The sequence below is a fragment of the Microbacterium sp. MPR-TSA4 genome (genome assembly GCF_058792815.1).
The window spans coordinates 1-56,118 of the sequence record NZ_JBXAFF010000015.1 but is presented as its reverse complement, the minus strand read 5'-3'; the positions used below and the strand labels follow the sequence as shown (position 1 = coordinate 56,118).

Annotated in this window: 53 protein-coding genes and 1 tRNA gene (1 of these 54 only partly in view); 42 read left to right on the top strand and 12 right to left on the bottom strand. The window is 72.6% G+C overall.

All coding sequences use genetic code 11. The features are described 5' to 3' along the window. The 3 genes from metG to AC1Q49_RS08490 all read left to right on the top strand — a co-directional run. Window positions 1-26, top strand: partial view of a methionine--tRNA ligase gene (gene metG / locus AC1Q49_RS08500; protein ID WP_492491599.1) — the final stretch only. The gene continues 1,537 nt to the left of window position 1, outside the view; the window shows 26 of its 1,563 coding nt (coding positions 1,538-1,563); the start codon falls outside the window, past its left edge; it ends in the stop codon at window positions 24-26. Between the two features lie 143 nt (window positions 27-169). After that, window positions 170-1,063, top strand: a complete 894-nt coding sequence (locus tag AC1Q49_RS08495; RefSeq protein WP_492491597.1) for a TatD family hydrolase — start codon at window positions 170-172, stop codon at window positions 1,061-1,063. A 68-nt stretch (window positions 1,064-1,131) separates the two neighbouring features. Then, window positions 1,132-1,830, top strand: coding sequence for a hypothetical protein (locus AC1Q49_RS08490; RefSeq protein WP_492491595.1), 699 nt, complete (start codon window positions 1,132-1,134; stop codon window positions 1,828-1,830). Window positions 1,831-1,859: 29 nt separating this feature from the next. On the opposite strand, the gene AC1Q49_RS08485 is transcribed toward AC1Q49_RS08490, so the two are convergent. The 3 genes from AC1Q49_RS08485 to AC1Q49_RS08475 form a co-directional block, all read right to left on the bottom strand. Beyond that, the gene (locus tag AC1Q49_RS08485; protein ID WP_492491593.1) at window positions 1,860-3,146 is read right to left on the bottom strand and encodes an MFS transporter; all 1,287 of its coding nucleotides are present in this window, start codon (window positions 3,144-3,146) and stop codon (window positions 1,860-1,862) included. 160 nt (window positions 3,147-3,306) lie between these two features. After that, window positions 3,307-4,263, bottom strand: a complete 957-nt coding sequence (locus tag AC1Q49_RS08480; protein WP_101305995.1) for a LacI family DNA-binding transcriptional regulator — start codon at window positions 4,261-4,263, stop codon at window positions 3,307-3,309. Next, window positions 4,260-5,567: a glutamyl-tRNA reductase gene (locus tag AC1Q49_RS08475; protein ID WP_492491591.1), complete on the bottom strand. Its 1,308-nt coding sequence runs from the start codon at window positions 5,565-5,567 to the stop codon at window positions 4,260-4,262. The genes AC1Q49_RS08480 and AC1Q49_RS08475 overlap by 4 nt, the downstream gene beginning before the upstream one ends. Before the next feature lie 148 nt (window positions 5,568-5,715). Between AC1Q49_RS08475 and hemE the strand changes: the two genes are divergently transcribed. From hemE to AC1Q49_RS08420, 11 genes are all read left to right on the top strand, one after another. Further along, window positions 5,716-6,792 carry a uroporphyrinogen decarboxylase gene (gene hemE / locus AC1Q49_RS08470; protein ID WP_492491613.1) on the top strand — a complete coding sequence of 359 codons (1,077 nt, stop codon included), beginning with the start codon at window positions 5,716-5,718 and terminating at the stop codon, window positions 6,790-6,792. Further along, window positions 6,789-8,300 (top strand): protoporphyrinogen/coproporphyrinogen oxidase, encoded by a 1,512-nt coding sequence (locus AC1Q49_RS08465; protein WP_492491589.1) that lies wholly within the window; start codon window positions 6,789-6,791, stop codon window positions 8,298-8,300. The genes hemE and AC1Q49_RS08465 overlap by 4 nt, the downstream gene beginning before the upstream one ends. Before the next feature lie 9 nt (window positions 8,301-8,309). Then, window positions 8,310-8,999 (top strand): hydrogen peroxide-dependent heme synthase, encoded by a 690-nt coding sequence (gene hemQ, locus AC1Q49_RS08460; RefSeq protein ID WP_205282636.1) that lies wholly within the window; start codon window positions 8,310-8,312, stop codon window positions 8,997-8,999. Next, complete coding sequence (locus tag AC1Q49_RS08455) at window positions 8,999-10,240, top strand: ferrochelatase (RefSeq protein WP_492491587.1); 1,242 nt, start codon at window positions 8,999-9,001, stop codon at window positions 10,238-10,240. Before hemQ ends, AC1Q49_RS08455 begins: the two co-directional genes overlap by 1 nt. After that, window positions 10,237-11,415: a hydroxymethylbilane synthase gene (gene hemC / locus AC1Q49_RS08450; protein ID WP_492491585.1), complete on the top strand. Its 1,179-nt coding sequence runs from the start codon at window positions 10,237-10,239 to the stop codon at window positions 11,413-11,415. The genes AC1Q49_RS08455 and hemC overlap by 4 nt, the downstream gene beginning before the upstream one ends. Next, complete coding sequence (locus tag AC1Q49_RS08445) at window positions 11,412-12,194, top strand: uroporphyrinogen-III synthase (protein WP_492491583.1); 783 nt, start codon at window positions 11,412-11,414, stop codon at window positions 12,192-12,194. Before hemC ends, AC1Q49_RS08445 begins: the two co-directional genes overlap by 4 nt. Beyond that, a complete protein-coding gene (gene hemB / locus AC1Q49_RS08440) occupies window positions 12,191-13,186 on the top strand; it encodes a porphobilinogen synthase (protein WP_061782172.1) in 996 nt (331 codons plus the stop codon). The genes AC1Q49_RS08445 and hemB overlap by 4 nt, the downstream gene beginning before the upstream one ends. Beyond that, window positions 13,183-14,493, top strand: a complete 1,311-nt coding sequence (gene hemL, locus AC1Q49_RS08435) for a glutamate-1-semialdehyde 2,1-aminomutase (protein ID WP_492491581.1) — start codon at window positions 13,183-13,185, stop codon at window positions 14,491-14,493. The genes hemB and hemL overlap by 4 nt, the downstream gene beginning before the upstream one ends. Before the next feature lie 20 nt (window positions 14,494-14,513). Beyond that, window positions 14,514-15,230 (top strand): hypothetical protein, encoded by a 717-nt coding sequence (locus AC1Q49_RS08430; RefSeq protein ID WP_492491579.1) that lies wholly within the window; start codon window positions 14,514-14,516, stop codon window positions 15,228-15,230. 55 nt (window positions 15,231-15,285) lie between these two features. Next, window positions 15,286-16,131, top strand: coding sequence for a 16S rRNA (adenine(1518)-N(6)/adenine(1519)-N(6))-dimethyltransferase RsmA (gene rsmA, locus AC1Q49_RS08425; RefSeq protein ID WP_101307195.1), 846 nt, complete (start codon window positions 15,286-15,288; stop codon window positions 16,129-16,131). A 78-nt stretch (window positions 16,132-16,209) separates the two neighbouring features. Next, window positions 16,210-17,133: a phosphodiesterase gene (locus AC1Q49_RS08420; RefSeq protein ID WP_060959851.1), complete on the top strand. Its 924-nt coding sequence runs from the start codon at window positions 16,210-16,212 to the stop codon at window positions 17,131-17,133. Here AC1Q49_RS08420 and AC1Q49_RS08415 read toward each other — a convergent pair. Continuing rightward, the gene (locus AC1Q49_RS08415) at window positions 17,069-18,667 is read right to left on the bottom strand and encodes a stealth conserved region 3 domain-containing protein (protein WP_492491577.1); all 1,599 of its coding nucleotides are present in this window, start codon (window positions 18,665-18,667) and stop codon (window positions 17,069-17,071) included. The genes AC1Q49_RS08420 and AC1Q49_RS08415 overlap by 65 nt on opposite strands. 108 nt (window positions 18,668-18,775) lie before the next feature. Between AC1Q49_RS08415 and AC1Q49_RS08410 the strand changes: the two genes are divergently transcribed. Genes AC1Q49_RS08410 through AC1Q49_RS08395 form a run of 4 tightly spaced genes read left to right on the top strand, consistent with a single transcriptional unit; the run spans window position 18,776 to window position 23,961 of the window. Further along, window positions 18,776-19,840, top strand: coding sequence for an aldo/keto reductase (locus tag AC1Q49_RS08410; protein ID WP_060959839.1), 1,065 nt, complete (start codon window positions 18,776-18,778; stop codon window positions 19,838-19,840). After that, entirely contained in the window at window positions 19,837-20,778 is a 942-nt protein-coding gene (locus tag AC1Q49_RS08405; RefSeq protein ID WP_492491575.1) for a 4-(cytidine 5'-diphospho)-2-C-methyl-D-erythritol kinase, read from the top strand. Before AC1Q49_RS08410 ends, AC1Q49_RS08405 begins: the two co-directional genes overlap by 4 nt. A 39-nt stretch (window positions 20,779-20,817) precedes the next feature. Continuing rightward, a complete protein-coding gene (locus tag AC1Q49_RS08400; protein ID WP_492491573.1) occupies window positions 20,818-22,131 on the top strand; it encodes a GNAT family N-acetyltransferase in 1,314 nt (437 codons plus the stop codon). A 33-nt stretch (window positions 22,132-22,164) separates the two neighbouring features. Further along, window positions 22,165-23,961: an ABC-F family ATP-binding cassette domain-containing protein gene (locus tag AC1Q49_RS08395; RefSeq protein WP_492491571.1), complete on the top strand. Its 1,797-nt coding sequence runs from the start codon at window positions 22,165-22,167 to the stop codon at window positions 23,959-23,961. 95 nt (window positions 23,962-24,056) lie between these two features. Here AC1Q49_RS08395 and AC1Q49_RS08390 read toward each other — a convergent pair whose 3' ends face one another. Then, the gene (locus AC1Q49_RS08390; RefSeq protein ID WP_060959835.1) at window positions 24,057-24,554 is read right to left on the bottom strand and encodes a MarR family winged helix-turn-helix transcriptional regulator; all 498 of its coding nucleotides are present in this window, start codon (window positions 24,552-24,554) and stop codon (window positions 24,057-24,059) included. 95 nt (window positions 24,555-24,649) lie between these two features. Between AC1Q49_RS08390 and AC1Q49_RS08385 the strand changes: the two genes are divergently transcribed. The 10 genes from AC1Q49_RS08385 (at window position 24,650) to AC1Q49_RS08340 (ending at window position 35,322) form a co-directional block, all read left to right on the top strand. Continuing rightward, window positions 24,650-26,335: an FAD-dependent oxidoreductase gene (locus tag AC1Q49_RS08385; protein ID WP_492491569.1), complete on the top strand. Its 1,686-nt coding sequence runs from the start codon at window positions 24,650-24,652 to the stop codon at window positions 26,333-26,335. 38 nt (window positions 26,336-26,373) lie between these two features. Then, window positions 26,374-26,535: a DUF8730 family Cys-rich protein gene (locus AC1Q49_RS08380; RefSeq protein WP_167626524.1), complete on the top strand. Its 162-nt coding sequence runs from the start codon at window positions 26,374-26,376 to the stop codon at window positions 26,533-26,535. Further along, window positions 26,535-26,816, top strand: coding sequence for a metal-sensitive transcriptional regulator (locus AC1Q49_RS08375; RefSeq protein ID WP_492491567.1), 282 nt, complete (start codon window positions 26,535-26,537; stop codon window positions 26,814-26,816). Before AC1Q49_RS08380 ends, AC1Q49_RS08375 begins: the two co-directional genes overlap by 1 nt. A 75-nt stretch (window positions 26,817-26,891) precedes the next feature. Further along, window positions 26,892-26,963: transfer RNA gene (locus AC1Q49_RS08370), tRNA-Gln, on the top strand. Window position 26,964: 1 nt separating this feature from the next. Then, window positions 26,965-28,437 carry a bifunctional UDP-N-acetylglucosamine diphosphorylase/glucosamine-1-phosphate N-acetyltransferase GlmU gene (gene glmU / locus AC1Q49_RS08365; protein ID WP_492491565.1) on the top strand — a complete coding sequence of 491 codons (1,473 nt, stop codon included), beginning with the start codon at window positions 26,965-26,967 and terminating at the stop codon, window positions 28,435-28,437. Then, window positions 28,412-29,446 (top strand): ribose-phosphate diphosphokinase, encoded by a 1,035-nt coding sequence (locus AC1Q49_RS08360; RefSeq protein ID WP_060959831.1) that lies wholly within the window; start codon window positions 28,412-28,414, stop codon window positions 29,444-29,446. Before glmU ends, AC1Q49_RS08360 begins: the two co-directional genes overlap by 26 nt. Window positions 29,447-29,516: 70 nt before the next feature. Then, complete coding sequence (locus AC1Q49_RS08355; protein WP_492491562.1) at window positions 29,517-32,237, top strand: HAD-IC family P-type ATPase; 2,721 nt, start codon at window positions 29,517-29,519, stop codon at window positions 32,235-32,237. A gap of 135 nt (window positions 32,238-32,372) precedes the next feature. Next, window positions 32,373-32,873 (top strand): FMN-binding protein, encoded by a 501-nt coding sequence (locus tag AC1Q49_RS08350; RefSeq protein WP_492491560.1) that lies wholly within the window; start codon window positions 32,373-32,375, stop codon window positions 32,871-32,873. Window positions 32,874-32,899: 26 nt separating this feature from the next. After that, window positions 32,900-33,772 (top strand): FAD:protein FMN transferase, encoded by an 873-nt coding sequence (locus tag AC1Q49_RS08345; protein ID WP_492491559.1) that lies wholly within the window; start codon window positions 32,900-32,902, stop codon window positions 33,770-33,772. Next, on the top strand, window positions 33,772-35,322 hold the full coding sequence (locus AC1Q49_RS08340; protein ID WP_060959828.1) for an FAD-dependent oxidoreductase: 1,551 nt from the start codon (window positions 33,772-33,774) through the stop codon (window positions 35,320-35,322). The genes AC1Q49_RS08345 and AC1Q49_RS08340 overlap by 1 nt, the downstream gene beginning before the upstream one ends. Window positions 35,323-35,382: 60 nt before the next feature. On the opposite strand, the gene AC1Q49_RS08335 is transcribed toward AC1Q49_RS08340, so the two are convergent. The 3 genes from AC1Q49_RS08335 to AC1Q49_RS08325 form a co-directional block, all read right to left on the bottom strand. Beyond that, on the bottom strand, window positions 35,383-35,841 hold the full coding sequence (locus AC1Q49_RS08335) for a GNAT family N-acetyltransferase (RefSeq protein ID WP_191008334.1): 459 nt from the start codon (window positions 35,839-35,841) through the stop codon (window positions 35,383-35,385). A gap of 71 nt (window positions 35,842-35,912) precedes the next feature. Next, window positions 35,913-37,391, bottom strand: a complete 1,479-nt coding sequence (locus tag AC1Q49_RS08330) for a sensor histidine kinase (protein ID WP_191009669.1) — start codon at window positions 37,389-37,391, stop codon at window positions 35,913-35,915. An 83-nt stretch (window positions 37,392-37,474) separates the two neighbouring features. Then, a complete protein-coding gene (locus tag AC1Q49_RS08325) occupies window positions 37,475-38,209 on the bottom strand; it encodes a response regulator transcription factor (RefSeq protein ID WP_060959825.1) in 735 nt (244 codons plus the stop codon). 183 nt (window positions 38,210-38,392) lie between these two features. Here AC1Q49_RS08325 and AC1Q49_RS08320 point away from each other — a divergent pair, with 183 nt between their 5' ends. Genes AC1Q49_RS08320 through AC1Q49_RS08310 form a run of 3 tightly spaced genes read left to right on the top strand, consistent with a single transcriptional unit; the run spans window position 38,393 to window position 41,716 of the window. Further along, entirely contained in the window at window positions 38,393-39,889 is a 1,497-nt protein-coding gene (locus AC1Q49_RS08320) for an ABC transporter permease (RefSeq protein ID WP_492491556.1), read from the top strand. A gap of 50 nt (window positions 39,890-39,939) precedes the next feature. Then, on the top strand, window positions 39,940-40,665 hold the full coding sequence (locus tag AC1Q49_RS08315; RefSeq protein ID WP_492491554.1) for an ABC transporter ATP-binding protein: 726 nt from the start codon (window positions 39,940-39,942) through the stop codon (window positions 40,663-40,665). Between the two features lie 37 nt (window positions 40,666-40,702). Beyond that, entirely contained in the window at window positions 40,703-41,716 is a 1,014-nt protein-coding gene (locus tag AC1Q49_RS08310) for a magnesium and cobalt transport protein CorA (RefSeq protein WP_101306010.1), read from the top strand. A gap of 108 nt (window positions 41,717-41,824) precedes the next feature. On the opposite strand, the gene gnd is transcribed toward AC1Q49_RS08310, so the two are convergent. Beyond that, window positions 41,825-43,318 carry an NADP-dependent phosphogluconate dehydrogenase gene (gnd, locus tag AC1Q49_RS08305; protein WP_060959848.1) on the bottom strand — a complete coding sequence of 498 codons (1,494 nt, stop codon included), beginning with the start codon at window positions 43,316-43,318 and terminating at the stop codon, window positions 41,825-41,827. A gap of 29 nt (window positions 43,319-43,347) precedes the next feature. After that, window positions 43,348-44,277 carry an NAD(P)-dependent oxidoreductase gene (locus AC1Q49_RS08300; protein ID WP_492491551.1) on the bottom strand — a complete coding sequence of 310 codons (930 nt, stop codon included), beginning with the start codon at window positions 44,275-44,277 and terminating at the stop codon, window positions 43,348-43,350. Between the two features lie 99 nt (window positions 44,278-44,376). Here AC1Q49_RS08300 and AC1Q49_RS08295 point away from each other — a divergent pair, with 99 nt between their 5' ends. The 4 genes from AC1Q49_RS08295 to AC1Q49_RS08280 all read left to right on the top strand — a co-directional run bounded on the left by AC1Q49_RS08295 (window position 44,377) and on the right by AC1Q49_RS08280 (window position 48,659). Beyond that, window positions 44,377-45,480, top strand: a complete 1,104-nt coding sequence (locus AC1Q49_RS08295; protein WP_492491549.1) for a D-2-hydroxyacid dehydrogenase — start codon at window positions 44,377-44,379, stop codon at window positions 45,478-45,480. 39 nt (window positions 45,481-45,519) lie between these two features. Next, the gene (locus tag AC1Q49_RS08290; RefSeq protein ID WP_492491547.1) at window positions 45,520-46,317 is read left to right on the top strand and encodes an IclR family transcriptional regulator; all 798 of its coding nucleotides are present in this window, start codon (window positions 45,520-45,522) and stop codon (window positions 46,315-46,317) included. Window positions 46,318-46,438: 121 nt separating this feature from the next. Beyond that, window positions 46,439-47,860 (top strand): MFS transporter, encoded by a 1,422-nt coding sequence (locus AC1Q49_RS08285; RefSeq protein ID WP_060959820.1) that lies wholly within the window; start codon window positions 46,439-46,441, stop codon window positions 47,858-47,860. Window positions 47,861-47,924: 64 nt separating this feature from the next. Further along, window positions 47,925-48,659, top strand: a complete 735-nt coding sequence (locus AC1Q49_RS08280) for a fumarylacetoacetate hydrolase family protein (RefSeq protein ID WP_492491544.1) — start codon at window positions 47,925-47,927, stop codon at window positions 48,657-48,659. Between the two features lie 14 nt (window positions 48,660-48,673). On the opposite strand, the gene AC1Q49_RS08275 is transcribed toward AC1Q49_RS08280, so the two are convergent. After that, a complete protein-coding gene (locus tag AC1Q49_RS08275; RefSeq protein WP_060959818.1) occupies window positions 48,674-49,378 on the bottom strand; it encodes a FadR/GntR family transcriptional regulator in 705 nt (234 codons plus the stop codon). A 167-nt stretch (window positions 49,379-49,545) separates the two neighbouring features. Between AC1Q49_RS08275 and AC1Q49_RS08270 the strand changes: the two genes are divergently transcribed. The 7 genes from AC1Q49_RS08270 to pth all read left to right on the top strand — a co-directional run bounded on the left by AC1Q49_RS08270 (window position 49,546) and on the right by pth (window position 55,509). Further along, entirely contained in the window at window positions 49,546-50,931 is a 1,386-nt protein-coding gene (locus tag AC1Q49_RS08270; RefSeq protein WP_060959817.1) for a GntP family permease, read from the top strand. Then, window positions 50,924-51,691: an SDR family oxidoreductase gene (locus AC1Q49_RS08265; RefSeq protein WP_060959816.1), complete on the top strand. Its 768-nt coding sequence runs from the start codon at window positions 50,924-50,926 to the stop codon at window positions 51,689-51,691. Before AC1Q49_RS08270 ends, AC1Q49_RS08265 begins: the two co-directional genes overlap by 8 nt. A gap of 16 nt (window positions 51,692-51,707) precedes the next feature. Next, entirely contained in the window at window positions 51,708-52,736 is a 1,029-nt protein-coding gene (locus AC1Q49_RS08260) for a zinc-binding dehydrogenase (RefSeq protein WP_492491541.1), read from the top strand. Window positions 52,737-52,738: 2 nt separating this feature from the next. Beyond that, on the top strand, window positions 52,739-53,245 hold the full coding sequence (locus tag AC1Q49_RS08255; RefSeq protein WP_101306014.1) for a gluconokinase: 507 nt from the start codon (window positions 52,739-52,741) through the stop codon (window positions 53,243-53,245). Between the two features lie 115 nt (window positions 53,246-53,360). Next, on the top strand, window positions 53,361-53,777 hold the full coding sequence (locus AC1Q49_RS08250) for a shikimate kinase (protein ID WP_492491539.1): 417 nt from the start codon (window positions 53,361-53,363) through the stop codon (window positions 53,775-53,777). A 441-nt stretch (window positions 53,778-54,218) separates the two neighbouring features. Further along, complete coding sequence (locus AC1Q49_RS08245; RefSeq protein WP_060959812.1) at window positions 54,219-54,842, top strand: 50S ribosomal protein L25/general stress protein Ctc; 624 nt, start codon at window positions 54,219-54,221, stop codon at window positions 54,840-54,842. An 82-nt stretch (window positions 54,843-54,924) separates the two neighbouring features. Next, window positions 54,925-55,509, top strand: a complete 585-nt coding sequence (pth, locus tag AC1Q49_RS08240; protein WP_060959811.1) for an aminoacyl-tRNA hydrolase — start codon at window positions 54,925-54,927, stop codon at window positions 55,507-55,509. 43 nt (window positions 55,510-55,552) lie between these two features. Here the strand turns inward: pth and AC1Q49_RS08235 are convergent. After that, window positions 55,553-56,118, bottom strand: a 566-nt coding sequence (locus tag AC1Q49_RS08235; protein WP_492491536.1) for a hypothetical protein, incomplete at its 5' end; no start/stop codon positions are given.

Below are 56,118 nucleotides of genomic sequence, written 5' to 3'. Positions count from 1 at the left end.
CGCTGTTCCCGCGCATCGACCAGTAGGAATTCCCGCCCGTCCCGCCCGTCTGTGTCCCACTTGCGGCGCGGCATGTCCCCAAAGATGCTCCCTGGGGGTGCGCTATTCGACAGAGAGTGGGACACGGAGGCGCGGCGGGGCCAGTGCGCCGGAACGAAGAAGAGAGGGGATGCCGGTGAGCGACGCCGTTGATCCGTCGACGTACGTCCGCGTGCGTGAGAAGAGCGCGCGCGACGTCTCGTACCCGCCGGCGCCGGAGCCCCTGCCCGTGCCGGTGTACGACAACCACACGCACCTGGAGATCGAGGACGGCGAGGGGCTGCCGCTCGACGAGCAGCTGCGTCGCGCGGTCGAGGTGAACGTGATCGGGGCCGTGCAGGCCGGCGGCGACATCGAGTCGAGCCGGTGGTCGGCGTGGGCCGCGGCATCCCACCCCCGCGTGCTGGCGGCGGTGGCGATCCATCCCAACGAGGCACCCGCGTATGCCGAGCGAGGCATGCTCGCCGAGGCGATCGCGGTGATCGACGAGCTCGCCGCGCAGCCGCGCGTGCGCGCGATCGGCGAGACGGGGCTGGACTTCTTCCGCACCGAGGAGACGGGACGTCCCGCGCAGTTCGAGAGCTTCGAGGCGCACATCGCGCTGGCGAAGAAGCACGCCATCGCGATGCAGATCCACGACCGCGACGCGCACGAGGCCGTGCTGGAGACGCTGGAGCGGGTCGGTGCCCCCGAGCGGACGGTGTTCCACTGCTTCTCCGGCGACGCCGACATGGCGCGCATCGCCGCCGACCGCGGCTACTGGCTGAGCTTCGCGGGCAACATCACCTTCAAGAACGCGCAGAACCTGCGCGACGCGCTGGCGGTGACGCCGCGCGAGCGGATCCTCGTCGAGACCGACGCGCCGTTCCTCACGCCCACGCCGCTGCGCGGTCGGCCGAACGCGCCGTACCTGATCCCGGTGACGGTGCGCTTCATGGCCGAGGAGCTCGGGATGCCGCTCGACGAGCTGTGCGCGCAGTTGGCGGCCAACACGCTCGAGGTCTACGGCGCGTTCGAGGACTGAGCGGCGCCGATCGGCCCACTCGCTCTCCTCGCCCCCCGGCATCGCCCGCCGTCCGGCACACTGGGGATATGGAGTTCGGCGGGGTCCTCCCGGAAGACGCGCCCGATCCGAGAGTCGCCTCGGACGCGCGGCTGCGCGCCGTCGCGTTCCCGGTCTTCCAGTTGCGCCCGCAACCGGGCATCACACGTCTGCCGATCACGGGCTTCACGGAGAGTTCGGGGTGGGCAGGTCACGAAGAGCTGACGGTGGAGTTCTCCTACACACTGTGGCGGTACCCCGAGGACCGGTCCGATCCGAGGAATGAGATCGAACTCGACGAGCAGACACGGCGTTCCATCGAGGAGGAACCGCCGTGGGGGCGACCAGCCTGGCTCGTCGAACAGGCCCAGTTCCTCCGATACCCGATGCTGTGGAGCGCCGTCCGCACGGCGTGGCAGGCATCGCCCGACCCGGAGAGGCATGCGCTCGCCCCGCTGCTCGTCGACCACACAAATGACGTGCTGCGTAACGTCTACCGCGAGGAGCTGGGGCTGCCGGCGATTCCCACAGGTTTCCCGGATGACGGCGGCTGGCGCGCGACGCCGACGTCGGTGGCCCCGGCCTCGCTCACCGTCGACGGCCGCGACCGCTCCGGCCTGCACATCGACACCGACCCGTTCGTCTACGCTTTCGGGTTCCGTGCAGACGACAGTGTCGTCTGCACGATCGTGCTGCCGCGGGACAGTCTGCCGTTTCTCCACCTGGGGATCACGACCCTCCCACGATGAGACGCGCACGCGCGGACGTTCGTGCCTCGTCACCGGGGCTCGTCGGCACCGCTGTCCGTCTCTGCCAACACCGGCTTCGCCGCGGCGATCGATGAGATCGAGCGCCAGACGAGGAGGAGCGTCAACGCCGATCCGCCGAACGCGAACCACCAGGGCGCTGTGAGGCCCCAGGTCTGAGCGATCACGCCGCCGAGCGCCTGACCGATCACGAGCCCGGCGAAGACGCCGACCATGTTCACCGACGCGATGCGGCCCTGCAGCGCCAACGGCACGAGGCGCTGGCGGACGGTGGTCGAGATCGTGGCCCACACGAACGCGTACACGCCGAAGCCGAACATGATCACGAACGCGATCGCCGGCACCGTCGTCAGCGCGAAGGCGAGATGCATGACCACTTCGAGCGTCAGACACACCCGCATGAGCGTCGCGAACGAGACGCGCCTCTCCAGCGCGCCGAAGATCCCGATCCCGACGAGCCCACCCAGCGCGGATGCCGTCGTCAGCGCTCCGTAGCCGACCGGCCCCATGCCGAGGTGGTCGGTGGCGTACAGGACGAGGATGCCCCAGGGGGCGGCCCAGGTGATGTTGAAGACCAGGATGATCATCACGAGCGTGCGCACCGGCGGGTTCGCGCGCAGCCAGCGAAGGCCCTCGCGGATCGGCTGAGCGGGCCGCTCGGCATCAGTCTTTTCGCGCTCGGGGATCGGCGTACGGGCGATCCGTGCGATGAGCACGATGGCCAGTGTCACGCAGACGATCTGGGTGACGAACGGCCAGAACGATCCCATCGCGAACAGGAAGGCGCCGAGCGGCGGACCGGCGAGCTGGTTCGCGACCAGGTAGCCGGCCTGCAGCCGGGCGTTGCCGAGACCGAGATCCGCGGGGCGGACGAGCATCGGCAGCAGCGTGCTGCCGGCCGTGTCGGCGAACACCTCCGCCGTGCCGTACAGGAACGCGGCCACCAGCACGATCCACACGCTGACGGCGCCGGTCACGAGGAAGGCGACGAGGCCCGCGACGACGAGCGCGCGCAGGGCGTTCGCGACGATCACCATGCGGCGGCGGTCGTGATGGTCGGCGACGGAGCCCGCGAACAGTCCGAACAGCAGCCACGGCAGATACTGCATCATCGCCCCGGCGGCGACGAGGATCGGCGAGCTCGTCAGCGAGGCGATGAGCAACGGGGATGCCGACAGTGCGATGCCGTCGCCGAGGTTGCTCGTCCACGACGAGGCCAGCAGCCAGCGGAAGTCGCGGCCGAGGCGGCGCGGCGCGACGATCTCGCCGAGGGGGCGGCGGGTTCCGAGCGTGGGCATCCTGACATCGTAGGTGCGGCCGCCGACGTGCCGAACTCCTCCAGAATCATGACCGCCGCGCGGCGGACGCCGCGAAACCGGGGCTCCGCGGCCGCGGGCCGGCGTCGTTGGAGGAGTTCGGGACGAGTCGGCGGGCGGCAGGCCGCGCCGGCCGTCGGGCTCAGCGGGTGGTCGAGCCGCGGACGAGCTCGTAGGGCAGCTCGATCGAGCGCGGCGCCTCGCCGGCGTCGAGCGCGGCGAACATGACCTCGGGGGCCTTCTCGGGGTGCAGGCACAGGTGGGTGACGCCCAGTCGGGTGTTCATCTCGCAGTCGATCGTGCACAGGACGAGCAGTTGCACGTCGCGCGGCATGACCGTGTCGATCTCCTCCAGGTGCAGGTAGATCTCCGGCCCCTCCTCGCAGTACGCGAAGACGGCGTCGACGTCGGCATCCAGGAGCTCGTGCAGCGCGGGCACGAGGCGTCGGCGCCCGGCATCCACCCGGGCCACCAACGGTGTGCGCCCGTTGAGGGCGCTCCAGGCCAGGTAGGCGCTCTCGCCGAGCTGGTCGCGCGGGACCTCGCTCTCGTCCACGAGGAACCCGATGCGCTGCGCTCCGGCGTCGGCCAGATGCGCGAGGCCCGCGCGCACGGCCGCGGCGTAGCCGGTGCGGATCGTCAGCACTCCGCCGGGGACGGTGAGGTCGTTCGCGGCGACGGGGATGCCGGCGGCAACGGCGTCGCGCAGGATCGTGCGGTCATCGGCGGGGTCGGGGAAGTAGAGCGCGTCGATCTGCGCGCCCGACAGGAGGTCGGGGCGGCTGTCGGGCAGCACCGTCACGGTGAAGCCCCGCGTCGCCCCCGCCTCGACGAGCGCGTCGAGCTGGCGTGCGCGCTGCAGCGCCCGGCGCCCGTCCTGCAGCGAGTTGGCGGCCATGACGAAGCCGATCGACATCGTGCGGCCGCTGCGCAGCGCACTCGCGTGCTTGTTGGGCGCGTAGCCCAGTTCGGCCGCGACGGCCTTGATGCGCTCCCGCGTCTCCGCGCTGAGGTTGCCGCGGCCGTTGAGCGCCTGGCTGATCGCCGCCGTCGACACCCCCGCCCGCGCGGCGACGTCGCGGAGCGTGACGCGTGTCATCCGCGTCCGCCGTCGCCGTCGCCGTGGTCGCGCGCGTCGCCGGCATCCGTGCGGGTGCGGGGATCGCCGGCGGCGGGGAAGACGGTGTCCACCGCGTGGGTCCAGGCCGTTCCGGAGCCCGCGGCGGCCAGCGTGTGCCCCTGGGAGATCAGCCCGTGCAGCAGCGCGCCGGAGAAGTGCCGCAGGGCGGCCTCGGTCTCCGCGCTCCCGCCGCGGGTGCGCGCCCGCTCGAGCTCGCGGTCGAGCACCGCTTGAACGTGGGTGCGCATGTGGACCACCGCCGGTGCCACCTCGTGCACGCGCCGCGCCATCGCGTGACGCTGCGCCGCGGTCTGCACGATCAGGCGGGCCTCGCCGATGGTGGCGAACTCGTCGATCGGTGCGTGCACGCGGATGGTGTCGAGGTCGAGCAGCTCGATCTCCGGAAGCGATCGGAGCCCCGGATCGACGTTGCGCGGCATCCCGAGATCGATGATCAGCTGCGGCGTGGCCAGTCCGGCGCGCGCGGCGCCGTGGTTCTCCACGTCGAGGGCGTAGGTGTCGGTCGTGGTCGTGCAGGTGACGATGACGTCGGCGCGGGCGGCCTCGGCGGCGAAGTCCTCGGCCGACACCGCCGTCAGGTGCTCCCGTTTCGCGAAGCGGTCGCGTCCGGAGCGCGAGTGCACGCGGATGTCGACGGCGCCGACGTCGCGCAGGGCCGCGAGGGATGCCGCGGCGTAGCGCCCCGTGCCGATCAGGAGCACGCGGGCCTGTTCCCAGGAGCCGAGGCGGGAGCCGGCGAGCTCGACGGCCAGCCGCACGAGCGATCGGCCCGACTCGCCGAGCCTGGTCGAGTTCTTGACGGCGCGCGAGGTCTCCGTCGCGCGCTGGAAGAGATGCTCGAGGGGTGCGGTCGTGACCCCCTCCCGCCGGGCGGCGTCGAGGGCGCGGCGCACCTGTCCGGCGATCTCGTCCTCGCCGACGGCGACCGAGTCCAGGCCCGACGCCACCGAGAAGAGATGCTGCGCGACGTGGTTGCCGTGCGCGAAGTCGACCGTCTCGCGCACGTCGCGGAAGGGGAGCGCCGACAGCTCGGCGAGGCGTTCCATCGCGGCATCCATCGCCGGCAGCGGCGAGGCCTCGTCGGGCCCGTCGGCCAGGTCGAAGTAGGCCTCGAACCGGTTGCAGGTGGCCAGCACGACCGCTCCGCGGATGCTCTCGTGCGCCGCCGTCAGGTCGGTCGCGACGGTGTTTCCGACGACCGACAGCCGCTCCAACGCCTCGAGGGGAGTGGTGCGCTGATGGGCGGAGAGGCAGACGAGCACGCGGGTCCAGTCGGATTCGGATCGGAAGGGAACGTGATTAGTATAACGATTAACGCCCACTCGAGTCCGTCCCGTCGGGAGCATCATCATCACCTCCTCCACCGCCGCCGCTCACCCCCTGACCGCGCACGGCACCTCCGCCTCACGTCTGGTCCGTGCCCTCCGGGGCGAGCGTCCCGAGACGACGCCGGTCTGGTTCATGCGCCAGGCCGGGCGCTCCCTGCCCGAGTACCGGGCGCTGCGTGCCACCGGCACGATGCTCGACGCGTGCCTCACCCCCGAGCTCGCCAGCGAGATCACGATGCAGCCGGTGCGGCGGCACGGCGTGGATGCCGCGGTCTTCTTCAGCGACATCATCGTGCCGCTGCACCTCGTCGGAGTGGAGGTCGAGATCGCGGCCGGTCGCGGTCCCGTCTTCCGCCACCCGGTGCGGACGGCGGCCGAGATCTCCGACCTCGTGCGGATCGACCCCGCTCTCGTGGAGGAGCGCGGCGACGCCGTCGTGGAGGCGGTGCAGCGCACCGTGGCGATGCTCGCGGAGGAGGGAGACCGCCGCGGCGAAGCGCTTCCCCTCATCGGTTTCGCCGGAGCGCCGTTCACGCTCGCGGCCTACCTCGTCGAGGGCGGTCCGTCCAAGGATCACCTCGCCGCCCGCAGCCTCATCCACTCCGAGCCGGCGGCCTGGGCCGACCTCACCGCCTGGCTCGCCGAGGTCACCGGCCGCTTCCTCGCCCTCCAGGTGCGTGCCGGGGCGAGTGCGGCGCAGCTGTTCGACTCGTGGGCCGGCGCGCTCGCCCCGGCCGACTACCGGCGTGCCGTGCTCCCGGCATCCGCGGCCGCGCTGGAGCCCGCCCGCGCCCTGCGCGGGGAGGGCATCGACGTGCCCCTGATCCACTTCGGCGTCGGCACGGGTGAGATCCTCGCCGACATGGCCTCGATCGGCGTGGATGCGCTCGGCGTCGACTACCGCGTCGACCTCGACGACGCGGTGGCCCGGATCGGCCGCGACGTGACGGTGCAGGGAAACCTCGACCCGGCGCTGCTGTTCGCTCCGGAGGACGTGCGCCGCCGCGCCGCGCACGCCGCCCTCGATGCCGGGCTCGCCGCGCGGGCGCACGTGTTCAACCTCGGCCACGGCGTGCCGATGAACACCGATCCCGCCGTGCTCACCGACCTCGTACGCACCGTGCACGACTGGCGCGCCCCCGCGGAGTCCGTGCGGTGAGTGCCGTCTCCACGGCGCCGCCCGCGACGGATGCCGACGTCATCGTCGTCGGCGCCGGCATGGGCGGGCTCGTCGTCGCCCATGACCTCGCCCGCGCCGGGTACGACGTGATCGTCGTCGACGCGGCGTCCGAGGTCGGCGGGCTGCTGCGGCGGGGAACGCTCGCCGGCGTGGACATCGACCTCGGCGCGGAGTCGTTCGCCACGCGCACCGACGCCGTCGCCACGCTCGTGGCCGATGCCGTGCTCGACCTGGAGCTGGTCGCGCCGCGCCCGCAGGGCGCGTGGCTCGCGGTGGCCACCGAGGACGGCGTCACCCGCGCCCGCCTGCCGCGACGGACCGTTCTCGGCATCCCCGCCGACCCCGAGGCCGACGACGTCGTCGCGATCATCGGTGCCGACGGCGCCGCGCGGGCCCGGGCCGAGCGGCGCCTGCCGGTCGAGGCGGATGCGGAGCCGTCGTTGTACGACCTCGTCGCCGATCGTCTCGGCGCTCGCGTGGCCGACCGTCTCGTCGACACGCTGTGCCGCAGCGTCTACTCGCGGCCCGCCGCCGACGCGCGGCTGTCCGCGCTGCACCCCGGCCTCTGGCGCGAGTTCGTCGCGCGGGGCTCGCTCCTCGAGGCCGCGGATGCCGTGGCGACCGGTCTACGCGCCGGCGCCGCCGTCGGCGGTGTCCGCGGGGGCATGTGGCGGCTTCCGGCGGAGCTCGCGGATGCCGCGGCGGCGCACGGCGCGAAGATCCGCACCGGCGTCGCGGTGCGTGCCGTGCGGTCGGATGCCGAGACGGTCACGGTCGACACGGCCGGCGGATCGCTGTCGGCGCGTCACCTCGTGATCGCGACGGGCCCCGCGGAGGCGGCGCGTCTGCTGGCGGGTGCGGGCGTTTCGACTCGCTCCGCTCGCTCAACGACCGGGAGCGTCCCCCGGTCGTCGAGCGAGGAGCGTGCCCGTGCCCCCCGGTCGTTGAGCGAGGAGCGCAGCGACGAGTCGAAACGCGCCCCCGCGCCGACGGCGGCGGGCGTCCGCCTCGTCGCCGCCGCCATCGCGCACCCCGGCCTCGCCGCCGAGCCGGTCGGATCGGGCGTCATCGCCGACCCGGCGCTGCCGACGGCGGCCAAGGCGCTCACCCACATCTCCGCCAAATGGGACTGGGCGCGCGCGGCGGTCCCCGACGGCATCCACCTCGTGCGGCTGTCCGCCCGCGACGCCTGCGCCGGCACCCTCGCCTCGGCCGACGACGTGGCGCGCGAGGTCTCGATCCTCACCGGCGTCGAGGTGGCCGCCGCCGACGTCGTCGACCTGGTCGTCCAGGAGTGGCCGGATGCCGTCGCCGCGGCCGCCGCTCCCGACGGGCTTCCGGCGCACGTCCATGCGGCCGGGGCCGTCGCGGCAGGGACGGGCCTGGCCTCCGTCATCCCGCACGCCCGCGCGCTCGCCGCCCGCATCGACGGTGCGCTGGCCGCATCCCCATCGCCGACCTCTCTTCCCACCCACCCGGTTTCCTAGGAGCACCGCATGACCGCACAGACCCCGCTCGGATACACCCTCTTCGCCGTCCTCGCCGGGCCCCGCCCGCGCGTCGCCGCGACGGACGCGGCGGCGATCGCCGAGCTCTCCGAGGCCGTCGCCGCGGTGACGGCCGGCGGCGTCACCGTCCGCGGCCTGTACGACGTCACCGGCATGCGCGCCGAGGCCGACCTCATGATCTGGCTGCACACCACGCCCGGCGAGGTCGACGACCCGGCCGTCCTGCAGAAGGCGCTGCGCACCCTCCGGCGCACCGCGGCGCTGGAAGCGCACACGGCGGTCTGGACGGCGATGGGCGTGCACCGGGAGGCGGAGTTCAACAAGCGGCACGTGCCCGGCTACCTCCGCGGCGAGAGCGCCCGCGGCTGGCTGTGCCTGTACCCGTTCGTGCGCAGCTACGAGTGGTACCTGCTGCCCGACGAGGAGCGCGCCGCCATGCTCGCCGAGCACGGCCGCAAGGGTGCCCGCTTCACCGACGTCGTCGCGAACACCGTCTCCACGTTCGGCCTGAGCGACTACGAGTGGCTGCTGCCGCTGGAGAGCGACGACCCGATCCACCTCGTCGACATGATGCGCGACCTGCGCGCCACCGACGCGCGCCGCCACGTGCGCGAAGAGGTGCCGTTCTACACGGGCCGACGGCTCGAGCTGGACGAGCTCGCGGAGGTGCTGAGCTGATGGCCGAGAACATCGCCCCCCACGCCGCAGCTGCGGCGCCGTTCCGCCCCAAGCCGGCGCGCGCGAGCGCCGCTCCCGTCTGCGGCGACGGATGCCGGGTGCCGGCCGCGACGGTGGCGACGTGCGCCGGCGAGCCGCACGTCAGCGTCCCGACGGCGTATGACGGCGTGCTGCTGCTGGGCTTCGGCGGCCCCGAGGGTCAGGACGACGTGATCCCGTTCCTGCGCAACGTCACGGCGGGCCGCGGCATCCCCGACGAGCGCCTGGAGGAGGTCGCGCACCATTACCGCCACTTCGGCGGCGTCTCGCCGATCAACGAGCACAACCGCGAGCTGAAGGCGGCCCTGGACGCCGAGCTCGCCGCGCGCGGACTCGACCTGCCGGTCTACTGGGGCAACCGCAACTGGATGCCGTACGTCGCCGACGCGCTGCAGGATGCTCACGATGCCGGTCATCGGCGCCTGCTCGCGATCGCGACGAGCGCGTACAGCTCGTACTCGTCGTGCCGGCAGTACCGCGAAGACCTGGCGGATGCCGTGGAGGCGACCGGCCTGTCCGGCGAGGTCGAGATCGACAAGGTGCGCCAGTTCTTCGACCACCCGGGCTTCGTCACGCCGTTCGCCGAGGGCGTCGCCGAGGGACTCGCCGCCCTCCACGCGCAGGGCTTCGCCGACGATCAGATCGAGATCCTCTTCTCCACCCACTCGATCCCGAACAGCGACGCCGACCGCTCCGGTCCGCCCGAGCGCGGGTTCGGCGCCGGCGGGGCCTACGTCGCGCAGCACACGGCGGTCGCCGAGGCGATCATGGCGCGCCTCGCCTCGTCGTGCGCCTGGCAGCTCGTCTTCCAGAGCCGGTCGGGCCCGCCGCAGGTGCCGTGGCTCGAGCCCGACATCAACGACGCGATGGCCGAGCTCCCGGCCCGCGGGCGCCGGGCCGTGCTGATCGTGCCGCTCGGCTTCGTCAGCGACCACATGGAGGTGCTCTGGGACCTCGACACCGAGGCGATGGAGACCGCCGAGGAGCTCGGCCTGATCGCCCTGCGCACGCCCACCCCGGGCACGCATCCGGCGTACGTGTCGGGTCTCGTCGATCTGATGGTCGAGCGCCTGGACGGCACCCCGGCCGCGGACCGCCCGCACGAGACCGACCTCGGCCCCTGGTACGACGTGTGTCGTCCCGGATGCTGCGAGAACAAGCGCCTGGGCTTCCAGCCCGCGCTCGCCGGGATCGCGCCGTGACCGTGACCGACGCGTCCGGCGCCGCGCCGCTGCGCCTCGGCACCCGTGCGAGCCTGCTCGCCACCACGCAGTCGGGCCACGTCGCCGCGGCGCTCCGGGCGGCGACCGGCCGCGAGGTGGAGCTCGTGCCGATCACGACGGCGGGCGACGTGCTCACGGGGCCCCTTGCACAGCTCGGCGGCACCGGTGTCTTCGTCGCGGCGCTTCGCGAAGCCCTCCTCCGCGGGGAGTGCGACCTCGTGGTGCACTCGATGAAGGATCTGTCGACCGCCGAGGTCGACGGCCTCGCGATCGCCGCCGTGCCGCCGCGCGCGCCCGTGGGCGATGTGCTGTGCGCCCGTGACGGCCTCACGCTCGACACCCTGCCGCACGGTGCGGTCGTCGGCAGCGGCTCGCCCCGCCGGGTCGCACAGCTGCTCCGTCGCCGGCCCGATCTGCAGGTCCGCGGCATCCGCGGCAACGTCGACACACGGCTGCGGAAGGTCGACGAGGGGGAGTACGACGCGATCGTGCTCGCCGAGGCCGGCCTGACCCGCATCGGCCGCACCGACCGGATCACCGACCGCTTCGCCGCGGACGGCTGGCCGACATCGGCCGGGCAGGGTGCGCTGGCGGTCGAGGTGCGATCGGACTCCGCGGTCGCCGCGCAGATCGCCGCGATCAGCGATGCGGATGCCGAGGTCACCGCGCTCTGGGAGCGCGCCGTGCTGCGGCTGCTGGAGGCCGGCTGCGCCGCGCCGGTCGGCATCTCGGCCCGGCTCGCGGAGGCGGCGGGTGCGGACGTTTCGACTCGCTCCGCTCGCTCAACGACCGGTGGCCTCGTCCCGGTCGTTGAGCGAGGGCCGCAGGCCCGAGTCGAAACGCTCGGCGCGGCGGCGGATGCGGACGTTTCGACGGGCTCCGCTCGCTCAACGACCGGTGGCCTCGTCCCGGTCGTTGAGCGAGGGCCGCAGGCCCGAGTCGAAACGCTCGTCACGCTGGTCGCCGAGGTCTACGCCCTCGATGGCGCCCGCGCCGTCCGCGTCGCGCACACCGCCACCCGTGAGGAGCTGGCCGACGCCGCCGGGCGCGATCTCGCCGCGGCATCCGTCGTCGCGGCGCTCATGGATGCCGGCGCCGGCGATCTCGCCGACCTCGGCCCGCGCGCCACCGGCGCGGAGGGAGCCGGACGGTGACCGCCCTGGAGGGGGCGCGGGTGCTCGTGCCGCGCGGCGGCGCCTGGGGTGAGCGGATCGCGCAGGAGCTCGCGGCGCGCGGCGCCCGGCCCGTGATCGCACCCGTGATCCGCACCGCGCCGCCCCGCGACGCCGCCGCGCGCGACGCGACGTTCACCGCGCTCGCCGACGGGCGCTACGCGTGGCTCTTCGTCACCAGCGCCGCGAGCGTCGAGCAGCTCGCCGGCTTCCTCTCCGCGCAGCGGCGGACCCTGCCGGACACCCTCGAGATCGCCGCCGTCGGTCCGTCCACGGCCCGCGCGGTGGGTGCCCTCGGTGCGCGCGTCGCGTTCGTCCCCGGAGGACGCTCGTCGGCGCAGACGATGATCGTGCAGTGGACCGCGGCGCACGACGCGGCATCCACCGGGCGCTGCCTCGTCGTCCGCTCGGACCTCGCCGCCGCGGTCGTCAGCGACGAGCTCGAGCTGCGCGGCTTCGCGGTGGACGTCTGCATCGGCTACCGCACCGTCGGCGTCGACCTCGACCCGGCGGTCGCGGGGGAGCTGCACGACGGGCGGTTCGACATCGTCCTGCTCACCTCGCTGAGCGTCGGTCGCGAGCTGCGCCGCCAGGTCGGCACCCTCCCGGCATCCACCCTCGTCGCCTCGATCGGACCGGGCACGACGCGCGACGCCGAGCGTCTCGGCTTCACCGTCGGCCACACCGCCCGCACGCAGAGCATCGACGCCCTCATCGCCGAGCTCGACTCCTCATCCCGACGTCTGGAGGTCACCCCATGACCACGTTCCCCGTCCGCCGCCTGCGGCGCCTCCGGCAGACGCCGGCGCTGCGCCGGCTCGTGTCCGAGACCGACCTGAGCGCGCGTCGTCTCGTGCTGCCGGTGTTCGTCAAGGAGGGCATCGCCCAGGCGCAGCCCATCGCCAGCATGCCCGGCGTCCAGCAGTACCCGATCGAGCAGCTCGCCGCGCTCGTCGACGACGCCGCGGAGGCCGGCATCGGCGGCATCATGCTCTTCGGCGTTCCCGCGGTGCGCGACGCCGTCGGCAGCGGCGCGACCGACCCCGACGGCATCCTCAACCGGGCGATCGCCGTCGCGGCGCGCGCGGCGGCCGGGCGCCTCACGGTGCAGGCCGACCTCTGCCTCGACGAGTTCACCGACCACGGCCACTGCGGCGTGCTCGCCGCCGACGGGAGCGTCGACAACGACGCGACCCTCGAGGTGTACGCGCGGATGGCCGTCGCCCAGGCGGAGGCCGGCGCCGACGTCCTGGGCCTGTCCGGCATGATGGACGGCCAGGTCGCCGCGTGCCGTGCCGCCCTGGATGCGGGGGGACGCAGCGACGTCGTGATCCTCGCCTACTCCGCCAAGTACGCCTCCGCCTTCTACGGCCCCTTCCGCGACGCCGTCGAGTCGACGCTCACCGGCGACCGCCGCACCTACCAGCTCGACCCGGCCAACGGCCGCGAGGGCGTGCAGGAGGCGCTCGCCGACATCGACGAGGGCGCCGACATCGTCATGGTCAAGCCCGCCGGGCCCTACCTCGACGTGCTGGCCGAGGTCGCCGCCGTCTCGTCGGTGCCGGTCTGGGCCTACCAGGTGTCGGGCGAGTACGCGATGATCGAGCACGCCGCCGCGGCCGGGGTCATCGACCGCGAGCGTGCGATCGGGGAGACCCTCCTCGGCATCCGCCGCGCCGGCGCCGAGGCGATTCTGACGTACTGGGCGATCGAGGTCGCCGGCTGGATCCGAGAGGGACGCGCACTCGCATGACCGACACCAACGACGCCCTGTTCACCCGTGCCCGCGCCGTCATCCCGGGCGGTGTGGACTCGCCCGTGCGCGCCTACGGGTCCGTCGGCGGCACGCCGCGCTTCCTCGTCGAGGCCGCGGGTCCGTACGTGACGGATGCCGAGGGCCGCCGCTACGTCGACCTCGTCGCCAGCTGGGGTCCGGCGCTGCTCGGCCACGCCCACCCCGAGGTCGTCGCCGCCGTGCAGGAGGCCGCGGCACGCGGTCTGTCCTTCGGGGCGCCCACGCCCGCCGAGGCGGAACTGGTCGAGCTCATCGTCGAGCGGGTGCCCGCCGTGCAGAAGGCGCGGCTGGTCTCCACCGGCACCGAGGCGACCATGACGGCGATCCGTCTGGCGCGCGGAGCGACCGGCCGCGACCTGCTCGTGAAGTTCGCCGGTCACTACCACGGGCACTCCGACGGCCTGCTCGCGGCGGCCGGGTCGGGGCTCGCGACCTTCGCGCTGCCCGGGTCGGCCGGCGTGCCCGAGGCGGTCGCGGCGCAGACGCTCGTCGTGCCGTACAACGACCGGGTCGCGCTGGAGGAGGCCTTCGCCGCCCACCCCGGTCGCATCGCCGCGGTCATCACCGAGGCTGCGGCCGCGAACATGGGTGTCGTGGCCCCGGCATCCGGGTTCTCGGTCTTCCTCGCCGACCTCTGCCGGCGTGAGGGCGCCCTGCTGATCAGCGACGAGGTGCTCACCGGTTTCCGCGCCGCGCCGGGCGGCTACGCGCAGGTGCTCGCGGAGGCGGGGGAGACGGTCGTCCCCGACCTCGTCACGTTCGGCAAGGTGATCGGCGGGGGTCTGCCGGTCGCAGCCGTCGGCGGTCGCGCCGACGTCATGGATCTGCTGGCCCCGCTCGGTCCCGTGTACCAGGCGGGGACCCTGAGCGGGAACCCGGTCGCCGTGGCCGCGGGACTGGCGACCCTCCGTCTCGCCGACGACGCGGCCTACCTCCGGCTGGGACAGGCCGCCGACGCGGTCGCCGACGCGACCACGCGCGCGCTGGCCGAGGCCGGTGTGCCCCACGTGCTGCAGCGGGCGGGAACCCTCTTCAGCGTGTTCTTCGGTGCGGACGTCGTCGGCGGGGTGCCCGACTACGGGGCGGCGCAGCGACAGGACACCGCCGCCTACGGCCGGTTCTTCCACGCGATGCTGGATGCCGGGATCTCGCTGCCGCCGTCCGCCTTCGAGGCCTGGTTCCTCACCGCCGCCCACGACGACGCGGCCGTCGCGCAGATCGTCGACGCCCTGCCCGCGGCCGCCCGCGCCGCGGCCGCCGCCTAGGTTCCCGAGGAGAGGACGGGATGCCGCGGGCCGAGCCGCGGCATCCCGTCCTCGATTTGCGACATCTCCTCGGCACCGGCAACGGCACCGGCAACGGCAGCGGCACCGGCCCGGCCGCGGAGGACGCCGTGTCGGAGGCTCCCTCTAGCGTGTCGACCATGGACACCGACGAGCTGTTTCTGCGATCCGACGCCGCCCTGCGCGACGTGATCGACCGGATCGACCCGGCCGATCTCACCCGTCCGGCACCGTCCGAATGGACCTCCACGGCGGATCCCACCTTCCGCGACATCCTTCAGGCGCACACCTACGACGAGGCCTGGGTCCCCGACGTCCTGCGCGGGCGCGCATCGGCCGACGGCGACGACCTGCGGGGAGTCGACCTGCTCGGCGACGATCCGATCGGCGCGTACGACGCCCGCAACGACGCCGCGACGGCGGCGGTCCGCGCCGGCGGCTACGCCGACACCTTCCGGTTCAGCTACGGCGACTACCCGGCCGCCGAGGGTCTCGCCCACCTCGCCACCTACCGGGCGTTCCAGGCGTGGCTCATCGCGAAGCACCTCGGCATCCCGTTCCACTTCACCCCCGAGCTGATCGCCGGTCTCGAGGAGCACGTCGTCTCGTTCGCCGAGGAGTGGCGCGCGTGGGGCGTGTTCCCGCCGGCGATCGATCCGCCCGAGGGGGCCGACGACGAGACGCGCCTGCTGTGCGCCGTCGGCTACTGGATCCCCTAGACCACGGATCCCGCCGGCTCGGGCGGCCGCACGCATCACGGATAGGCTGGTGCGCATGCCCGTGACCCTGCTCGGAGCCGCCGAGATCCGCGCGCTCGCCGCCGACCTCGACGTCACTCCGACCAAGAAGCTGGGGCAGAACTTCGTCGTCGACGCCAACACGGTGCGAAAGATCGTCCACGTCGCGGAGGTGACCGCCGCCGACCGCGTCGTCGAGGTCGGGCCGGGTCTCGGCTCGCTCACCCTCGCCATCCTCGAGACGGGCGCGCCCGTCACCGCCGTCGAGATCGACCACCGCCTCGCGGAGCGGCTGCCGGCCACCGCCGCGGCCCACGGCGTCGCCGACGGTGCGCTGACGGTCGTGGATGCCGACGCCCTCCGTGTCACGGCGCTGCCGGGCGATCCGAACGTGCTCGTCGCGAACCTGCCCTACAACGTCAGCGTGCCGGTGCTCCTGCACTTCATGGAGACCTTTCCCGGTCTCGAGCGCGGCGTCGTGATGGTGCAGGCCGAGGTGGGGGAGCGCCTCGCGGCGCCTCCCGGATCGAAGGTCTACGGCGCCCCGAGCGTCAAGGCGGCCTGGTACGGCGCGTGGCGGCTGGCGGGCACGGTGTCGCGGCAGGTCTTCTGGCCGGTGCCGAACGTCGACAGCGTGCTGGTCGGCTTCCGCCGTGATCCGCAACCCCGAGGCGACGAGACCCTCCGCCGCGCCACCTTCCGGGTCGTGGATGCCGCCTTCCAGCAGCGCCGCAAGATGCTGCGCCAGGCGCTCGCCCCGCTCCTCGGCGGCTCATCGGCGGCGGCGACCGCGGTGCTGGAGGCGGCCGGAGTGGACCCCACGGCCCGGGGCGAGCAGCTGACGATCGACCACTTCGTGGCGGTCGCCCGCGCCTCCCGCTGACCGCGCGCCGGCGGCGACCTCGACACGACGCGCAACGTTCACCGCGCGGTCACGAAACATGTCTGTAACATGACGCGCATGCGAATGGCCGAGCATCCTGCTCCCGAGCGGATCGTGCTTCATCTCAGCGACACCCACCTTCGGGCCGGGGGCTCGCGCATCTGGGACGCCGTCTCGGGCGAGGAGCACCTCGCCCGCGCGCTCGACGGCATCGAGTCCTCGGGCGTGCGGCCCGACGCCATCGTCGTCACCGGCGACCTCGTCGACCTCGGCGAGCGTGCCGCGTACGCGACGCTGCGGGCGATGGTGGAGCCCGTCGCCGCGCGCCTGGAGGCGCCGGTGGTGTGGGTCATGGGAAACCACGACGATCGCGCCGCGTTCCGCGCCGAGCTGTGGGACGATCCGGCCGCCGATCTGCGCCCCGTCGACCGGGTGGACGAGTTCGACGGTCTGCGCATCGTCACCCTCGACACCTCTGTTCCGGGCCACCACTACGGCGAGCTCTCCGACGCCCAGCTCGCGTGGCTGTCCGCCGTGCTGGAAACGCCCGCGCCGCTCGGCACGATCCTGGCGATGCACCACCCGCCCGTTCCCAGCGTGCTCGCGCTGGCGGCGAGCGTCGAGCTGCGCGGTCAGGCGCGTCTGGCCGCCGTCGTCCGCGGCACCGACATCCGCGCCATCATCGCGGGGCACCTGCACTACTCGACGTTCGCGACGTTCGCGGGCATCCCCGTGTCGGTCGCGTCATCCACCTGCTACGCGCAGGATCTCACCGTCCCCGTCGGCGGCACCCGCCCGCAGGACGGGGCCCAGTCGTACAACCTGGTGCACGTCTACGACGACACGGTCGTCCACTCCGTGGTCCCCGTCGACGTCCCCCGCGTGATGGAGTACACCGACCCGGAGGCCGCCCGCCGGCGGCTCGCCGAGGCGGGCATCACGGGCGTCGGCGTGCAGAGGCCGAGCGCCCCGCCGACGCGGCCGTTGTCCGTGCTGCGCTGACCGGCACCTCCCACGGCGCCCGCACCGGGAACATGCGCTCGAGCGTGTCGCGCAGCAGGCGCACGCGCATCTCCTCCGGCACCTCGGTCTCACCGCCGTCGTTGAGGCAGAACATGTCCGCGTCGCGGCGCTCCTCCAGCCGGCGCATCTTGCGCAGCGCGGAGACCATGGTGGTCTGCACGTAGGTCACCCGCGGTGCGGTCGTCGCCACGGCCCGCCCGGTCATGAGGGCGTAGTAGTGGTAGAGGCTGTTGGTGACCGACACGTCGCTCGCCGAGCGGAACCGGGATGCCGCGGTGCGCGCGATGTCCTCGGCGAACTCCCGTTCGAGCTCGGCGGCGATGCTGCGCCTCATCGGCGCGGCGCAGTGCTCGAGGTCGCGCACGATCGAGCGGCCGAAGCGTTCGAGCAGGAGGGCGCGGTTCACGCGCAGGGCGTTGTCGTGCCCGGAACGCTCGCTGCGCGCCGCCCCGGCCCCGATGCGCACGTCGCACTCGACGAACGTCGTGAGCCCGCCCGCGGTGAAGAACATCTCCGGGGCGACGGGACGGCCGAAGAACATGTCGTCGTTCGAGTACAGGAAGTGCTCGGCGAGGCCGTCGATGCGATGCAGCTGCGCCTCGACGGCGTGCGAGTTGTGGGTGGGCAGAACCGACGGGTCGGCGAAGAACTCCTCGCTGCGCACGATCGTGACGCGCGGGTGCTCGGCCAACCAGGCGGGCTTGGGCGAGTCGGTGGCGATGAAGATCCGTCGCACCCAGGGGGCGTACATGTGCACGCTGCGCAGTGCGTAGCGCAGCTCGTCGACGTGGCGGTAGCGCGCCGGCCCGTCGTCGCCCTCGCCGACCACGTACTCCTCGAGCTGCGCGGCGCGCTGGCGCTGGAACTCGCTGGCCGAGCCGTCGACCCACGAGAAGACCATGTCGATGTCGGCGGTGACCTGATGCGGGCGCGCGTCGAACATGCCCACGACCGTCCTCCAGGAGCGGCCGTGGCGCCACACCGTCGTGGGGGTGAGATCGGATGCCGGGAACACCCGCCGCGTGAGGGCGTTGGCGCGCGGCGCGTGCACGAGCCCGTCCGCTCGGCGCCACGCCTCGAGGCGCACCGACTCCGCCGTCCCGTAGCGCAGCGAGCCGTTGGCGCTGATGCGCGGGCGGTACAGACGCATCCCCCAGACGCCGTCCGGGTCGGGGAGGGGCAGGTCCACCGCGAGGCGCGCGGCGGCGCCGGCGGGCTTGGCGTAGAGCGGTTCGTCCGCGCCGGCCGCGGCCAGGGCGCGGACGGCGACCGGGCCTTCGGCGGCATCCACGACGATCACCGCGCCGCCGTGGTCGTCCTGCGCGAGCATCGGGTCGAGGCCGGCGGCCGCGAGGGCGTCGGCGACGAGGCCGATGTCGGCCGTCCGGGCCATCTCGGGGGTGAGGTCGTCGTGCACGAGGTGGAGGACACCGTCGACCCATCGGAGGTCGTCGCGGGCGAGCAGACCTGACCAGGGGTGCGGATGCGGTGAGAGTGCCTCCAGTGGTGTCACGCAGACCTTCTTTCGTCGCCGGGGAGCCTTCAGCGTACGCGCATGTCGTTTCCTCCGCGTTTCGGCCACCGGCCGCCGCCGGCGCCCTGCGCTCGATAGCCTGGACGGGTGACCGACACCCCCGAGCGTTTCGCCGCGTCGCGCGGCGGCGACCTGCACCGTCCCTACACCGCGGCCCCCGACCGCTACACCTCCGCCGGCTACCGACAGGTGGGCGCCAGCGGCCTCTACCTCCCCGCGATCTCGCTGGGGCTGTGGTGGAACTTCGGCGACAACGTGCCGTTCGACAATCAGCGCGCGCTGCTGCGCCACGCCTTCGACCGCGGCATCACCCACTTCGACCTCGCCAACAACTACGGCCCGCCGTACGGCAGCGCGGAGACGAACTTCGGCCGCATGATGCGCGAGGACTTCCGGCCCTACCGCGACGAGCTCATCATCTCGTCCAAGGCCGGCTACGACATGTGGGACGGACCCTACGGGCAGTGGGGCTCGCGCAAGTATCTGCTGGCCAGCGCGGAGCAGTCCCTCACGCGGATGTCGCTCGACTACGTCGACATCTTCTACTCGCATCGCTTCGACCCGGTGACGCCCATCGAGGAGACGGTCGCCGCGCTCGACACCCTCGTGCGACAGGGCAAGGCGCTCTACGTCGGCATCTCGTCGTACGAGCCCGAGCAGACCGCGCGGGCCGCCGCCGTCGCGCGTGCGCTCGGCACGCCCCTGATCATCCACCAGCCCGCCTACTCGATCCTCAACCGGTGGATCGAAGACGGTCTCACCGGCGTGCTGCAGCAGGAGGGCATGGGCGCCATCGCGTTCGTCCCGCTCGCGCAGGGGCTGCTGACCGATCGCTACCTCGGCGACGGCACCGCGACCCGCTCCCAGGACCGCTCGTCGCTGCCCGGGCGTCGCCTGACCGACTCCGCCCTGGAGGGCCTGCGCGCTCTCGACGTGATCGCCCGCGAGCGCGGGCAGAGCCTCGCGCAGCTGGCTCTGCAGTGGGTGCTGCGCGACGGGGTCGTGGCCTCGGCGCTCATCGGGGCCTCGCGGACCGCGCAGCTCGACGAGAACCTCGCCGCGCTGGACGGGCCCGCCTTCGACGCCGAGGAGCTCGCGCGCATCGACGTGATCGCCGCCGGCATCGGAGAGATCTGGGTGGACGCTTCGTGACCATCGCCGGGCTGGCCGGTCGCCGGGTGCACGCGCGCGCGCCCGGCAAGATCAACATCGCCTTCGACGTCGGCGACGTCCAGCCCGACGGCTACCACGACGTCGCCTCCGTGTACCAGGCCGTGTCGGTGTACGAGGACGTGTGGGCGCGGGTGGCCGACGACTTCACGATCGCCGTCACGGGCGACCTCGATGTGTCCGGCGTCCCCCTCGACGCCACGAACCTCGCCGTCCGGGCGGCGCGGCGCGCCGCCGAGCGGCTGGGCTGGCAGGGCGGCATCCACCTCGACGTCCACAAGGGCGTGCCCGTCGCCGGCGGCATGGGGGGCGGGTCGGCAGATGCCGCGGCCGCCCTCGTCGCCGTCAACGAGCTGCTGGGCGGCGGGCTGACGACGCTCGAGCTGCAGGAGCTCGGTGCGCCCCTCGGCGCGGACGTGCCGTTCGCGGTCCTCGGCGGCACGGCGATCGGAACCGGCCGCGGCGACGAGCTGGCGCCGGCGCTCGCCCGCGGGCGCTTCGACTGGGTGCTCGTGACCAGTGCGGACGGGCTGTCGACGCCGGCGGTCTACGGCGAGCTCGACCGCTTGCGCGACCTGCCCGACATCGCCCCTGATCACGGCGTGCCGTCCGCCGATCCCGTGGTGCTGCAGGCGCTGCGGGCGGGCGACCCCGCGGCGCTCGCCGTCGCCGTCCGCAACGACCTCCAGGATGCCGCGCTGTCGCTGCGGCCCGCACTCGCCGACACCCTGCGCGCCGGACGACGGGCGGGCGCCCTGGCCGGTATCGTCTCGGGGTCGGGGCCCACGGTCGCCTTCCTCGCGGCCGACGAGCGCGCCGCCGTCGAGCTCGCCGCCGACCTCGCGGCCGCCACGCCGGCTCGTTCGCGTGTGCTGCACGCGCACGGTCCCGTGCCCGGCGCCCGCGTCGTCACGGCCTGAGCGCCGCCATCTCGCACACCCCCTCGAACGGAGAGCACCATGACCGATCGTCACCGTCCGCACCACGACGCCTCGCTCGACAGCACCCTGGTCGATGAGCTCGCCGCGCGCGACCTCGTCGTGCGGCGGGTCGACGACGCGCTGCGTACTGAGACCGACCCGTGGCTGGAGGCCGTCTCGCGCGGGTTCCTCGACGGCGAACGCACCGAGACGCAGCGCGAGGCGTTCTTCGCCGGCTCGGCGTACCGTCGCAAGCTCGGCGTCTTCGACGAGACGGCGCCGCAGCCGGAGGTGCCGGTCGCGACCTTCGCGTCGTGGGCCGCGGAGCTCAGTCTCCCCGGCGGGGCGGTGCCCGCCTGCGCGATCAGCTCCGTGACCGTCGCCCCGACCCATCGCCGCCGCGGCATCCTGCGCTCGGTGATGGCGGGCGAGCTGCGCACCGCCGTCGAGCGGGGCCTTCCGGTGGCGATCCTCACCGTCAGCGAGTCGACCATCTACGGTCGCTTCGGCTTCGCCCCCGCGGCGCTGGCCGCGCAGTGGCGCATCGACGCGCGCCGCGCACGGTGGATCGGACCCGACGCCCCCGGACGCATCGACTTCGTCACGCGTGCGCAGGGACGGGAGATCGCCGCGGAGCTGCACGAGCGGGTCCGCGTGCACGCGCCCGGTGAGATCGACATGCCCGGCGGACACTGGGATCGCTTCTTCGGCACGAGAGCCGACGTCGAGAAGGCCGAGCAGCTGCGGGCGGTGCAGTACCGCTCGCCGTCCGGCGACGTCGAGGGCGTCGCCGTGTACCGCGTCACCGAGAACGAGCACGACTTCGCGGCATCCACCGTCGAGATCGGCCTGCTGCTCGCCGCCGGCGACGAGGCGTACGCCGCCCTCTGGCGCTTCTTCCTCACGATGGACCTCATCGGCACGGTGGAGGCCAGCGAGCTGTCGGTCGACGAGCCGCTGTGGTGGATGATCGCCGACCAGCGCGCCGTGACCGTGACGCTGCGCGACCACCACTACACGCGCATCCTGGACGTGCCGGCGGCGCTGTCGGCGCGGACCTATGACGTCGTCGACACGGTCGTGCTCGACGTCACCGATCCGCTGGGCATCGCCTCCGGGGTGTTCCTGCTGACGACGGATGCCGACGGCACCGCCGCGGTGGAGCTCCTTGACGAGCCGCCGGTCGGCGTGCCGACGGTCACGCTCGGGGTGGCCGAGCTGTCTGCCCTGCTGCTGGGCGGCGTCTCGCCCGTGACGCTGGCGCGCGCGGGCCGTCTGGTCGCCGACGACGCCCCCGCGCTCGCACGGCTGTTCGCCTCCACGGTGCCGCCGCGGCTGAGCTTCTGGTACTGACCGCCGGGACCTCTCGCGTAGCCTGGAGCGGATATGGCGCATCTGCTCGGGGCTGAGGGCCTCCACCTGGAATTCCCCACGAAGGTCGTCTTCGACGGCGTCTCTCTCGGCGTCGACGAGGGGGATCGCATCGGCATCGTCGGCCGCAACGGCGACGGCAAGTCGAGTCTGATGGCGATGCTCGCGGGGCGTCTGGAGCCGGATGCCGGTCGCGTCACCGTGCGCGGCGGGGTGCGCGTGGGCGTGCTCGATCAGGGCGACACGCTCGACGACGCCCTCACGATCGCCCAGAGCGTCGTCGGTGACCGCGCCGAGCACGACTGGGCGGGCGATGCCGGCGTCCGCGACGTGATCTCCGGCCTGGTCGGCGACCTCGACTGGGACGGCCCCGTGGTCGGTCTCTCGGGCGGGCAGCGCCGGCGCGTGGCGCTCGCGCGACTGCTCGTCGGCGACTGGGACGTCCTCGCCCTCGACGAGCCCACCAACCACCTCGACGTCGAGGCGGTCGCCTGGCTCGCCGCGCACCTCAAGCGCCGCTGGTCCGCCTCGACGGGGGCGCTGCTGGTCGTCACCCACGACCGGTGGTTCCTCGACGAGGTCTGCACCCGCACGTGGGAGGTGCACGACCGCATCGTCGAGCCGTTCGAGGGCGGCTACGCCGCGTACGTGCTGCAGCGCGTCGAGCGCGACCGCCAGTCGGCGGTCATCGAGCAGCGGCGGCAGAACCTCGCCCGCAAGGAGCTCGCGTGGCTGCGCCGCGGCGCGCCCGCGCGCACGAGCAAGCCCCGCTTCCGCATCGACGCGGCCAACGCCTTGATCGCCGACGTCCCCGAGATCCGCGACGCCGTCCAGCTGCAGTCCCTCGCCGTCTCCCGCCTGGGCAAGGACGTCGTCGACCTGCTGGATGCCGGCGTCGCGTACGACGGGCATCCGGTGCTCACCGACGTCGAGTGGCGCATCGCGCCGGGCGAGCGCACCGGCATCCTCGGCGTCAACGGCGCCGGCAAGTCGACGCTCCTCGGCCTGGTGGCCGGGACGGTCGAGCCCACGAGCGGCCGGGTCAAGCGCGGCAAGACCGTGAAGGTCGCGACGCTGACCCAGCGGATGGACGAGCTGGACCAGTACCGGGACGACCCGGTGCGGGTCGTGATCTCGGGCCTGCGCACGAGCTACACGATCGGCACGGGCTCGAAGGCCGCCGAGCTGACGCCCGGCCAGCTCCTGGAGCGGATGGGTTTCAGCTCCGCCCAACTGTCGACGCCGGTCAAGGATCTCTCCGGCGGTCAGCAGCGCCGGCTGCAGCTGCTGCTGATCCTGCTCGACCAGCCGAACGTGCTCATCCTCGACGAGCCGACGAACGACCTCGACACCGACATGCTCGCCGCCATCGAGGATCTCCTGGACTCGTGGGCGGGGACCCTGCTGGTCGTCAGCCACGATCGGTACTTCCTCGAGCGCGTCACGGACCAGCAGTACGCCGTGCTGGACGGGCGCCTCCGGCACCTGCCCGGCGGCATCGACGAGTACCTGCGCCTGCGCGCCGCGCAGCTGTCCGCACCGGCCGCCGCTCCCGCGGCATCCGGCGGCGCCGCGTCGGGTCCCGCCCTCGCCGGCGCCGACCTGCGCGCGGCCCAGAAAGAGGTCGCCGCCGCGGAGCGGCGCATCCAGAAGCTCACGTCCCAGGTGGATGCCGCGCGCACGGCACTCGCCGACCACGATCAGTCGGACTACGTCGGCCTGGGGGAGCGGATGCGGGCGATCGGCGAGCTGGAGGCGGAGATCGCCGCGCTGGAGGAGCGCTGGTTCGAACTGTCCGAGCTTCTCGGCTGACGCCCCGCGACGGCGGAGTTTCGGTCGCTCGTGGCGCCCGAAACTCGCTGGGGCGCCGTTTCGGGCGCTCGAGGCGACCGAAACGCGAGCCTGCGTCAGGCGTCGAAGCCGAGGGAGAGCTTGCGCAGCAGGGCGGCGAGGCGTTCCCGGTCGCCGCGGGAGAGCACGCCGAGCAGCAGGGCCTCCGCGTCGACGAGACGCGTGATGGCGGCATCCACGCGGGTCTTCCCGTCGTCGGTGATCGTGACGAGCACGCTGCGGCCGTCGGCCGGGTCGGCTTCGCGACGCACGAGACGGCGGCCCACGAGCCGATCGATGCGGTTGGTCATCGTCCCGCTGGAGACGAGGGTCTGCTGCAGCAGCTGCTTCGGGCTCAGCTGATAGGGCTCGCCCGCGCGGCGCAGGGCCGACAGCACGTCCCACTCCCACGGCTCGAGGTCGCTGCGGCGGAACGCCTCACGCCGCGCCCGGTCGAGGTGGCGCGACAGACGGTCGACGCGGGAGAGCACCTCGAGGGGCGAGAAGTCGAGGTCGGGACGCTGGGCACCCCACGCGCCGACGATCCGGTCTACTTCGTCGTGTTCGGTGGCCATGGCTCCATTATCGCGGGAGGCGATCCGCCCGATTTGGCGCGCAATACCCCCGGGGGTATATTCGGGCGAGAACTGAACCTGAAGGGGGAGCACGGATGCGCATCGTGATCGTCGGAGGCGTGGCGGGAGGGATGAGCTGCGCCGCACGCGCGCGCAGGCTCGACGAGTCCGCCGAGATCGTCGTGCTCGAGCGCGGGGAGCACGTCTCCTTCGCCAACTGCGGTCTGCCCTACCTCGTGGGCGGCGAGATCGCCGACCCGTCCGCGCTGCTCGTGCAGACGCCCGCGTCGCTGAAGGCCGCGCTGGCCCTGGACGTACGCACCGGACACGACGTGACCCGCGTGGATGCCGCGGCCAAGACCGTGACGGTCGTCACCGCGGACGGGGTCGACACGCTCGCCTACGACGCCCTCGTGCTCGCACCGGGCGCCCAGGCGGCGCGCCCGCCGATCGCCGGACTCGACTCCCCTCGCGTGCGGACGTTGCGCACCGTGGAGGATGCCGTGGCGCTGCGCGACCGCGTCGTCGCCGGTGCGCGCCGGGCGGTCGTGCTCGGTGCCGGCTTCATCGGCGTCGAGGCCGCGGAGGCGCTCGCCCAGCGCGGCCTGCACACCACGGTCGTGGAGCTCGCGCCCCACGTCCTCCCTCCGCTGGAGGAGGAGCTCGCGACCCTCGTGAGCGCCGAGCTGCACGCGCTCGGCATCGAGGTGCGCGCCGGTGCGGCCGCGACGGCGATCGAGTCGGGCGTCGACGCCGACGTCGTCGTCCTCGACGACGGATCGCGGCTCGACGCCGATCTGGTCGTGCTCTCGGTCGGGGTCCGGCCCGACACCGCCGTGTTCGAAGAGGCCGGCGTCGCCTGCGTCCGCGGGGCGATGATCGTCGACGACCACGGCCGCACCTCGCTGCCCGACGTCTACGCGGTCGGCGATGCGACCGCGGTGGCCGACGCCGTGACGGGAGCCGTGCGCCCCGTCGCCCTCGCCGGCCCCGCCAACCGGGCGGGCCGCCTCGTGGCGGACGCGATCCTCCGCCCGCACACGGCCCGCGCGATCCCACGACCGGTCGGCACCGCCATCGTGCGCGTCGGCGCGCAGACGGTCGCGCTGACGGGCGCCAACCGTGCCGCACTGGCGGCCGCGGACGTCGAGGTCGACACCGTGCACCTGCACCCGGGCCAGCACGCCGGCTATTTCCCCGGTGCCTCGCAGATCCACCTCGTCGCGCACGTCCGGCGCGACGACGGTCGTCTGATGGGTGCGCAGGCCGTCGGCGCCGACGGCGTCGACAAGCGGATCGACGTGCTCGCCACCGCCATCCGTGCCGGGTGGAGCGTCGAGGACCTCATCGATCTCGATCTGGCCTATGCGCCGCCGTACGGCTCGGCGAAGGATCCCGTGAACCTGCTCGGCATGGTGGGGGAGAACGTGCGCTCCGGCACGCTCCGCCTCTGGTACGCGCAGGAGCTCGAGGAGGTGCTCTCGTCGGCGCTCGTCCTCGACGTCCGGACGCCCGCGGAGCTCGCCGCCGGCCGACTGCCGGACGTCCTGGCGATCCCGCACACGCAGCTGCGGGCCCGCCTCGACGAGGTCCGCGACGCGGCCGCCGACCGCCCCGTGCGCGTGATGTGCCAGTCGGGCGTGCGCTCCGCGATCGCGCATCGGGTGCTCGCGCAGGCCGGGTTCGACTCGGCATCCCTCTCCGGCGGCATGCTGACGCTCCGCGCCGTCCTCGGCGACCGCGCGGGCACCCTGCTCGTGACCGATCGCACCGCCGTCTGAACCCCCCACACCGACACCGAAAGACGAGGAGACCTCACATGTGCTCTGCCGTGACGTGCACCACCTGCGGAAAGACGACCTGGGCCGGCTGCGGCCAGCACGTGGACCAGGTGATGCGCAACGTCCCCGCCGCGCAGCGCTGCGCCGGACACGAGACCGACAGCGGATCGGGCTTCTTCTCCCGACTGTTCTCCCGCTGATGGCGACCTCGACGCACGACCCCGCCGCCCAGCGCAAGATCGCCAACCGGCTGCGCCGCGCCCGCGGGCAGCTGGACGCCGTGATCGCGGCCGTGGAGGAGGGGCGGCCGTGCCGCGACGTCGTCACGCAGCTGGCGGCCGTCTCCCACGCGCTGGACCGCGCGGGCTTCGCGATCGTGTCGACCGCGCTGCGCCAATGCCTCGCCGATCCGGCCGCCGCCGAGATCGAGGACGGCCTCACGACGGAGGAGCTGGAGAAGCTCTTCCTCATGCTCGCCTGACGGCCGATCGATGCGGTCTTCGGCGCCGGAGACTGGCAGACTGGACCAGCATACCCGCCGACTCGCGGGGTGCGGTCCGCCGTAGTGTAACGGCAGCACGACAGCCTTTGGAGCTGTGAGGTTCAGGTTCGAATCCTGGCGGCGGAGCATGACAGAGAACACGTGGGACGCGTCCCTGGCCGTCGTGATCCTCGCCGCCGGGCAGGGGACGCGCATGCGATCCGCGCTTCCGAAGGTGCTGCATCGCATCGGCGGGCGTCCGCTCGTGGGCCACGTCCTCGACACGGCGCGCGACCTCTCCGCCGCGCACGTGCTGGTCGTCGTCCGACACGAGCGCGACCTGGTCGCCGACGCCGTCACCGGCATCTCACCCGAGGTCGTCGTCGTCGATCAGGACGAGGTGCCCGGGACGGGCCGCGCGGTCGAGGTCGCGCTGGCCGCGGTGCCGGCGTTCGACGGCGACGTCCTGGTGCTCTCGGGCGACGTCCCGCTGCTGGACGCGCCGACCCTCAGCGCCCTCGTCCGCGATCACCGCGACTCGGGGGCCAGCGCGACGCTGCTGTCGGCGGTGCTCGACGACGCGACCGGCTACGGCCGCGTCATCCGCGCGACCGACGGTACCGTCGAGCGCATCGTCGAGCAGAAGGACGCGACGGCGGCCGAGGCGGCCGTGACCGAGATCAACGCCGGCGTCTACGTCTTCCGCTCCGCCGCCCTCCGCAGGCATCTGGCCCGCGTGGGCACCGACAACGCGCAGGGCGAGAAGTACCTCACCGACGTCATCGGGCTCGCCCGTGCCGCCGGGGAGCCGGTGGTCGCCTCGATCGCGGCGGACGTCGCCCTCACGCTCGGCGTCAACGATCGCGCCCAGCTCGCCGAGGCGGGGCGGCTGCTGAATGCCCGCACCGTGCGCCGCTGGCAGCTCGAGGGCGCGACCATCCAGGACCCGGCGACGACGTGGATCGACGTGACGGCGACCCTCGCCCCGGACGTCACCGTGCTGCCGAACACCCACATCCTGCGGGCGACGGCGGTGGCCGCGGGCGCCACGATCGGTCCGGACACGACGCTGGAGGACTGCGAGGTCGGCGAGAACGCGGTCGTGCGCCGCGCCGACGCGACGCTCGCCGTGATCGGCGCGGGCGCGACGGTGGGCCCCTTCGCCTACCTCCGACCCGGCACCGTGCTGGCCGCCGGCGGCAAGATCGGCACCTTCGTCGAGACCAAGAACTCCACCATCGGCGAGGGCAGCAAGGTGCCGCACCTGTCGTACATCGGCGACACGACCATCGGTCGCGGGGTGAACCTCGGCGCCGGCGCGATCACGGCCAACTACGACGACATCGCCAAGCACCGCACCGAGATCGGTGACGAGGTGCACTCCGGCTCGCACAACGTGTTCGTCGCGCCCGTTAGGATCGGAGACGGCGCCAAGACCGGAGCCGGCGCGGTGATCCGCAAGGATGTCCCGCCCGGAGCCCTCGCCTTGAGCGTTGCCCCTCAGCGCAACGTCGAGGGGTGGGTTGAGAACCACCGACCGGGAACGGCCGCGGCGGCAGCTGCCGCGCAGTCCCGGTCTGCACAGGAAGCGGACGATGGCGCGCAAGAAGCACACGGTTGATCTGGACGTCGAGCGCGGGATCGCCCCGGGACTCGTCGCCAAGACCAAGAAGCGTCTGGTCGTCGCGAGCGGAAGCTCCCACCCGACCCTGTCCCACGACGTCGCCGCGGCCCTCGGCACCGAGCTCGTCCCGACCGAGCACCGCACGTTCGCGTCGGGGGAGATCCTGACGCGGTTCGAGGTGTCGATCCGCGGATGCGACGCGTTCATCATCCAGTCCTTCGGGCCTCCCGTGAACGAGTGGCTCATGGAGCTGCTGATCATGCTGGATGCCGCCAAGCGGGCATCCGCCAAGCGCATCACGGTCGTCGCGCCCTACTATCCGTACTCGCGCCAGGACAAGAAGGGACGCGGCCGCGAGCCGATCAGCGCCCGTCTCGTCGCCGACCTGCTGAAGACGGCGGGTGCCGACCGGGTCATGAGCGTCGACCTGCACGCCGCGCAGATCCAGGGCTTCTTCGACGGCCCCGTCGACCACCTGTTCGCCAAGCCCGTGCTGCTCGACTACTTCCAGAAGAGCCTGTCGCCGGAGGACCGCGAGAAGCTGACCGTCGTCTCGCCCGACACGGGACGTGTGCGCGTCGCCGACCAGTGGTCGGACTCGCTGGGGGCGCCGCTGGCGATCATCCACAAGCGGCGCGATCCGAACGTGGCCAACCAGGTGACGGTCAACGAGATCGTCGGACATGTCGAGGGTCGCGTCTGCCTGCTGGTGGACGACATGATCGACACCGGCGGGACGATCGTGAAGGCCGCCCAGGCGCTCAAGGCGAACGGCGCCGAGCGCGTCATCGTCGCCGCGACGCACGCCGTGTTCAGCGACCCCGCCACGCAGCGCCTGCAGGATGCCGCCATCGACGAGGTCGTCGTCACCGACACGATCCCGCTGCCCCCCGAGAAGCGTTTCCCGGGACTGACGATCCTGCCGATCGCCCCGCTCCTCGCGCGCGCGATCAAGGAGGTCTTCGAGGACGGCTCCGTCACGAGCATGTTCGACGGCGCCGCCTGAGTCGGCATCCGCCGTGTTTTCCCCCGCCGCGCGGACGGCGAGTCGGGCGCGCACCTTCTAGGATCGCGCTATGACCCTTCCCACCGTCGACGCCGAGTTCACCGTCGCAGGCCCGCACGCACGTGAGGTCGACGAGGTGCGGCGCGCGCTGCGCGTCGACGACGCCGGCCTGACCACGTCCGAAGCGACGTCGCGACTCGACGTCGTCGGGCCGAACCTCCTGCCCGAGCCCCAGCGGACCCCCGCGTGGCTCCGTTTCCTGTCGCATTTCAATGACACCCTCATCTACATCCTGCTCGCCGCCGCCGCCATCAAGGCGGTGATGGGCGACTGGCTGGACTTCTGGGTGATCATGGCGGTCGCGATCATCAACGCCGTCATCGGCTACGTGCAGGAGGGGCGCGCCGAGAAGGCCTTGGCGGGCATCCGCGGCATGCTCTCGTCCGACGCGACCGTGCGTCGCGACGGCCGGTGGGCGACGGTGCCGGCGGCCGATCTCGTGCCGGGCGATCTCGTGCGACTCATGCCGGGCGACAAGGTCCCCGCCGACGTCCGGCTGGCGGAGGCGACCCAGCTGCGGATCGACGAGGCGGCGCTGACCGGCGAGTCGGTGTCGTCGTCGAAGGACCGCGCCCCCGTCGCCGGCGACGCCGGCGTGGGCGACCGCTCATCGATGGCCTTCTCCGGGACCATCGTGACGGCCGGACAGGGCCTCGGCATCGTGACGGGCACGGGCTCGTCCACCGAGATCGGCAAGATCCAGGCGCTCGTCGGCGACGCCGGATCGCTCGACACGCCGCTCACGACCCAGCTGAACGCCTTCGGCCGCAAGCTCACGCTGGTGATCCTCGGCATGGCGCTGACGATGATGGTCATCGGCCGCTACCTCCACCAGATGCCGCTGCCCGAGCTGGTGTCGGCGACCATCGGCTTCGCCGTCGCCGCGATCCCCGAGGGCCTGCCCGCCCTCGTCACCATCACGCTGGCGATCGGCGTGCAGCAGATGGCGCGGCGCCACGCGATCACGCGCAAGCTCCCCGCGGTGGAGGCCCTCGGGTCGGTGACCACCGTGTGCTCCGACAAGACCGGCACGCTCACCAAGAACGAGATGACCGTCCGCACGATCGTCACGCCCGTCGCTCGCTACGAGGTGTCCGGCCTCGGCTACGACCCCGCCGGCGACATCGCGCCGGCCGGCGGCGCCGATCTCGCGGCCCTCCTCGCCGTCGCCGACCTGTGCAACGACGCGTCCCTCGAGCGCGTCTCCGCGGGAGCGGATGCCGAGCGGGCCGGCGCCGCCGGCTGGGCGCTGATCGGAGAGCCCACCGAGGGCGCGCTGAAGGTCGTCGCGATGAAGGGGGGAGCGGACACCGCCGGCACGCGCCGTATCGGCGTCGTGCCCTTCGACTCGGCCCACAAGTTCATGGCGACCCTCAACGAGAGCGCCGACGGCTCGCGCGCGATCCTGGTCAAGGGCGCGCCCGACCGCCTCCTGGACCGCGCGCTGACCCAGCGCGGGCCCGACGGCTCGGAGCCGCTCGACCGCGGCTTCTGGGAGCGGGCGGTCGACGAGCTCAGCGGGCAGGGCCTGCGCGTGCTCGCCGCCGCACGCAAGCCCACCCGCGCCACCACTGTCGAGGTCGACGACCTCCAGGACCTGGAGCTCCTCGGGCTGTGGGGCATCGTCGACCCGCCGCCTCCCGAGGCCATCGCCGCCATCGCCGACTGCCATGCCGCCGGCATCCGCGTGAAGATGATCACCGGTGACCACGCCGGCACCGCCCGTGCGATCAGCCGCGAGATGGGTCTGGTCGCCGACGAGGAGGCCCCGGTGCTGACCGGCGCCGAGCTGGAGGCGCTCAGCCAGGAGCAGCTGAAGGGCGTCGTGCGCGGGGTCGACGTGTTCGCCCGCACCAGTCCCGAGCACAAGATCCGTATCGTCCGCGCCCTGCAGTCGCACGGCGAGGTCGTCGCGATGACCGGCGACGGCGTCAACGACGCTCCCGCGCTCACCCGTGCCGACGTCGGCATCGCGATGGGCATCAAGGGCACCGAGGCGACGAAGGAGGCCGCCGAGATCGTCCTGGCCGACGACAACTTCGCGACGATCCGCAGCGCCATCGCCGAGGGACGGCGCATCTACGACAACCTCCGCAAGTCGGTCGTCTTCCTGCTGCCGACCAACGGCGCGCAGTCGCTGGTGATCCTCGTCGCCGTGCTGTTCGGCCTGACCCTCCCGCTGACACCCGTCCAGGTGCTGTGGGTGAACATGGTGACCGCCGTCACCCTGTCGCTCGCGCTCGCCTACGAGCCGGCCGAGCGCGGGATCATGACCCGTCCGCCGCGCGCCACGGGCGGATCCATCGTGTCGGCCCGAGAGCTCGGTTTCGTGCTCTCGGTGTCGCTGCTGATCGGCGGCGCGACGCTCGCGGTGTTCGCCCTCTCGCTTGCGCGCGGCTCGGACGTCGACGTCGCGCGCACGGAGGCCGTCGCGATGCTCGCGTTCGGTCAGCTGGCGTTCCTGCTCAACTGCCGCTTCCTCGGGCGATCGAGCCTCACGGTGGACGTCCTGCGCGGCAACCCGGTCATCTGGTGGTCGGCGCTCGCTCTCATCGTGCTCCAGGTGCTGTACACCTACCTGCCGTTCCTCAACGGGCTGTTCGGCTCCGAACCCCTGGATGCGGTGGGCTGGATCCTCCCGGTCGGCATGTCGGTCGCGGTGTTCTTCGCGGTGGAAGGGCTCAAGGCGCTGCGACGTCGGTCGGGCCCGGACGTCGCGGCGGTGCGCTGAGCGCGCGCGTCTTTCAATGCGAATGCATAGGCAACGCCTGGCAGACGCCAACCCGGCCCCCGCTACCGTGGAACTGCCACCGCGATGCGCCCCCGTGCATCTGAAGCGGCAGGGCACGACAGAAGGAGGACCATCATGATCCGCACCACCGCCGTACCCCGTTCCGTCCGCGCCGGCGCCGCCGCCGCGTCCGTCCTCGGCATGGTCGCCCTCGCGGGCTGCTCGGCCACGACGACGGCCGACGCGACGGCCAGCTCCACGCCGGAGAACACGACCGCCGCCACGGCATCCGCGACGCCCTCGTCGACCGCCGCGGCCGAGTCGACCGCGTCCACCAGCGTCTACAAGGACGGCACGTACACCGCGGACGGCTCCTACTCGACCCCCGAGTCCGTCGAGACCATCTCGGTCACCGTCACCCTGGCCGACGACGTCATCACGAGCGTCGAGGTGTCGGGCAACCCCACCAAGCGCGAGTCGGAGCAGTACCAGAGCCAGTTCATCGGCGGGATCAGCAGCGAGGTCGTCGGCAAGAACATCGACGAGATCTCGGTGTCGCGCGTCGCGGGATCGTCGCTCACGAGCGGCGGGTTCAACACGGCCATCGCGGAGATCAAGTCCGAAGCGAAGGCGTGACGGCGACGCCGCCGCGCGGAGGCGACATGCTCGAGCGGGCCCGGTGGGAGTTCGAGGCGATCGGCACGCGGTGGCGGATCGACACGTCGGCGCCGCTCGCACCGGCTCTCCGCACCGCGGTGAGCGCGCTCATCGACGACTTCGACCGGACATGGTCCCGGTTCCGTCCGGATGCGCGGATCGCGCCCCTCGCGTCGGAGCCCGGCGCGATCCCGGCTCCCGCCGACGCCGCCGCGATGCTCGAGCTGTACGGCGCGCTCAGCGAGTCCACCGAAGGGGCGGTCAACCCCCTCGTGGGCGACGCGCTCGCGCGCCGCGGCTACGACGCCCGCTACGGCCTCGTCGATCGCGGCGCGCAGTCGGCGCCGGCACGCTGGCGGGAACTGCTGACGTGGACCGACGGGACCCTGACGCTGCGGGAGGCCGCCACGATCGACGTCGGGGCGCTCGGGAAGGGACGCCTGGTCGATCTGGTGCTCGCGACCCTCGCCCCCCGCACCGACGGAGACGTCACGGTCGACGCGGGCGGCGACATCGCCCTCCGCGGCAGCGAGACCATCGCACTGGAGCATCCCTTCGACGCGGCGCGTGCGATCGGCGTGTGGCAGGTGACGGATGCGGCCCTGTGCGCGTCGGCGACGCAGCGCCGCGCGTGGCCGGGCGCGGACGGCGGCGGCCTGCACCACGTCCTGGACGCCCGCACGGGGGAGCCGGTGCGGACGATCGCCGCCACGTGGGCGGTGGCGCCCGACGCGATGACCGCGGATGCCGCGGCGACCGCGCTCTTCTTCGACGGCGGACCGCGTTTCGCCCATGCCCACGGCGTCGCGTGGGTCCGCATGACCACCGACGGCCGCGTGGAGTGGTCGCCCGACAGTAAGGCAGAGTTGTTCCTGTGATGACCTCGCTGACCGCCGCCTGGAACCGCACCCTCGCGGTGCTCGGCCGCGTCTCCATGTACCGACTGGTCGTGCTCGCCCTCGCGGTGCTCGCGGCGATCTCGTTCGTGCTGTCGTTGTTCGGCGCGGTGGGGCCGTCGCCGTGGGAGCTGCTGGCCACCGTCGCCGTCCTCGCGCTGGCGTGTGCGGGCACGGATGCCGTCGCGCACCGCTTCCTCGGCAAGGACTGGCGCTGGGAGTCCTCCCTCATCACCGCGCTCATCCTGCTGTTCGTGCTCCGGCCCACCGTCGAGCCGCTGGGACTCGTGGGCGTCGTCGTGGCGGGCGTGGTGGCCTCGGCATCCAAGTACCTGCTGGTGTGGCAGGGGCGACACATCTTCAACCCGGCCGCCGTCGGCGCCACCGTCCTCACGATCCTCAGCGTCTGGCTTCCGGACCTCGGCGCCTCGGCCTGGTGGGTGGGATCCCCGTTCCTCGCCGGCCCGGTGATCCTGCTCGGGCTGGTGGTGCTCGTGCGCACCGAGAAGGTGCGCATCATCACGCTGTTCCTGCTGATCGCGGTCGCGGTCGCGTTCGTGCGCACATCGGTGCAGTATCAGCAGGCGGGACTCGCCCTCGACACCGGCACCGTCTTCTGGAACATCCTGTGGTCGTCGCCGTTCCTGTTCCTCGGCGCCTTCATGCTGTCCGAGCCGCTCACCCTCCCGCCCCGTCGCTGGCAGCAGTTCGCCGTGGCGGCGCTCGTGGGCGTGCTGGCCGGCTGGCCCATCGACATCGGCGACGTCAGCCTCGGCCAGGAGCGCGCGCTGCTCATCGGCAACCTCCTCGCGTTCGCCTTCGCCGCCCGCACGGCCGTCCGCCTCACGTTCCAGGACCGCGTGGCGCTGACCCCGACGGTGCGCGAGCTCTCGTTCCGTGCCGAGCGGCGCTTCCGCTTCGTGTCGGGGCAGTACCTCGAGCTCGAGGTGCCGCACCCGCGCCCCGACGCGCGCGGCACGCGGCGGGAGTTCAGCATCGTCTCCGCCCCCGAAGAGCTCCCGGAGGTGCGCATCGCACTGCGGGAGGGATCGCAGTCCAGCTACAAGAAGGCGCTCGCCCTCGTCGAGCCCGGCCAGAGGCTCGCCGTCACCGGCGTCTGGGGCGATTTCGTCCTGCCGGCGCGGCCGTCCGCCCCCGTCCTGATGGTCGCCGCGGGCATCGGCGTGACGCCGTTCGTGTCCCAGCTGCGTCACCTGCGCCTGTCCGGCGAGGACCGCGACGTCGTCTTCGTCTACGTCGCCTCGGATGCCGAGGAGCTCGCGTTCCGCAGCGACCTTGAGGATGCCGGCATCCCCGTGATCGTCTTCACGCGCAACGAGCCCTCCACCCTGCCGCCGCACTGGCGCTGGGCACGCGGCGTCCGACTCGACGCCGACGGCCTGCTCGAGGTGGTTCCCGACCTCGCTGCGCGGCATGCCTACATCTCGGGGCCGCCGCGTCTCATCGCCGATCTCGCGCCCGCGCTCGAGAAGGCGCGCTCCCTGACGACGGACGCCTTCTCCGGCTACTGAGCCCCGGCCGCGACCCGGCCGCCCCGTCTCGGGCGGGATCGTGAGCCGCCCGCGCGCGGGTCAGCCCGCGGCGAGCGGGCGCGACCAGGCGACCTCTCGGCTCAGCCGTCCGGTCTGCTGGAACATACGCACCTGATGGGTGTCCGCGAACGTCGCGACGAGCTCGTCGCGGTCGGCCGGCTCGAAGCCCAGGCTCTGCCAGAACGGGCCCGACCGGCGGCTGAAGAGCCACGCCCTCCGGGCGCCCTCCGCGACGGCACGCTCGAGCGCGAAGCGCGCCAGCGCGGTGCCGCGACCACGGGAACGCCGCGTCGGGCCGACGGCGACGCTGCGGATCAGTGCATGACGGCCGTCGCCGCTGATCTCGTAGCCGACGCTGCCGACGATCGCACCCGTCCCGTCGCGTTCGAGCCACAATCGCACGCTCGGTGCGTCCAGTCCGCTCAGCGTGAGGTCCACCGCTGTGAGGAAGGCCGTCAGCGCCTCGACATCAGCCGCACGGCACCGCTCGAGATCCACGCACTAAGTCAACCAGTCGTGACCGTGAGGAGGCGAACCGGGATGCCGGCCGCCGCTCGCGGATGTCGCCGTCAGGCGGCGTCGACGGCGGTCGAGGCGCCCTCCGCCCCGGGGGTGGCGGGCCGCGCCGGCAGGCGCACCTCGAACACCGTCCGGCCCGGCACGCTGTCGACCGTGATCGTGCCGTGATGGGCCGTCACGATCGCCTGCGCGATCGAGAGTCCCAGCCCCGTCCCGCCCGTCTGCCGGGCGCGTGAGGTGTCGGCGCGCGAGAACCTCTCGAACAGCTCTCCCGCGATCTCCGGGGCGATGCCAGGGCCGTCGTCGGCGACCTGCACGACGGCCTCGCCGTCGACGAGCGCGATGGATGCGGTGACGGTGGTGCCGGCGGGGGTGTGGACGCGCGCGTTGGTCAGGAGGTTCGCGATCACCTGGTGCAGGCGCATGGCGTCGCCGGCGACGACCACGGGTTCCTCCGTGGCATCGAGCTGCCACTGGTGCTCGGGACCGGCCACCTGCGCGTCGGCGACGCCGTCCAGCACGACACGTGTCAGATCGACCGCGCCGTAGACGAGCTCCTTGCCCTCGTCCAGGCGCGCGAGCAGCAGGAGATCCTCGACCAGGGCCGTCATCCGCAGAGACGCCGACTGGATGCGCTCCAGGCTGTGCTCCGACTGTTCGGCGCTGACGGCGACCTGCGTCGCGGTCGCGGCGTCGCCGGCCGCCTGGACCGTCCGCAGAGAGCGCAGCGACAGCTCGGAGTACCCGCGGATGGCGGCGAGCGGGGTGCGCAGCTCATGGCTCGCGTCGGCGACGAAGGCGCGCATGCGCTCCTCGTTGCGCTGGCGCGCGGTGAGCGAGACGTCGACGTGATCGAGCAGCGAGTTCAACGCCGCGCCGACCCGACCGATCTCGTCGCTCGCATCGGCCTCGGTCGCCGGGACGCGCTCCGTGATGGTCACGTCGCCCGAGTCCAGTCGCTGGGCCGCCACCCGGGTGGCGGTCGCCGCGACGGCGCGCAGCGGTCGCAGCGAGTGTCGGATCACGATCGCGATGACCGCCGCCAGCAGGAGCAGGCCGCCCGTCGTGACCAGGGCGACGGTCGTGAGGATCTGGGCGATCGTCGAGCTGATGGACGACAGCGGCAGCCCGACGGCGATGACGTAGTTGTTGCCGGCGCGGGTGGTGAACAGCCGGTAGGCGCCGAGGTCGTCGACGGTGGCGGTCGTCGCGGGAGAGGTGTCGAAGGCGGTCACGATCTGCTGCACCTGGGCGTCGGTGAGCTGGTTGACGGTGTTGCCGTCGAGGTAGGCGCCGTCGAGGGCAGTGGGGGAGCGCACGACCAGCAGGACGCCGGGGGTGCGCACGCGGGCGTCCTGGAGGACGCTCAGCGCCGTCTCGACCGAGCCGTAGTCGGAGTGCGGACCGACCAGCTGCGCACTCACGCTGCCGGCGGCGTCGCGCACCTGGGTGTCGAGCTGACCGGACAGGATGTTGCCGAGCAGCGCGCTCGTGGCCAGGCCGATCATCGCGAGGATGAGGGTCACCATGCCGACGACGGCCGTGATCAGGCGGGTCTGCAGGCTCCAGCGCCGGCGCACGTGACGCCCGGGGGATGAGGGGGTCGTGGCGCTCACTGAGGGGCTTTGATCATGTAGCCGACGCCGCGGACCGTGTGGATGAGCGGCTCGCGTCCGGCGTCGATCTTCTTGCGGAGGTAGGAGATGTAGAGCTCGACGACCGACGAGCGACCGCCGAAGTCGTAGTTCCAGACGCGGTCGAGGATCTGCGCCTTCGACACGACGCGCCGCTGGTTGCGCATGAGGAAGCGCAGGAGCTCGAACTCCGTGGCGGTCAGCTCGATCTCCGCGTCGCCGCGCATGACCTCGTGCGAGTCCTCGTTGAGCGTCAGCTCGCCCACCCGGAGGATCGGGTCGGCCGTGCCGGCGGTCGCCGTGCCGGCTCGCCGCATGAGGCCGCGCAGACGTGCGACCACCTCTTCGAGGCTGAAGGGCTTGGTCACGTAGTCGTCGCCGCCCGCGGTGAGGCCCGCGACGCGGTCCGCCACGGCATCCTTCGCGGTGAGGAAGAGCACGGGCACGTCGTTGCCCGCGTGCCGCAGCCGCTGCAGCACCGACATGCCGTCCAGGTCGGGCATCATGATGTCGAGCACCATCGCGTCGGGGTCGAACTCGCGTGCCTGGGAGAGCGCGTCGTAGCCGGAACCGGCGGTACGGACGTCCCAGCCCTCCATCCGCAGCGCCATCGACAGCAGGTCGGTGAGCATCTGCTCGTCGTCGACGACGAGCACGCGGAGGGCCGAACCGTCGGGACGGTGGAGGGTGGGAGCGGCGGCGAGAGCGGTCATGGGTTTATTCTCGTGCCCCTCCTGTGAGGAACCTATGCCGAGCACTATGAGCCTGCTGTGTATCGCCGGCCCGCACTCATAGCTCCTGCCTAACCCGGACCGAGACGGCACATCGACGCCCCTCTTACCGTCGAGGCGTCGGCGTGGCCGCGCACACCGCAGCGGGCGCCAGAAGGGGACTCGATGTATTGGACATATCTGCGCCGCGAGCTGTCCGGCCGGAAGAAGCAGACGACGATCGTGGCCATCGGTCTCGCCGTCGCCGTCGCACTGGTGATCATGGTCAACGCGCTGTCGGCGGGCATCCGGGACGCGCAGGCCGAAGCGCTGCAGTCGGTGTACGGCGTCGGCACCGACCTCACCGTCACGGGCGCCCAGGCCGAGCCGGGCTCGGGCGGCCCCGGCAGCGGCGGCCGCTTCGACTTCGGTGAGGGCGGCGGTCAGACCGGGACCGACGGCACGACGACCCTCAGTCAGTCGCGACTGGTCACGGACTTCGGACGCAGCACGCTGGACGCCTCGGTGCTGGAGACGGTGGCGGATGTCGACGGGGTGTCGGCCGCCACGGGTGCGCTCAGTCTGACGAACATGACCTTCAGCGGCGAGCTGCCGCAGGCGCCCTCCGACGCCGGCACCGGTGACGGCACCGGGACGATGCCCGAGCAGGGGCAGGGCGGCCAGGGTGGCCAGGGCGGCGGCGGCTTCGGCGGCGGGTCGTTCGGCGTCGATTCCTTCACGGTGCTCGGCATCGACCCGTCCGCGACGGCGGTCGGACCGCTCTCGGCGGTCTCGCTGAGCGACGGGCGTGCCCTCGACTCCAGCGACGCCGGCTCCGACGTCGCGGTGCTGGATGCCACCTACGCCGCGACCGCGGACGTCGCCGTCGGCGGCACGATCGACATCGGCGGCACGAGCTTCGAGGTCGTCGGCATCGTGGCGTCCGCCTCCTCGTCGGCCGACACGGCGGCGAACGTCTACATCCCCCTCGACGTGGCCCAGACGCTGTCCGGCGCGGGCGACGTGGTGTCGACGGTGTACGTCCAGGCGACCTCCAGCGATCGCATCGCCGACGTGCAGACGGCGCTGGCCGCCGTGCTGCCGGACGCGACCGTGAGCTCGCAGTCCGAGCTCGCCTCGACCGTCTCCGGCTCCCTCTCGAGCGCGAGCTCGCTCATCACGAGCCTCGGGACGTGGCTGTCGATCATCGTGCTCGCCGTCGCCGTCGCCCTGGCCGTGCTGTTCACGATCTCCGGCATCTCGCGTCGTACGCGTGAGCTGGGAACGCTCAAGGCGATCGGCTGGTCCAACTCGCGCGTCGTCGGCCAGGTCGCGGGGGAGTCGATGGTGCAGGCGCTGATCGGCGGTATCGCCGGTGTCGTGCTCGGCTTGATCGGCGTGGTCATCATCAACGTCATCGCGCCCACGATCTCCTCCACGCCCGCGACGACGACGGGCGGGCGAGGCCCCGGCGGCATGGGACAGGCCCCGGGAGGAGGCCAGGGCGGGTTCGGTCAGCTCGCACAGACCGCCACCGACATCGTCCTGCACGCGCCCCTCTCGGTCTGGATCATCGCGCTCGCACTCGGCCTCGCCGTGGCCGGCGGCCTCGTCGCCGGTGCCTTCGGCGGATGGCGCGCGGCCCGCCTGAGCCCCGCCGAGGCACTGCGAGCCGTCTCGTGAACGCCACCGCCTCCCACCCCACCGACCCCCGTAACGAAGAGAGCTCCGACATGACCCTCATCGACCCGACCGTCGGGAGCGCCGCCGACCCCGCCGGCGCGCCCGCCTACCGGCTGACCGCCGTCACGAAGACCTACCGCCAGAAGGGGCGCGAGGTCCAGGCGCTCCGGGGCGTCGACCTCGAGATCCCCGTCGGCGAGTTCGTGACCATCCAGGGCCCGACCGGGGGCGGGAAGTCGACCCTCCTGCAGCTGCTGGGGGCGCTCGACACGCCGACCACCGGGAGCGTCGTCATCGGCGAGACCGACCTGGCCTCGGCATCCGGCGCGGACCTGGAGCGCCTGCGCGCCCACGAGATCGGCTTCGTGTTCCAGGCGTTCAACCTCATCCCGACGCTGACCGCGGCGGAGAACGTCGCGATGGGCCTCGAACCGCTCGGACTCGACCGGGCCGAGCGCGACGTGCGGGTCGCCGAGGCGCTCGCCCACGTGGGGCTGTCCGACCGCGGCGCCCACCGCCCGGGTGAGCTGTCCGGCGGTCAGCAGCAGCGCGTCGCGATCGCGCGCGCCATCGCGAAGCGCCCCCGCGTGCTGCTCGCGGACGAGCCCACGGGCAATCTCGACGAGCACATGCGCGACGAGATCCTCGTGGTGCTCGAGCAGCTCAATGCGGAGGGGCTGACCCTGGTCATGGTGACGCACGACTCCGCGGTCGCGAAGCGCGCACGCCGTCGGCTGCGCCTGGAGAAGGGGACCGTCCGCGACATCAGCCGCTGACGCGCGACGCACCGGGGCGGGGCCTAGGGTGGCTCTCATGGCCCAGCCCCAGTGCGTCGTCTACGACGGCGGCATCGCCCACCCGATCGATGCCTCCCCGGCTGAGGCGCTCGCCGAGGCGCGCCGGCGCGGCGGGATGCTGTGGATCGGGCTGACCGCGCCGACCGACGACGACGTGCACGAGCTCGCCGAGGTGCTCCACCTGGAGCGCCTCGGCGTCGCCACGGCCCTCCGCACGCATCAGCGGTCGAAGCTGGAGCGCTTCGGCGACCACCTGTACGTCGTCGTCCAGCCCTCCCAGTACGACGACACCACCGAGACGGTGCAGTGCCGAGAGGTGGACCTCTTCGTGGGCGCCGACTTCTTCGTCGTGATCTCCGGCGACGGCGCGGTCGACGTCGACCGGCTGCGCGCGCTACTCGACGAGCATCCCGACATCGCCGCGCGCGGACCGCTGGGCGTGCTCTGGGGGACCTTCGAGTACGTCACCCGGGGCTACCGCGACGTGATGGACGGCATCGAGCACGACATCGACGAGATCGAGGAGGAGCTGTTCGGCGAGGACGAGGGCGTGTCCCGGCGCATCTTCGCCCTGCAGCGCGAGGTGATCGACCTGCGACACGCGACGGCGCCGCTGCCGGCCATCATGGACAGGCTCGAGCACTACGTCGCCCTTCGGACGCCGAACGGCGAGGCACCCGGCTACCGCGAGCTCGCCGACCGGGCCCGGTACATCGACGCGAGGGTCGCGGCGTTCCGCGAGACCCTCGACAACGCGCTGACGATCCACGCGACGCTCGTCGACCAGCGTCGCAACGATCAGATGAGCGAGATGACGCGCCGGAGCATCGAGCAGAACGACCAGGTCAAGAAGATCTCGTCGTGGGCGGCGATCGGCTTCGCGCCGACGCTCGTCGCCGGCATCTACGGCATGAACTTCCAGCACATGCCGGAGCTGGCGTGGCCCTGGGGGTATCCGTTCGCCCTCGGGCTGATGGCGGCCGTGAGCGCGGGGCTCTACGTGGTCTTCAAGAAGAAGGACTGGCTCTAGGCGTTTCGGCTCACGGCTGCGCCGCGCGCTCAACGACCGGTGGTTGCCGTCCCGGTCGTTGAGCGCGCGCAGCGGGTCGAAACGCCCCGCTCAGCCGCGTCGCCCGCCTCAGTGGGTGTCTTCGGCCTCGACCTCGGTGCGGTCGCCGGACCACAGCGTGTGGAAGGTGCCGGGCTTGTCGATGCGCTTGTAGGTGTGCGCTCCGAAGAAGTCGCGCTGGCCCTGGATGAGCGCCGCCGGCAGACGCTGTGCGCGCAGGCCGTCGTAGTACGCGAGCGACGACGAGAACGCCGGCGCCGGGATGCCGGCGGCGGCGGCCCGCGCCACGATGGTGCGCCAGGCATCCTGCGCACGGGTGAGCGCGTCGACGAAGTACGGCGCCGTCAGGAGCACCGCGAGGTCGGGCTCGGCGGCGTAGGCGTCGGCGATGCGGTTGAGGAACTGGGCGCGGATGATGCAGCCGGCGCGCCAGATCTTGCTGACCGCGCCGAGGTCGATCGACCAGTCGTAGTGCGCGGCGCCGGCGCGGATCTCGTCGAAGCCCTGCGAGTAGGCGACGATCTTCGAGGCGTAGAGGGCCAGGCGCACCTGCTCGATGAACGCATCGGCCTCCGCGCCGCTCAGGGGCGCGGCACCGTCGTCGTCCGGTCCCGGAAGGCCTCCGGAGATCGAGCGCTGCTCGGGGTGGCTCGACAGCGACCGGGCGAACACCGCCTCGGCGATGCCCGAGACGGGCACACCGAGGTCGATCGCCGTCTGCACGGTCCAGCCGCCGGTGCCCTTGGCGCCGGCCTGGTCGAGGATGACATCCACCAGCGGCGCACCCGTCTCGGCATCCACCTGGCGCAGCACCTCGGCCGTGATCTCGATGAGGTAGCTCTCGAGCTCGCCGGTGTTCCACTGCGCGAACACGTCGGCGATCTCGGCGGGGGTCTTGCCGGTCGCGCGACGGATGAGGTCGTAGGCCTCGGCGATGAGCTGCATGTCGGCGTACTCGATGCCGTTGTGCACCATCTTCACGAAGTGGCCGGCGCCGTCGTGACCGATGTGGGTGACGCACGGCTCGCCCTCGGCGACCGCCGCGATGGAGCGGAGGATGGGGCCGAGCGTGACCCACGCCTCGTCGGGACCGCCGGGCATGAGCGACGGGCCGAGGAGGGCGCCCTCCTCACCGCCCGAGACGCCCATGCCGACGAAGTTGAACCCGCGCTCGCGCACGGCCTTCTCGCGACGGATGGTGTCGGTGAACAGGGCGTTGCCGCCGTCGATGATGATGTCGCCGGGCTCGAAGACGTTCATCAGCTCGTCGATGACCGCATCGGTCGGGCCGCCGGCCTTGACCATGATCAGCGCCGTGCGCGGCTTCTGCAGGCTGGCGGCGAACTCCTCGTAGGAGAAGGCGGGCACGAAGCCGGCTTCGGGATGCTCGGCGACGAGCTCATCGGTCTTGGAACGCGACCGGTTGAAGACGGCGACGGTGTTGCCCTCGCGCGAGGCGAGGTTGCGGGCGAGGTTCGAGCCCATCACCGCGAGCCCGACGACTCCGATGTTGGCCGTGGGCGACACGGGCGTGGTGGTCTCGGCAGCGGTCTGTTCGGGCACGTCGAACTCCTCAGGGATCAGTCGGGGATTCACAAGTCAGCGTAGTCCGCCGCGGGGGTCGTCGGCGCAGCATGACGACGGGCGGTGAGCCGACGCGTCACCGAGATGTCCCGGTCGCCGAGTCCCTCCGCGACGATCTCGTCGAAGATGTCGCGCAGGGCGGGCAGCAGAGCGGGGTGGATGCCGGTGGCCCCGGCCACGTCGGCGGCGAAGCCGAGATCCTTCACCATGTATTTGGCGGCGCCGGAGGGGGAGTCGTCGCCGGAGACCAGTCGGTGACGCCGGCTGGTGAGGAGGTTCGAGCCCGCGTAGCCGCCGGACAGGAGCGCCCACAGGGCGTCCAGATCCAGCCCCGACCGCGCGGCGAGCTCGGTCGCTTCGCCGAGGGCCGTGATGGTCGCCGCGACGACGAGCTGGTTGCACGCCTTGGCGACCTCGCCGGCGCCCAGCGGCCCGAGATGCACGGCGCGCCCGCACGGAGCCAGGAGCGCCGCCGCGCGGGCCGCGTCGTCGCCGGCGCCGCCGATCATGATGGACAGGGTGCCGTCTTCCGCGCCGTCCGCCCCGCCGGAGACGGGACAGTCCACGACCCGGATCGCCCCGCCGCTGGTCCGATGGAGACGCTCGGCGAGCGCGCGCACGCCGGTCGGCGACGAGGTCGAGCCGATCATCAGCAGCAGGGCGTCCGCGCCGGCGAGCAGCCCGTCCTCGCCGTCCAGGACGGCTTCCAGCTCGGGGAGGTCGGGGAGCATCACGAGGATCGCGTCGCTGCGGGCCGCGAGCTCGCGCGGTGTCGCGACGAGCGTGGCACCGCCGGCCTCGAGGTCGGGGCGCGGGGATCGCGTGAACACGCTCAGGGATCCGCGGGCGTGCAGCAGGCGACGCGCCATCGGCGCTCCCATCGCGCCCACACCGATCACGCCGAGGCGGACGTTCTCGTCATCGAGAGAAGGGGTCATGGAGGCCACGATAGCGGCTGTCCAACAGGATGGACAATGTTCAACAAAGTGGACGTGCGATAGAGTGGTGATCACGCCCACCCGATGAAGGGATCACGCATGTCGGACACGTCGATGGAGATCACCCCGTCCCCCGATGCGGGGTCCCCGACGGCCCCGTCGTTGCGCGCCGTCGCCGCCGTGCCGCTGCGGGAGGAGCTCTGCCGCCTCATCGAAGCGCTCGAGCCGCGCGTGCAGCTGGTGCGCGATCACGAGCTGGTCCCCCCGATGCGCGGGCCGGCCGACTGGTCGGGCGATCCGTCCTTCCGGCGCACGCCGGCCCAGCAGGAGCGCTACGAGCGCATGGTGGACTCGGCCGACGCGCTGTTCGGCATCCCCGACGTCGAGCCGGCGGCCCTGGCGCGCACCGTCGCCGCCAATCCGCGTCTGCGCTGGGTGATGACCACCGCCGCCGGCGGCGGTGCGCAGGTGCGCGCGGCGCAGCTGGCGCCCGAGGCGCTGGAGCGGATCGTCTTCAGCACCACCGCGGGCGTCCACGGTGCGGCGCTGGCCGAGTTCGCCGTCTTCGGCATCCTCGCCGGGGCGAAGGACCTGCCGCGGCTGCAGCGCGACCAGGCCGCGCGGGAATGGCCGTCGGCGCGCTGGGAGATGCGCCACCTGGACGAGCTCACCGTGCTCGTCGTCGGGCTGGGGGGCATCGGCTCCGCCTGCGCGGAGCGCTTCCACGCGCTCGGTGCGCGTGTCTGGGGGACGACGCGCTCGGGAGAGCCCGTCGCCGGCGTCGATCGGCTCGTGCCGCTCGACGAGCTCGCCGACGCGGTGGCGCAGGCGGATGCCGTCGTCGTCACCCTTCCCGGAACGGAGCAGACGCACCACCTCATCGACGCGCGCATCTTCGCCGCGGCGCGCCCCGGACTCCTCCTGGCCAGCGTCGGGCGCGGCAGCGTCATCGACGAGCGTGCGCTGCTGGCAGCGCTCGATGACGGCACGGTCGCCTTCGCGGCTCTCGACGTGTTCGAGGTCGAGCCCCTTCCGCGCGAGTCCCCGCTCTGGTCGCACCCGCGCGTGCTGGTGAGCCCCCACACGGCGGCACTGAGCCGTCGCGAGGAGGAGCGCATCGCGCGGCGGTTCGCGTCGGATGCGACGCGGCTGCTCGATGGCGCGCCGATGCACGCGGTTGTCGATACGGTCGAGTTCTACTGACGTCCGCGCGTGCCGGCGGACTCCGCGCGAAGGAGGACCATGAGCGACGACCTCGATGACCGCGCCGGACGCGACCCTGCGCCCGCCGTGACCCGCAGCATCCGCCTGCTGGAGCTTCTGGCCGAGGCGCGCCGACCGCTCAACCTCACCGAGATCGCCGGGGGGCTGGGGCTGGCGAAATCGTCGACCGCGAACCTCTGCCTCGCGCTGGAGGCGGCGCGCATGATCGAGCGCGGTGCCCAGGGGTACCGCCTCGGACTGCGCACCGCCGAGCTGGGCGGCGCCTTCGCCGCGCAGTTCAACCAGGTGCGGGAGTTCTATGACATCTGCGACGCCTCGCCGGTGCTCGCCGGCGAGCTCGTGCAGATCGCGATCCTCGACGGTGCCGACGCCCTCTACATCGCCCGGCACGAGGGGTCGCGCTCGCTGCGCATCGGGACCCCGTTGGGCTCGCGGCTGCCCGCGGCCCTCAGTGCGACGGGGCGGGCGATGCTCTCCACGCTGACGGATGCCGAGGTGACGGCCCTCGTCGGGCGGGACGCGGTCTTCCCTTCGGTGACGCAGAACTCGACGCGCGACCTGGCGGGGCTGCTGAGCCGGCTCGTCGAGGCGCGCGAGCGCGGGTGGGCACTCGACGCCGAGGAGTCGTTCCCGGGCATCGTGGGCGTCGCCGTCCCGCTCGAGGGGTGGGCGCCGGGCGACCCGCAGCTCGCGATCGGTGTCGGCATCCCCGTCGCCGAGGCGACGCCGGAGCATGTCGACGCCGTCGCCGCGGCTCTCCGTGACGTCGCGCGCCAGCTGACGAACCCGTTCAGCGCGGCCGCACGTCGCGGCTGACGACCTCGCGCCGGCCCGGGAAGCGATTTTCTGCGCGCCGACCGCGTTCAACATATTGAACTATGTCCACTGGGTTGATACTCTGATCGCACACGCGGCCCAGCCGTGCCGATCAAAGGAGATGGCAGTGACAGAGCTTCGACCCCCCGTCACCGCGAGTGCGGCCGACGACCCCGAGTACGCGGCGAACCTTCGCCGGGCCACGCTGGCCTCCAGCATCGGCAGCGCGCTCGAGTACTTCGACTTCGCCCTCTACGGGCTGTCGACCGCGCTGATCTTCAACGTGCTCTTCTTCTCGCAGGACGACCCGGCGATGGCGACGGTGGCGGCGTTCGCGACCTTCGGCGTCGGCTTCGTCGCCCGCCCGTTCGGCGGCTTATTCTTCGGCGTGCTCGGCGACCGCCTCGGGCGCAAGTGGGTCCTCGTCATCACGATCCTCCTGATGGGCGGAGCCTCCACCGCCATCGGCCTGCTGCCCACCTATGCGCAGATCGGCCTGTGGGCCCCGGCCCTCCTCGTGCTCATGCGCCTTCTGCAGGGCTTCGGCGCCGGCGCCGAGCAGGCGGGCGCGACCGTGCTCATGGCGGAGTACGCCCCGGTGCGCCGACGCGGCTTCTTCTCGGCGCTGCCGTTCATCGGCATCCAGGCCGGCACGCTGCTGGCCGCCGTGGTCTTCAGCCTGATCACCCTCCTGCCCGATGACCAGCTGCTCACGTGGGGGTGGCGCGTCCCGTTCCTGTGCTCGTTCGCCCTCATCCTCGTCGCCCTCTTCATCCGCATGCGCCTTCGCGAGACGCCGACGTTCGTCGAGCTGGAGAAGCATGAGCAGATCAACGACCGTCCGGTGCGGGAGATCTTCGGCCACGGCCTGCCCGGCGTGATCGTCGGCATCGGTCTGCGGATGGCCGAGAACGGCGGCTCGTACATGTTCAACACCCTCGCGCTCACCTTCTTCGTCGCCGTCGCCGGGCACAACGCCGACAAGAGCCTGCTGACCTGGGGCGTCACGCTGGGCTCGCTCATCGGCATCTTCACCGTCCCGCTGTCGGGCGCCCTGTCGGATCGGATGGGACGGCGCACCGTCTACCGGATGGGCTCGCTGTTCCTGCTCGCGTACGCCTTCCCCGCCTGGTGGCTGCTCACCCTCGGCAACCACGCGATCGCCATCGCGGTGATCGCCGTCGGCATCGGCTTCGGGGTGAACGTCATGCTCGGACCGCAGTGCGCGATGCTGCCCGAGCTGTTCGGCAACCGCCACCGCTACCTCGGCGTCGCGATGGCGCGCGAGCTGTCCGCGGTGCTCGCGGGCGGCCTGGCCGGCGTGCTGGGTGCCTACCTGATCGCCGTCAGCGGCGGCAACTGGGTGCTCCTCGGCATCTACATGGCGACACTGGCCCTCATCACCACGGCCTCCACCTTCCTCGTCCCGGAGACCCTGCGGCGAGACCTCACGCGCCTGGACGACGCCGTGAAGGTGTCGCGCGACGAGTCGGGGGAGGGCGTGTCTTCCACGACCGTGACGATCCGGACGGTCCGCTGGTGACGCGGTCCGCGCGCCTGGGGGAGTTCGCGGCGGAGTCCGCGGGGGAGTTCGCGACGGAGTTCCCGTGCTGATCGGTCGCGCCCGCATCGGAGGGGAGATCGTCGATGTGCGGTGGAGTCCCGACGGTCCGGTCCCGATCGGCTCGCCGTTCGCGGCCTTCGCGTCGGGGACGCTCCCGGTCGACACCGGCGCGCCGCGAGGGGACGCCGTGCTGCTGGCCCCGGCCGACCCGGGGGTGCTCGTCGGCATCGCGCAGAACGGTCCCGATCACGTCGCGCCCGTCCAGGCGTGGCTGAAGAGCCCCCGCACGGTGGTCGCCTCCGGCGTCGCGGTCCGCCTGCGCCGCGACGCGGGCCGTACGGTCGCGGAAGGCGAGATCGCGGTCGTGATCGGCCGCGACACCGCCGGTCTCACCGCGCAGACGGCGGAGCGCTATGTGCTGGGCGTGACGGCCGTGAACGATCTGTCCAGTCCCGATCGTGCGAGGGTGGACGTGCGCAACTTCGAGTCCAAGTCGGGCATCGGCTACACGCCGCTCGGGCCGTGGATCGACACCGCGGCCGACATCGACCGCGTCGCGCTACGTCTCGAGATCGACGGCGCGGCGATCGCCGAGACGGATGCCGCGGCCCTGCCGGTCCCGATCCGCGACTGCCTGGCCTACGTGGCGTCGTGGACGCCGCTCGGCCCCGGCGACGTCGTGATGATGGGGGCGCCGTTCAGTGCCGGTGAGGTGAGACCGGGTCAGCGGATGGACGTCGTGGTGGGCGCGGTGCGCCTCACGACGCCGACCGCGTGAGGGCGGCGTCCCGGTCAGAGGTGAGCGACCTCGCGGGAGACGAGCGTGAGGTGCTCGCGCGCCGAGGCCTCGGCCGTCGCCCCGTCGCGGAGGGTGATCGCCCGGGCCGTCGCCACGTGCGCTTCCAGCGTCCCCACGCGCGGCATGCCGGGGGTGAGGCCGCGCACGGCGCGTCCGCGCAGGATCTCGGCGATCGGCGCGCTGAGCTTGCCGAACAGCGGATTGCCGCCGGCCTGCAGCAGCAGCGAGTGGTAGGCGATGTCGACCTCGAGGTACTCGTCGGAGTCTCCGAGTCCCTCGGCGCCGAGCTCGCTCAACCGCACGGCCAGCTCCAGGAGCCGCGCGCGGTCGGCATCGCTGCCGCGCTCCGCCGCCACCCGGGCGGCGATCGGCTCCACGGCGATGCGCAGCTCGGTCAGCTCGACCAGCACGTCGCGGCGGCGCGGGCCGTCGAGGCTCCACTCGATGACGTTCGCATCGAGACTGTCCCATTCCTCCCGTGGGCGCACGACCAGACCGACCCGGCGTCGGGAGCGCAGGAACCCGTGGGCCTCGAGCACGCGGACCGCTTCCCGCACGACGGTGCGGGAGGCCGCGAACTCCTGCTCCAGCGCCGCGACGGTCATGCCGGTGCCGGGGCTGAGCTCGCCGCCGGCGATACGGCGGCCGAGGGTCTCGACGATGTGCGCGTGCGACGCGGTCGGGGTCGTGGGGGGCATCGGTGTCCTTCTGTCCCGGCCCACGCTACCGGTGCGGGTGCGCCGCGGAGGAGGGGTCGCCGGGAAAAAGTATGATCAATGGGTTGCAATAAGTACTACTTTTGTGTCAGCGTGGTGACGCCGCCGGGAACGACCCCGGCGCATGGACGATTCATCGGAGAAGCCCCATGCAAGACTGGACACAGACCCTGGGCGCCGTGCCCTTGCTGCTCATCGCGGCCGGCGCGATCGCCCTGATCCTCGTCCTCATCATCGGAGCGAGGATGCACGCCTTCCTCGTGCTCGTGCTCGTCTCGCTGCTCACGGCGCTCGTCACCGGCATCCCGATCGACAGCGTGGGCAAGGTGCTCATCGACAGCTTCAGCGGCACCGTCGGCGCCGTGGCGCTGCTCGTGGGTCTCGGCGCCATGCTGGGCGCGCTCGTGGAGACGTCGGGCGGTGCGCGCGTGCTGGCCGAGAAGATGGTGTCCGTCTTCGGTGAGAAACGGGCCGCGTTCGCCCTCGGCGTGGCCTCGCTCATCATGGGATTCCCGATGTTCTTCGACGCGGGACTCATCGTGATGCTCCCGGTGATCTTCGCCGTCGGACGACGCATCGGCGGCAAGCACATGCTGCTCTACGGCATCAGTGCCGCCGCCGCGTTCTCGGTCATGCACGTCTTCGTGCCGCCGCACCCGGGGCCCATCACGGCCAGTGAGACGTACGGAGCGAATCTCGGGCTCGTCCTCCTCATCGGTCTCGTCGTCGCGCTGCCGACGTGGTACCTCACCGGCTACCTGTGGGCGAAGTTCACCGACAAGCGCATCCCGCTGGCGATCGTCGACCTCTTCGGCGGCCGCGACGTCGAGCCGACCAACCCGCCCAAGGCCGGCACCGTGATCGGGGTGCTCGCGATCCCGCTCGTGCTGATCCTGCTCAACACGGGCATGTCGGCGCTCGTGTCCGCCGGGGTCGTGGACGGCACGCTCGTCTGGGTGCAGGCGCTGCGCCTGATCGGCACCAGCCAGATCGCCCTGCTCATCTCCGTGCTCGTCGCCCTGTTCGTGCTCGGCACCCGCCGGGGTGTGCACGGGACGGCGCTCGAGAAGATCGTCGACTCCGCCCTCGGGCCCATCTGCTCGGTCGTGCTCATCACCGGCGCCGGCGGCATGTTCGGCGGTGTGCTGCGGGCCTCCGGCATCGGCACCGCGCTGTCCGACTCGCTCGCCTCGATCGGCATCCCGGTCATCTTCGCCGCCTACCTCATCGCGGTCGTCCTGCGCGTCGCCCAGGGCTCGGCGACGGTGGCCCTGGTCACGGCCGCGGGCCTGGTCTCGCCCGCGGTCCTCGCCGCCGGCTTCAGCCCCCTGCAGGTCGCCTGCGTCGTCCTGGCGACGGCCGCCGGATCGGTCTTCGCCGGCCACGTCAACGACTCGGGCTTCTGGCTCGTCGGGAGGCTGATGGGCATGGACGTGAAGACGACGCTGAAGACCTGGACCGTGCAGCAGGCGCTGGAATCGGTCGTCGGCTTCGCCTTCGTCCTCGTGATCTTCGGGGCGGTGTCCCTTGTCTGAGCTCTTCGACCTCACCGGCCGGCTCGCCCTCGTCACCGGGTCGTCGCGCGGCCTCGGCCAGAGTCTCGCCGCAGGCCTGGCCGATGCCGGGGCGCGGGTCGTGGTGCACGGCCGCGATCGCGCGACGGTCGACGCCAGCGCCGACCTGCTGGCCGAGCGGACCGGCGCGCGCGCGGAGACGGTCGTCTTCGACGTGACGGATGCCGCGGCCGTCGAAGCGGCGATCGCCGAGCTGACGGCGCGCGTCGGCGTCCCCGACATCCTGGTCAACAACGCCGGCATCCAGCGCCGCGCCCCGTTCGCCGAGTTCTCGGTGTCGGACTGGGACGACGTGATCGCCACGAACCTCTCGAGCGCGTTCTACGTCTCGCGTTTCGTGGCTCCCGGCATGATCGCGCGCGGCTCGGGCAAGATCATCAACATCGCCTCCGTGCAGTCGGCCCTGGCCCGGCGGACGATCGCCCCGTACTCGGCCAGCAAGGGCGGGATCGCCCAGCTCACCCGGGGCATGGCCGCCGACCTCGCCGGCCACGGCATCCAGGTCAACACGCTGTCGCCGGGCTATTTCGCGACCGAGATGAACGCGGCGCTCGTGGCCGACGCCGAGTTCACGGCCTGGGTGTCGCAGCGCACGCCGGCGGGGCGCTGGGGTCGGGTGTCGGAGCTGCGCGGTCCGCTCGTGTTCCTGGCCTCCGCGGCGAGCGACTTCGTGAGCGGGCAGAACCTGTTCGTCGACGGCGGCATGACCGCGGTCGTGTGATCGAGAGAAGAGAACGATGGATGCTGTTGTCATCAGCGGGCGCGAGGCGCTGACGGTCGAGGACCGGCCGCTGCCCGCCTGCGCGCCCGGACAGGTGCTGCTGCGCGTGGGGTACGTCGGGATCTGCGGATCGGACCTGCACTACTACTTCGACGGCGCGAACGGCGCGTTCGTCGTGACCGAGCCGCTCGTTCCCGGGCACGAGGTGTCGGGCTGGGTCGCCCACGACCCGTCGGGGGTGCTGGCCGAGGGGGCGCCGGTGACGGTCCATCCCGCGCGCTTCGGGCAGCGCAGCCCCGCGCTCGCGGAGGCGCCGCATCTCTGGCCCGGCGGCTCGTACCTGGGCAGCGCCTCGACGACGCCGCACACCCAGGGGGCGATGGCCGCGTACGTCACTGTCGAGGCGTCGATGGTGCGCCCGCTCCCGGACACGCTTCCCGTGCGTCGCGCGGTTCTGGCCGAACCCTTGGCCGTGGCGCTCCACGGGGCCTCCCGGGCGGGGGAGCTGACCGGCGCGCGCGTGCTGGTGTGCGGCGCGGGGCCGATCGGCCTGCTGGCGGCGGTGGCGGCCCGTGCCCGCGGGGCCGCGAGCGTCGAGGTGTCGGATCTCCTCCCCGAGGCGCTGGAGCGCGCGAGCGCGGTCGGTGCGGATCGCGTCTGGCGGGTCGGCGTCGATGCGATCCCCGATGACGCCTACGACGTGGTCCTGGAGTGCTCCGGGGCTGCCGCCGCGGTGAGCACGGCGATCGCGGCGGTGCGCCGACGCGGCACGGTCGTGCAGATCGGGATGCTGCCGAACGAGCCCCGCCCCGTGAACCTCGCCCCGCTCGTGGCGAAGGAGGCGACGCTGCGCGGGGCGTTCCGCTTCCTGGACGAGATGGAGGAGGCGATCGGGCTGCTGGACGCGCAGCCCGCCGTCGAGAGTGTGATCACGCACGAGTTCTCGCCGTGCGAGGCGGTCGCCGCGTTCGAGACCGCCCGCCGATCGGCTGTGAGCGCGAAGGTCGTCGTCGCCTTCACAGGCGCCGGGGCGACGGAGGGATGACGATGGTGCACCGCGCAGCGCGGATCGTGGTCATGGGGCCGAGCGGGTCGGGCAAGACCGCCGTCGGCGCCGCCCTGGCCGTCGATTTCGGCGTCGATTTCGTGGACGCCGACGATCTGCACCCGCCGGCGAACGTCGCCAAGATGGAGTCGGGCGTGCCCCTCGACGACGACGACCGGATGCCGTGGCTCGATGTCGTGGGCGCGCGGCTGGCCGCGTCGCCGGGACTGGTGATCGCCTGCTCCGCTCTGGCCCGTCGCTACCGCGACCGCATCCGCGCCGCCGCTCCCGACGTCCGTTTCGTGGAGCTGCGGGTGTCGCGGGCGGAGCTGGATCGGCGCATGCGGTCGCGTCAGCACTTCATGCCGGTGGCGCTGCTGGAGTCGCAGCTCGCGACCCTCGAGCATCTGGAGGCCGACGAGGACGGCGTCGCCGTCGACAACGTCGGGGGCATCATCGAGGTGGCCGGCCGCGCCCGCGGGCTGCTGGACGCGGCGCCGCACCCGTAGCCGGCCGACGCGCCCCGGCGGGGGAGCGTGCACCGGCCGTCGCCCCGATACGCTCGAATCGAGGCGCGTCGGGGGCACGGGGCGGCGGGCCGCGGGATGCCGAACGGAGGTCGAGATGGCGCGGATCGTACTGATGGGGTCGACGGATGCCGCGGTCGAGCTCACCGGAGCAGCGCTCGCCGCGCGCCTGCGTGCCCGCTACATCGACGGCGACGAGTTACGGCCGCCCGCGCGCCGGCGGCGTCGGCGCGGGGAACCGACGCCGGCGGCGTCGGATGCCGAGATCTGGCTGGATGCGCTTCGACTCGTCCTCGTGGAGGCGCCTGCGGTCGTGGTGACGACGGGCCCCCTCACCCGCGTCGCCCGAGACGCCGTGCGCGCGCGCGTGCGCGACGTCGTCTTCGTCGAACTGGTCGGCCGCCAGAGCGTCGGCGAGCCCCTCACCCAGGACGAGGCGGGCTTCCGCCTGGCGGCGGGCACCGATCTGCAGGCCGTGGTCGATCGGGTCGCCGATCTGCTCACGGCGCGGTGAGATGCGCCGCCCCGGGCGGAGGCGCGGCGCGGCGGTACCGGATCAGTCCTTGCGGTAGCCGGAGCGGCCGAGTGTGAAGAGGGCCCCGATGACGGCGACCGTCGCCCCCACCGACATGAGTCCGATGATCCACAGGAGTGCGTGCGACATCCAGCCGTAGTCCATGGGTTCCTCCGGAGTGAGAGACGGGTGAGCGGGGCCGCGGCCGCGCGAGAGGGCCCGATCCGGGCACCGTCTCCATGCTAGCGGGGTCGCTGATAGACTGATGTCCTCCCTCGGCGAGGGATGCCGCGCGTACTCGCACCGGCATCCGTGATCGACGCGGTGTTGCGGGCCCACGCGACTCGGACGACAGTCCGGGCGGGCTCTCCTCACGTGCACACGTTCGAGTCGAGACCCAGACCCAGACCAGGGCGCCACAGCCCGCAAGGAGAATCCATCATGTCGACCGAGACCGACACCAAGGTCATCGCCGAGCTTCGCGAGAACTTCGGCAAGGGCTTCGCCCGCCGCCTGCGCGCCGCCGGCCAGATCCCCGCCGTCATCTACGGCCACGGCACCGACCCGGTGCACGTCGCCCTTCCCGGCCACCAGGTCGCGCTGCTCATCCGCCGCGCCAACGCGGTGCTCGAGCTCGACGTGAACGGCACGCAGCAGCTCACGCTGGTCAAGGACGTCCAGAAGGACCCCGTGCACCAGATCATCGAGCACATCGACCTGCTCGTCGTGAAGAAGGGCGAGAAGGTCCAGGTCGACGTTCCCGTCGTCGTGCTGGGCGAGCCCTTCGCGGGCACGATCGTCAACCTCGACAACGCGACGGTGTCGCTCGAGGTCGAGGCCACCCACATCCCCGAGAACGTCGAGGTCGACGTCGAGGGACTCGAGGACGGCACCCACATCACCGCCGCCGACCTGAAGCTGCCCGCGGGCGCGTCGCTGGTGACCGAGCCGGAGACGCTCATCGTCGCCATCTCGGTGCCGGCTGCGACCAACGCCGAGGCCGACGAGATCGAGGCGGCCGACGAGGCCGTCGCCGAGGAGCAGTCGGAAGAGGCCGCCGAGTAATCGACGCGTCATGACCGGAGCCCGCCGCCACCGATACTGGTGGGGCGGGCTTCGTCGTCCCGCGATCAGTGGAGGAGAGGACATGCCCGAGACCTGGCTCGTGGTCGGCCTGGGAAACCCCGGCGCACGGTACGAGAGCACCCGGCACAACGTCGGGCAGATGGTGATCGCGGAGCTCGCCGCCCGCCGGTCCGAGACGCTGCGCGCGCACAAGGCCCAGGCCCGGGTCGCGGAGACCTGGCTGCGCCCCGGCGGCGCGAAGCTCGTGCTCGCGGCGCCGAACTCCTTCATGAACGTCTCCGGCGGTCCCGTCTCCCAGCTGGCACGGTTCTACGACATCCCGGCGGAGCGGATCGTCCTCGTCCACGACGAGCTCGACATCCCCTTCGACACCGTGAAGCTGAAGACGGGGGGCGGTCACGGCGGTCACAACGGCATCCGCGACGTCGCGAAGGCTCTCGGCACGCCGGACTTCCCGCGGGTGCGGGTGGGGATCGGTCGCCCGCCCGGCAGACAGGATCCCGCGGACTGGGTGCTCGACCCGTTCTCGAGCGCGGAGCGCGCCGCGCTGCCGGTGCTCGTCTCCGACGCCGCCGACGCGGTGGAGCTGCTCGTCGAGGACGGCCTCCTCGCGGCGCAGCAGAAGCACCACGCACCGCGCTCCTGACCTCGCGGGCGAGGCCGAGCGTCCGTTCTCGGACCGGGGCGGCTCAGTAGTACACGGGCGTCGCGGCGACGATACCGACGATGACCGCGGCCGTGACGGCGACGCCGTAGAGGATCGGGCCAGCCGCGGCCACGATGACGGCGGCGATGCCCTGCCCGCGCCCGCGCCGCGTCGTGATCGCGACGATGCCCTGCACGAGGGCCCACAGGCCCAGGACGGTCCCCGCCCAGAAGCCGATCTCGGCCCAGAGCACGAGGCCGCGCACGGGGCTGAGCAGTGCCAGCACCTGGTCGTCGGAGAGGTTCTCCAGCGCCGCGGTCGAAGACACTCCCGCGTGCGCGACCGCCCCGCTGGCGGCGGCGAACGCGGTGACGGTGCTCAGCACCGTCGCGAGGACGACGGCGACGATCGCGACGATGAGCGCGATCGTGCCGAGGGCGCGTGACGGCGACGCGGCGGGTGCCGCCGCGCCCGGATACCCGGGTGCGGTGCCATAGGTCGGGGCGGCGCCGTAGGTCGGGGCGGCGCCGTGAGCCGGCGCGGGTGCCGGCGCGGGCGCGCCCGCAGCGGTGACGGGAGACGGGGCGGCCTGAGGGGGCGCCGCGGGGT

Bases quoted from the DNA above. Each gene is read 5' to 3' on its own strand.
- AC1Q49_RS08495 (WP_492491597.1), top strand. From the start codon at position 170: ATGCCGGTGAGCGACGCCGTTGATCCGTCGACGTACGTCCGCGTGCGT.
- AC1Q49_RS08490 (WP_492491595.1), top strand. From the start codon at position 1,132: ATGGAGTTCGGCGGGGTCCTCCCGGAAGACGCGCCCGATCCGAGAGTC.
- AC1Q49_RS08485 (WP_492491593.1), bottom strand. From the start codon at position 3,146: ATGCCCACGCTCGGAACCCGCCGCCCCCTCGGCGAGATCGTCGCGCCG.
- AC1Q49_RS08480 (WP_101305995.1), bottom strand. From the start codon at position 4,263: ATGACACGCGTCACGCTCCGCGACGTCGCCGCGCGGGCGGGGGTGTCG.
- hemQ (WP_205282636.1), top strand. From the start codon at position 8,310: ATGACCGCACAGACCCCGCTCGGATACACCCTCTTCGCCGTCCTCGCC.
- AC1Q49_RS08455 (WP_492491587.1), top strand. From the start codon at position 8,999: ATGGCCGAGAACATCGCCCCCCACGCCGCAGCTGCGGCGCCGTTCCGC.
- hemB (WP_061782172.1), top strand. From the start codon at position 12,191: ATGACCACGTTCCCCGTCCGCCGCCTGCGGCGCCTCCGGCAGACGCCG.
- hemL (WP_492491581.1), top strand. From the start codon at position 13,183: ATGACCGACACCAACGACGCCCTGTTCACCCGTGCCCGCGCCGTCATC.
- AC1Q49_RS08430 (WP_492491579.1), top strand. From the start codon at position 14,514: ATGCCGCGGGCCGAGCCGCGGCATCCCGTCCTCGATTTGCGACATCTC.
- rsmA (WP_101307195.1), top strand. From the start codon at position 15,286: ATGCCCGTGACCCTGCTCGGAGCCGCCGAGATCCGCGCGCTCGCCGCC.
- AC1Q49_RS08420 (WP_060959851.1), top strand. From the start codon at position 16,210: ATGCGAATGGCCGAGCATCCTGCTCCCGAGCGGATCGTGCTTCATCTC.
- AC1Q49_RS08400 (WP_492491573.1), top strand. From the start codon at position 20,818: ATGACCGATCGTCACCGTCCGCACCACGACGCCTCGCTCGACAGCACC.
- AC1Q49_RS08395 (WP_492491571.1), top strand. From the start codon at position 22,165: ATGGCGCATCTGCTCGGGGCTGAGGGCCTCCACCTGGAATTCCCCACG.
- AC1Q49_RS08390 (WP_060959835.1), bottom strand. From the start codon at position 24,554: ATGGCCACCGAACACGACGAAGTAGACCGGATCGTCGGCGCGTGGGGT.
- AC1Q49_RS08385 (WP_492491569.1), top strand. From the start codon at position 24,650: ATGCGCATCGTGATCGTCGGAGGCGTGGCGGGAGGGATGAGCTGCGCC.
- AC1Q49_RS08380 (WP_167626524.1), top strand. From the start codon at position 26,374: ATGTGCTCTGCCGTGACGTGCACCACCTGCGGAAAGACGACCTGGGCC.
- AC1Q49_RS08375 (WP_492491567.1), top strand. From the start codon at position 26,535: ATGGCGACCTCGACGCACGACCCCGCCGCCCAGCGCAAGATCGCCAAC.
- glmU (WP_492491565.1), top strand. From the start codon at position 26,965: ATGACAGAGAACACGTGGGACGCGTCCCTGGCCGTCGTGATCCTCGCC.
- AC1Q49_RS08360 (WP_060959831.1), top strand. From the start codon at position 28,412: ATGGCGCGCAAGAAGCACACGGTTGATCTGGACGTCGAGCGCGGGATC.
- AC1Q49_RS08355 (WP_492491562.1), top strand. From the start codon at position 29,517: ATGACCCTTCCCACCGTCGACGCCGAGTTCACCGTCGCAGGCCCGCAC.
- AC1Q49_RS08350 (WP_492491560.1), top strand. From the start codon at position 32,373: ATGATCCGCACCACCGCCGTACCCCGTTCCGTCCGCGCCGGCGCCGCC.
- AC1Q49_RS08345 (WP_492491559.1), top strand. From the start codon at position 32,900: ATGCTCGAGCGGGCCCGGTGGGAGTTCGAGGCGATCGGCACGCGGTGG.
- AC1Q49_RS08340 (WP_060959828.1), top strand. From the start codon at position 33,772: ATGACCTCGCTGACCGCCGCCTGGAACCGCACCCTCGCGGTGCTCGGC.
- AC1Q49_RS08330 (WP_191009669.1), bottom strand. From the start codon at position 37,391: ATGGTGACCCTCATCCTCGCGATGATCGGCCTGGCCACGAGCGCGCTG.
- AC1Q49_RS08325 (WP_060959825.1), bottom strand. From the start codon at position 38,209: ATGACCGCTCTCGCCGCCGCTCCCACCCTCCACCGTCCCGACGGTTCG.
- AC1Q49_RS08320 (WP_492491556.1), top strand. From the start codon at position 38,393: ATGTATTGGACATATCTGCGCCGCGAGCTGTCCGGCCGGAAGAAGCAG.
- AC1Q49_RS08315 (WP_492491554.1), top strand. From the start codon at position 39,940: ATGACCCTCATCGACCCGACCGTCGGGAGCGCCGCCGACCCCGCCGGC.
- AC1Q49_RS08310 (WP_101306010.1), top strand. From the start codon at position 40,703: ATGGCCCAGCCCCAGTGCGTCGTCTACGACGGCGGCATCGCCCACCCG.
- AC1Q49_RS08300 (WP_492491551.1), bottom strand. From the start codon at position 44,277: ATGACCCCTTCTCTCGATGACGAGAACGTCCGCCTCGGCGTGATCGGT.
- AC1Q49_RS08295 (WP_492491549.1), top strand. From the start codon at position 44,377: ATGTCGGACACGTCGATGGAGATCACCCCGTCCCCCGATGCGGGGTCC.
- AC1Q49_RS08290 (WP_492491547.1), top strand. From the start codon at position 45,520: ATGAGCGACGACCTCGATGACCGCGCCGGACGCGACCCTGCGCCCGCC.
- AC1Q49_RS08285 (WP_060959820.1), top strand. From the start codon at position 46,439: ATGGCAGTGACAGAGCTTCGACCCCCCGTCACCGCGAGTGCGGCCGAC.
- AC1Q49_RS08275 (WP_060959818.1), bottom strand. From the start codon at position 49,378: ATGCCCCCCACGACCCCGACCGCGTCGCACGCGCACATCGTCGAGACC.
- AC1Q49_RS08270 (WP_060959817.1), top strand. From the start codon at position 49,546: ATGCAAGACTGGACACAGACCCTGGGCGCCGTGCCCTTGCTGCTCATC.
- AC1Q49_RS08260 (WP_492491541.1), top strand. From the start codon at position 51,708: ATGGATGCTGTTGTCATCAGCGGGCGCGAGGCGCTGACGGTCGAGGAC.
- AC1Q49_RS08255 (WP_101306014.1), top strand. From the start codon at position 52,739: ATGGTGCACCGCGCAGCGCGGATCGTGGTCATGGGGCCGAGCGGGTCG.
- AC1Q49_RS08250 (WP_492491539.1), top strand. From the start codon at position 53,361: ATGGCGCGGATCGTACTGATGGGGTCGACGGATGCCGCGGTCGAGCTC.
- AC1Q49_RS08245 (WP_060959812.1), top strand. From the start codon at position 54,219: ATGTCGACCGAGACCGACACCAAGGTCATCGCCGAGCTTCGCGAGAAC.
- pth (WP_060959811.1), top strand. From the start codon at position 54,925: ATGCCCGAGACCTGGCTCGTGGTCGGCCTGGGAAACCCCGGCGCACGG.